The following is a 57,671-nucleotide window of genomic DNA, read 5'->3' as shown; positions in this document are numbered from 1 at the left end:
GGTTCCAGAATGGAACTACTGAATGAGTATCAACCGTAAGCCGTCGTCTGCCGACATGCTGAAGCGTGCGCTTGCCGATACCCCTCGGCGTGCGCCTGCTGATATCGGGGATGAGTTTGCTAAGGGTGTCGCCCGGCGTCTGGAACTCCGGGGCATTACCGAGGTGCCTGGTCTGCCCGAGAAACCCGAAGAGTCAACCTGGGAGGACCGGTTCCTGGAGTACGTACGACGAACTCAGGAACTGGAAGAGAAGTGGGCGGCCGACCGTCAGGCCGAACAGGAAGCGCAGTACGTCACACAGACCACGGCGGATCTCATCCGGTCCGCCATGGCCGAGACCTACCGGCCTAGCTCACGTTCGGATATGCCGTTGAACGGTCCGGCGATTCTGCGGGCCGCTGGTGGAACTCCTGACGGCGGTTCGTCCTGGGCTCGGGATTCCGTGGCGTCGCTCCTGCGTGGGGGTCTAATCCATTGAGACCCGTTGAATGGTGCCGCCGACCGGCAAACGATTTCGACACCGATTGAAGGGGCGCAAGTGAACGCACCGCGCATTCGAACCCTCTGGAACAAAGCCCGTGGTGAGATCACGCACAAGATCACACGCGAGGGCACCTCGGCGTTCCTGCTGATGAACGACCAGGAACTTGTCATACTCCGCGACCTGATTAACTCTGCCTTGGGAGGCACACAGATTGACCACAGCGAGTGACGAACCAAAAGCCAGCGGGAAGCGCTCCCCGATCGTTCACCACGGCACCCTCGGTGCCGGTGGCGACCGTGGGAACCTATACACCTCATTGCCGCACGCGCTTGCCCGAGATGCACGATTGACGGCAACAGCCCGGTCCGTGGCGTTGTATATCTGGTCTCACGTAACCGGATGGCAGACCTCCGCCGAGGCAGTAGCCGAGGACCTTGGTACGACAGCGAAAACGGTTCGTGCCGCCCTGGCGAATCTGCAAGATCACGGCTGGATAGTTCGACAGCCCTATGCCCGGCCAAGGCGTAAGCCATTCCGTGAGACGTGGCACCTCCAGTTGTCGAATACCCCGTTCACTCCCGAGGAGATCGAACGATATTCCCGAACCGTCATCGTTGATGGTGACGGTACCCCGGTAGAAACTACCGAGGGTCTAGATACCCTCGGTAGAAATGACCGAGGGAGGTCGGTAGAAACTACCGAGGGAGGGTCGGTCAAAACTACCGACCAAAGTAGTGAATCCCTAGTAGTGAATTCACCAGAAGTGAATTCAATTTCTAATGGGTTAGAAAAATCCACCCAGGAGGAACCTGGGGGTTCCATCTGGGATAAGCCGCCGACTGAGCGGCTGAGGATTCACAACCCAACTGGAACGAACCGGAGTTACGACGGCGAGAACGTAGGAGACCTAGACCGGTCTCCGGAGGTGGGAATTATTCCGACTGAGGAACGTTCCGCCCCCGGCGTAGATACATCCGAATTCCCAGAGGATGCCCGGCACCTGTACCAGGCCATCACCTCAGCATCGGGTAGCTGGATTTCCAGATCAAAAGCACCCCTGCAAGAGTTGACGGAGTTCGCAGGACTCCCTACCGCCATGCGGACTTCGGACGCTTCGAAGTGGCTGAGCGCGAATCGCTGGATTGAAGTACGTCAAGCCAATGGCGTAGTAGAGATTCGGGCTGTGAAAACGCCCCAGATTCAACGCTAAGCGACGAAATCGGCTCGGGGGCACCCGAGTGCACACCTAAGCCTGAGATGGTCGATTGAGGCGTAGCCTGTGGACGCTGGCAACCTAAGGTGTTAGTTCCACCTTAGGCAGTCAGCAAACAAAAGCCCGGTGCTACACCGGGGGTTTCTGTGTATCTACTTCGGCGGAGTCATGCCCTCTTCGTCCCCTAGCGCCAGCATTGCATCCAGCTGCTCTTTGGTGACGATCGATCGCTCGGCGGCGAGGTAGATGAAATCCAATACGGCAAGCTGCGCTCTTCTGCGTTCGCGAGCCTCGATCCCGGCTTTGAACTCTAGCTCTTGTTGATCGCGGGCCACCTGCTCGGCTTCGCTGATATCGAAGTGTCCATACGCAAGTTTGTCTCCGAGCACCTGAACCACGTCACCGTCGTCTATGAACTTGCGACCATTGCTGATCAGAACGTGAACATAAACGCTCCCGAACGATTTGACTGCCCCATGCGAGCCTTTCCCTGTGGGCCAGCCCCTGCGTGCTAGCCCGCCCAACAGTGTGACGGGATCACCCACGGAAAGCTTACGGTCGTTGCTGTCGATATCGACTGACACATTCCCTCCTTGTGTGGCGAACTGTTCCGCCTCGAAACGAGGATAGCCAGCTCTGGTATTGCAACACAAATGGAATCGAGCCCGTGAGTATTGGGTTCTGCGGGGGTACCGCTCGGTACAACGAGGGGATGCACAGATACCTGATCCTCGGTGGGTGGTGCCCTCCCGTGCCGGGTACTGGGGTGTGGGGTGCACCTCGGGGCGTGGCCCCTGCACTGGGTATTACCGGGTGTGACCTGGGGAATACGGGGGCCTCTCCGTGTGGCGTCTGGGGTTTAGGCGCTTGCGTGGCGCTGGGTACTGACCTCGGGACGCTGGGGATTCTGCTGGTCAGGCTGGGATTTGCTGTATCTCGACGTGCCGACAGCCCTCGGGTGGGTACACCCGGCATCGGCACGGGAAAGGGCTCCGACCAGGGAGTATGTCCCTGGGTGCACCCAGGGGGGTATACCCTCGCCCCCGTGCGCTGGATCGGGGGTGAATGCGTCAGCAAGGTCTTGTACGGGTTTTAACCCCGTCGATAACTGTTCAATCGCCCTAAATAGCCAAGGGGGGATTCCCCGATACGCGAGAGCGAAGGTGTGCGTCTGCGATGACGACGCCTGTGGTCGAAAGTTCGAAAGTGCTCCATGGAGTCCAGAAAGTCATCAACCTGCCCATCTTCGGAACGTTCTTCAGGATCGTATCAGTGACGGACTCAGGCGCGAAGGTTCCTACCTTCTGAAGCGCCAAACAATCGTCCGCCGTGGCTGCATCTACTCCAATCGCCTTTAATGTACCTTCCAATTGTCGCGCGGACGGAGTAGCGAACTTGACTAAATTCTCAGAGGCAGGGAGGACTAATCCCGTCAGATGCGACGGCAATTGGGACAGCATGAAACCATCAGTGAATAATCCTGGGTACAGGTCGATCAAATTTTCAGCAAAAGTCTTTCTTCCGCCGAATCCGTTCCATGCCGCACCGACGCCCTGGATGTGTCGAAAATCTGCACCAGCGCTCGGAAGATCACCAAAGGGAACGAAGTGGGAACAGAACAGGGAGAACGCTTCCTCTGGATTTTTCCAATGGAAGAGGAACACGCGTCCAAGCATTACCACTGTCAGCGCGTTCATCTGTTGTGTTGTGAGCCTCGGTGCCATCTTTAAAGCATCCTGAAGGGCAGTGGCATGAGTGCCTCTCTGCTCCTTCTGCGACAGCTCTACGACTAAATTGACCAGTAATGACCCTAAATCGGCGTCTCCAGAGGAGACGTATTCGACCTGCGCCTGTTGCAAGGCGCGCTGCATATGGGGCCGTTCCATTGACGAAACAGCATCAGGAGCAACGCTTGTCTGCCGATGCATGTAGTTTTCGAGGAACTCTTGAGCGCGCTCTTCAACAACTTTACGTGCGGTCGCGGAGTATCTTTCAAACTCCGTCCGCATAAGTTCGGTACAAATGCGAACAACCTCGTCCGGCTTTACGCCTTCAGTGATGTAAACATCGCGAGCGGCTTGTATCTGACGTGAGTAATCGCCGCCGCTCTGGCCCTGGCGAAACCAGTTCACTTCTCATTCCCCATGCCACCCTCCACGCGCACATCGCCCGTGGCCTGGATGTTCCGGGAGCGGTCACCGCTCGTCTGCGTTTGGCGGACATTTTTGCTTGGTGCTGGCTGATTCGGGTTGCTACCGCCCCACGGAAATGTGAGAGCCGTGGCTAAGAGCGCGACAACGCCTAGTGCGATCAGGACCCAACGAGGCCAACTGTTGCTGATCAGCGGAAGCATTCCAACAACAAGGGAGGCGATCCCGAAGGTCGCTCCGCCGATCCACTTCCAATACACCGCCATGATGACTCCGCCCCGAGGTCTCGCACACTGAGTTCGGCCGAAGCATACTCTCCTGCACCAGGTCCCAGCGCTCGACGCGACGATGCGGCATACGGATTCTCGTGACGTGACTCGAGTGCGAATCGCTGCTGTGATACGGTCACCGGTACAAGTCAGCCCCCGGAGGTGCTACCAACACCGCCGAGGGCCTGGGCGAGGAACTGGGTCTAGCAGTCCGACGCCGTAGGCCGTGAGCCTACCGCATTCGGCTATTCAGCCATCTTCCCCCGCTTGCTGCGCTGCAACCGTCGTACACCTACGGTTGGGCCGCTTCACCAGCGGTGCCGTCGCCCGTCAGAGGGGCCAACGCACCTGTTCCGATGAGACAGAGCCGCACGTAAAGGCGGACTCGGAGTGCAGCCGCCACGGTGGGCGGCACGGATCGTTGGACGGCAACCGGGTTTCCCGTGCTCTGCGTCCTCCGACCGGGCTCTGTCCAATAACCCAGTCCCGGCAGGCCGAGTAATCCCCGTGCCTGCGTGCAACCGAAGCGACGATACGACCGACCGACCGGCGGAGCCGTCACGCGCTAAGGGTGTTCCCGTGCTTCGCGGTACCGGGGTACCCCTTCGCTTCCTCCCCTCACTCACTCCCAGCGGGTTTGCACTCGTCGGTTTGGGTAGTAGACAGAACAGGGTGCCGTTGTCCACCCATTGCCCCGAGGTGTGATCGAGCCTGCGGGAATTGCTCGCCAGCCGGAACGTGAGCACCTGTTCGCCATTGGTCAGATCCCGCTTGATCGGATGAGTCGCGATCGTTCCGATCACGGTCGCGTTCGCCTCGTACATAGTTGTGCTCCTTCACATTCGGATCCGGGCCGTCGGCCCGGAATTTCTCCCCCTCGAGGAGACCCCTTCCATCGTGGGCGGAATCCGCACGCGCAGCAGGACTGATCCGCGAATGTGCACAACTTTTCGATATGTGAAAATCGCGTTTTTCACGCGTGGGGTCAGATGACCGATAGATCGGTGTTGGCGCCGCAGAGGATGACGATCGGGCGCTCATCCGGCGCGGGAACATACACGCCACTGTGAATGGCGGCCAGCGCCGCGGCGCCGGTCAACTCGACCAGGATGCGGAACTCGCGCCACAGGTACTCCCGCGCCGCGCCGATCGCATAATCACTGACCAGCAACGACCGCACATGGTTGCGACGGGCGACGTCGAGCGCGATGTCACCGATCCTGGTCGGACCCAGCGAATCCACGGTGGTACCGGACCCGGCGACATCCACGGGCCGGTCCGCCTCCAGGGCCGCACGCAGGATGCCGGCGCCCTCCGGCTCGATCCCGATGACCTGCTGACCACGCCCGAGCGCAGCCGCGATCCCGGCGACCAGTCCGCCACCGCCCACCCCGGCCAGCACCGGCGGTCGTCCGCGCACCTGCTCTTCGAGCTCCAGCCCGATCACACCCGCTCCGGCCACCACGGCGGGCAGGTCGTAGGCGTGCAGCAGCAACGCGCCACGAGCGGCGGCGAGTTCGGCCGCGTGCCACCGCGCCTCGCCGTAGCAGGTCCCGTGCCAGAGCACGTCGGCGCCGTGCGACCACATCGCGGCGACCTTGGCGTGCGGCGCCGTCTCCGGGACGACCACCGTGCAGGACTTGTCCAGCCGGGCGGCGGCCAGCGCGGCCGCAATGCCCGCGTTGCCGCCCGACGCGATGACGACATGATCGATGCCGTGCCCGAACTCCAGCAGCGCGTTGAGGCTGCCGCGCACCTTGAATGTCCCGGCGTGCTGAAGGTGCTCGAGCTTCAGCGTCACCGGTACCGCACCGGACGGGCTCGCGACGGACGTGTCGAAGACGGGGGTCGTGCGCACCTGCCCGGCCATCCGCCTGCGCGCGTCGCACACGTCCGCCCGTTCCACCCGCCCGACCGGTCTGCGTGCGGAGGCGGTGGCGCATTCACTCACTTACGCACTTCTCCATCTCGCCTGGCCAGTTCGGCGAACATCGCGTTGTGCGCGGCGAGAGCGGCGTCGTGGTCGCGTTCGGCGGCCCGATCGGTGCGCTGCGCGAGCCGATGGTCGCTGCGGGACCATTGGATCAGCAATGCCAGCATCACCACCACCAAGGGAACCTCGCCGGTTGCCCAGGCCAGACTACCGCCGGTGCGTTGGTCGCCGAGTAGATCCGCGTTCCAGCCGAGGCCGAGGCCGCGGTAGAACCAGTCACCCAACACGGTGGTCATGCTCATCAACGCGATACCGAAGAACGCGTGGAACGGCAGCGAGCCGAACACCATCGCGAGCTTGGTCAGCGGCTCCACCTGCCGTGGTTTGGGATCGATGCCGATCACCACCCAGTAGAACAAGTAGCCGCTGAGCAGGAAGTGCACGTTCATCAACAGGTGTGCCGCATGCGAGTCGGCGTAGGTATCGAAGATACCGCCCAGGTACAGCGCGTAGAAGCCACCGACGAAGATCGCCGAGGCGACGAGCGGGTGGGTCAGGAAACGCGACACCGGGTTGTGCACCACGGCCAACAACCACTCCCGCGGACCCGGTGCACCGCCGCGACCGGCCGGCTTCAACGCGCGCAGCGCCAGCGTCACCGCGCCACCCAGCGCGAACAGGATCGGTGCCAGCATCGACAGCGCCATGTGCGCACCCATGTGCACGCTGAACATCGCGGGCGAATACCGGCCGACCCCGGAGGAGGTCGCGATCAGCAACACCACGCAGCCACACAGCCAGGCGAGCGTGCGCCCGAACGGCCACGTGTCCCCGCGGGCACGCAGACGCCGCACACCGAGCAGATACAGCACCGCGAGCACGATCGACAGCGTTCCGAAGATCAGGTCGAACCGCCAGTCGAACAGCAGCCGCGCGATGGTCGGTGGCCCGGCCAGGTTGTAGCCGAGTTCCACTTCGGCGGGGGTCGGGACCGATTGTGGCGGTGGCGGTGGCGTACGCCCGAGTCCGACCGCGAGGCCGACGGTCGCGGCGAAGATCAACACCTCGATACCCGCGTACCGGACCAGCGCGGCACGATCACCGGCATCCGCCGCCAGAGCGGGCAGTGCCGCGCGGCGCTGGAAAAACCCCAGCACGCCCAGCAGTACCAGCGCGGCGGCTTTCGCCAGCACGAGCCGGCCGTAGGTGCTGGTGAGCAATTCGTCCAGCGGTACCCGGACCCAGGAGTTGAGCACGCCGCTGATCGCGATCACGGTGAACGCGACCGTCGCAGTCAGCGAGAAACGCCGCGCGGCCAGGTCGGTGTGCGCTGCGCCGCGCACGGCGTGTGCCAGCACGGCGAATAGTCCGCCGATCCAGACCGCGGACGCGACCAGGTGCAGGATCAGGCTGTTGGTGGCGACATCATGCGACCCGCCCGCCGACGAATGCCCGGTCAGTGCCAACGGCAGCATCGTGATAATCGAGGCGCCGAACAACACCGGCGTCCAGCCCCAGCGCAACGCCAGCCGGCACCCGATCGCGACGATCAGCGCGAAGATCGCGGTGGTGCGCCAGGCGCCGGCCAATTCGATCTGCGCGATCGCCCGCCACAGACTCTCGGGCCGGAGGACATCGGCCACCGGCCGGCCGGTGGTGTCGGAGACGGTCAACGGCACGAGCAGGGCCGCGCAGCACGCCCACACCAACGCGAAATTCGATGCCCGGCGCACGGCGCGGTATCCGCCGACATCCAGCAGGCCGCCGGACTGTGGTGGCACGAGGAACGCGGCGAACAGCAACGAACCGACGGTCAGCGCCGCCGACAGATCGGCCAGCGCACGCACCGCGGGCAGGCCGTAGGTGGTCGCCGCGCCGGGATCGGGAATGCCGAGCAAGCTGAGTGCCTGCGCCGCCGACAGCCCCACCACCAGCGCCGCCAGCACGGCCGCGAGGGCGCCGGACACCGCCGCGACCGCCGCGACCGCGACCCCGGAGCGGGAAGCCTCGGCATCACGAGCGGCGGACGGGACAGCGGCGGGCGGCATACGACTGAGCGTAGTTCGGCTGATATTCCGTAGTCCGGTCGGGTTTGGGCGGATATTCTTCAGCCGCGGATCACCACAACGCGGCAATGACGGGTCTCGGGGTGGCTACAGCGTTGCTAATACTGGGCAGCCGGCCACCTGGACGATCGCTATAATTGGCCCGCTGGACAGCACGGCCGATGTCGGCCATGGTGGAACCCGCTGCCTCCGTAGCTCAGTTGGATAGAGCAAGGGCCTTCTAATCCCTAGGTCGCAGGTTCGATTCCTGCCGGGGGCGCAAAGCACCGGGGATCCGCAAAATTTTGCGGATCCCCGGTGCTCATACCCACCAGCCGCGAAACTCAAACACCCGAGAAGCTCCGTCCGGATGGACCGACCACCGGGAGCGGCTCGGCGCATCGGCCGCGTCCGCGAGATCTTTGCTCGTCGGTTGCGGCTCGTCGGTTGCGGCTCGTCGGTTGCGGCTCGTCGGTTGCGGCTACCCAGCGCACGCGCGACGGTACGGTCGGTCACCTGCTGACCGACGGGCCACCGGAGTCCCGTCGCAGCTACCGCCTCGAGCCGCAGCCCAGCGGATCGCGAATTGGCAATTCACCGGCTGTCGAGCAACCTGTCCCCATCCGCGGGCGTGTTCTGCTTCAATCGATATATGTGCAGGTGGATGGCTTATTCAGGTGAGCCGATCCTGGCCGAGGACCTTTTGTTCCGGCCGAAGCATTCGCTGATCGACCAGAGCTTGCACTCCCGGCTCGGCGCGACGACCACGAATGGCGATGGCTTCGGGATCGGCTGGTACGGCATAGGCACGCGACCCGCGGTGTTCAAAAGCATCGAACCCGCGTGGAACGACCGGAACCTGCGCGAGGTCGCGGGACAGGTGCGAACGCCGCTGCTGTTCGCCCATGTGCGGGCGTCGACCGGAACGGAGGTGCAGCGCAGCAACTGCCACCCGTTCCGGCATGGGCGGTGGTTGTGGATGCACAACGGGGCGCTGCGCGGTTTCCACGAAACCAAGCGCGACTTGATGACCGCGGTCGATCCGGCCCTGTTCGCCGACATCGAGGGTTCCTCCGACTCGGAGTTGCTGTTCTATCTGGCGCTCACCTTCGGCCTGCACGACGATCCGATCGCCGCGGTCGCCCGTGCGGTCGGCTTCGTCGAGGATGTCGGCCGCGCACACGACCTCACCGCCGCGGTCCAGATGACGGTCGCGACCACCGACGGCGCGACGATGTGGTTCTTCCGCTACTCCAGCGAGCGGCAGACGCGATCGTTGTTCTACTCCACCGACATCGCCACCGTGCGCGCGCTGCATCCTGAGGTCGAGGACCTCTACGAGTTGGGCGAGGAAGCCCGATTCGTGGTCTCCGAGCCGCTGCGCGACCTCCCCGGGGCGTGGAACGAGGTCCCGGAATCGTCGGCCGGAATCGTCTATCCGCGCCACGACGAAATCGTCGCCTTCCAGCCCGTGACTCCCTGACACCGCGCTCGCGCAGTGCCCTCCGAATTCCGCTGTGCGCGAGTCGTTTCGCCCGAGGACTTCCCCGCACCCGCAGTGGCCGGTAAGGTGAAATCCTTGTGCGCGGCATACCGGAGGGGGACGGACAGCGTGCCGTCGGAGCACGATTTCGCAGCGCCGCCGCGCTCTACGCAGCTCTGCTGGGCGCGGGATTCCGCAGACAGTGGCAGTACAAGCTGGCCATGTTCGCCGGGCTGTTCACCAACTGCGTATTCGGATTCGTGCGCGCGGCCGTGCTGATCGCCGCGGTGGATGCCGCCGGTGACTTCGGCGGTTACGACCGGGGCAGTATCGGCGCGTACGTGTGGATCTCGCAGGGACTGCTCGGTGCGGTGCAGTTCATCCCGGCGCCGCTGGGCGAGCTGGACGATCGGGTGAAGACCGGCGACATCGCGATCGATTTCCTCCGCCCGGTCGACATCCAATGGGGTTATCTCGCCGCTGATCTCGGGCGCGCGGCCTGTACCTTCCTGCCGCGTGGAGCGCCGAGCTTTGTGGTCGGGATGCTCACCTTCGGCCTGGCGATGCCCGTCACGCCCGGCCCCTATCTGCTCGGCCTGGTGAGTGTGCCGCTGGCCGTGGCAGTTTCGTTCCTGTGCCGGTTCGTCGTGGTGCTGATCGGATTCTGGGTCGTGGACACCCGCGGTATCCGCGCGCTGCACTACGCCTGCGGGACGTTCCTCGCCGGGCTTCTGGTGCCGGTGCACATGTTCCCGTCCTGGCTGGCCGCGGTCGCGGCGGCCACGCCCTTTCCATCGATCCTGCAGGCGCCGGTCGACGTGCTCTCGGGCCGGGTGACCGGGGCGGCGGCATGCTCGGTCGTCGGCGTGCAAGCGTTCTGGGTACTGGCGATCGCGATCGTCGGCCGGGTGCTGCTGGTAGCCGGGCGGCGCAGGCTGGAGGTGCAGGGTGGTTGAGGTCGTCACGCCCCGCTCCGGCACCTGGTCGACGCCCTATGTGGCGGTTTTGCGCTCCAGGATCCGCGCCCAGCGTAGCTATCGGCTGTCGTTCGCCAGTGACGTTTTCAGTGCATTCGTATTCGGGCTGATAGAGCTCGCCGAAGTGTGGCTGCTCTTCCGTAGCGCGCGGGTACTCGGCGGCCTCGACCTGGACGCCGCGCTACTGCTGTTCGGGCTGAGCCATTCGAGTTTCAGTCTGTCCCAAGTATTGTTCGGCCACCTCGATACGCTGCCGGCCCTGATCAGGATGGGACAGCTCGACGCCTATCACCTGCGCCCGCAACCGCTACTGCTGCAATTGGTCACCAGCGACATCTCGCTGCGCAGATTCGCCCGCGCCTCGGTCTCGATCGTCGCGCTCGGAGTCGGTCTGGTGCGTAACGACATCGACTGGGGTGCGGGCCCGGCAGTGCTGCTCATCCTGACGCTGATCGGCGGTATCGCGCTGTTCGGCGGGATTTTCGTCTGCGCCGCCGGGCTGCAGTTCTATCTGATCGATGGCGCCGAACTCACGAACAGCTTCACCTACGGTGGCTCGTTCGCCGCGACGCAACCGGCATCGGTATTCCCCACGCCGATGAAGCTGCTGTTCGGATTCGCCATACCGGTCTCCTTCACGGCCTACCTACCCACCCTCGCGCTGCTGCGACTGCCCGGTCCGCCCCTGCTGCCCTCCTGGTTGGCCTGGCTGACTCCGATCGCGGCGGTATGGGTCTGGGTGTTGGCGCTGGGTTTGTGGCGCTTCGGCACACGGCACTACCAGGGAGGGGGCGGATAGGCATGGCACAGTCGGGGCGCGCAGATGCGATCATCGATATGGAGGGCCTGACCAGGCAATTCACCCTGTATCGCAAGGACGGCCGCCGCTGGCGCAGGCGGCGCGAAACACTCACCGCGGTCGACGGGATGACCGTCCGGATCGAACGGGGCGCCGCCGTCGGCTACATCGGCGCCAATGGCGCAGGCAAGTCCACGACCATCAAGATGCTCACCGGCATCCTGGTGCCGACGTCGGGCAACGTGCGCACCTGCGGGCTGGACCCGGTTCGGCAGCGACGCGAACTGGCCGGGCGAATCGGCGTGGTGTTCGGGCAACGCTCCCAGCTGTGGTGGGATCTGCCACTGCGCGAATCGTTTTCGATTCTCGCCGCGATCCACCGGCTGGAACCGGATGCGGCGCGCAAGCGCACACATGAGCTGATCGAGCAGCTGGAGATGGCCGACACACTCGACACCCCCGTGCGGCAACTGTCGCTCGGCCAGCGTATGCGCGCGGAAGTGGCTGCGGCGCTGTTGCATTCGCCCGAACTCGTGATCCTCGACGAGCCGACGATCGGTCTCGACGTGTTGTCCAAACAGCGGCTGCGCGAATTCCTCCGCGCCGAGCGCGCCGAGCGCGGCACGACTCTGCTGCTCACCACACACGACATGGGCGATATCGAAAGGCTGTGCGGCCGTGTGCTCGTTGTCGACCACGGACGTCTGGTGTACGACGGTTCACTGACCGGTTTGGCGGCCACGGTGGGCGCCCGCCGGGTCCTGGTAGTCGACTTGGCAGAACCGGCGCCGGACCTCGATGACCTGCCCGCGGCCCAGTTGCTGAGCAGTGCGGGCAACGGCATGCGGCAGCGGCTGGCCTTCGATCCCGAGCGGATCACCGCCGCACAGTTACTCGCCGCCGTGGCCGACCGGGCCGAAGTGCGGGATCTCTCGATCGAAGAGCCCGAGATCGAGGACGTGGTCCGCCGGATATACGAGTCCGCCCGCTGAGCCGGCGGGCGGACTCGTATGACTGATCGGCTCCCCGGTTCAGTCGCCCTCGCGTGCCCCCTGGTCGAGCCGGAAGGGCGGGTACTCGTCGCGCATCAGACTCGCGTAGGCCTGGACCCGAATGATCCAGCGATTGACGCCCATCACGAGGTCGTAGACGCCCTGCGGGTAACGCGCCGTGAACAGCAGCGCGATCAGCGCGACGATCAGCAGGATGCTCAGCAGCGGAAGCGAGGCGCCACCCCGGTCGTCGCCGCTCATCCCGAGCGCCACACCGCCGCTGACCATGGCACCGACGATCAGATAGTGCGGAATGGCCAGTAGCCACCATTTCACCAAGACCAGGCCACGGTGCAACGTCGGCGGATAGTCGATCTCCAGATCGGCCGGGTATTGCGCGCTCGATCGCAAGCTGAACGGTGGGTACCGGTCGGTCCCGAGCACGGACAGCGCGTAGAACGTGACCCGCCAGCCCCAGCGCATCACCCCGACATTGAAGTCGAACAGCGTCCGCGGGTACTTGCCGGTGATCAGGATCGCGAAGAAGGCGACGATCGTGACGACCAGGTAGGCGATGTGCAGGAAGAACAGCACGATGTAGTGCGGGATGGCCAACAGCCACTTGACCAGCCACATCCACCGTGACAACCCCGGGTCCAGATCGCCTCGAACGCGAATCGCGCTGGCCGGCCCGGCGGATTTCTCAGGTTCCATTGATCGACACTCCTTCCGAATGTTTGTGATACAGGCCACAAACAGTGCGGTATGTCCCGATTGTCGCGTATCCGGCCACTGCGAAACGACACCATCCGATACCGACACGCCAACGAATCGGTACACGACCACCTGGCGCGCACCGGCCCCGGCCGCACGGGTGGCGCGATCACCCGCCCGGTGTGCGCGGTCGGAGTGTGCGCGAATTGCACTACGCCACCGCGGCACGGAACCTGGCAAGCGTTTCGACCGATCACGTTGACACCGGGGGTATTTCGACTATGCGCGGATTTCGTCCGCTGTGATGATCGTCGGTGTGCAGCCGTTCCGGTAGTGCGCCGAGGCATGGGCCGCAGGAAAGGCCCCGGTGCGGCGCGCCGACTCCGGCTACTCGATCCGCTTGGACCGGCTGGACGGCACAGCGGATGGCCTCGCCGGCGCTGTGCGGGCGCCGGCCGTCCCCACCCGCTGAGCGTCAGGCAGGTCCGTTCGCCTGTGCCGAATACAGGCTGACTTCGCCGTCCTCGCTGAGAAATGCGTTGACCAGCATGGTGCGGGTGGCTCGGAGTTCATCCCGATCGGGGGCGGTGGTGGTGATGGAGATCTGCGGGATGACCGCCCAGTTGACCACGTAGCGCTCGGGCGGGCCGTCATCGTCGGATAGCCGGGCGAGGCGGAAGACCGAGACGGTTTTGCGGACGATCAGCATGCGCACGACCTCCGCGATTCGCTCGGGGTCTTCCAGGGCGAACATGAACCCGAATGTCAACTCGGGCGATGACACGTAGGCGGGCACGAGCACCGAGGCTAGCCGATCGGACCGGGGCGCGCAGCCGACGCGACCGATCAGGTTGCCGCTTGTACGCTCTGCTATTCACAGGGTGTGCAAGCACACCTGGGAGCAGGTGACACCGATCCGTAACGGAGCATAACAATTTCCCGGCAGCTTTCCGATTCGGGCATAACCCTATTGCGCCGCCTCGGCTATCGCGCTTTCCTGAAAGTGTCCCGATTTCTCGGACCGTCTTCTCTCGCATCGTCGCGGATTTCCCGGTTTTTCTGCCGTGCTGGTGGACCGTGGGGCGGCATCCGGGTGCGGGACTGCGCCGGAGCCGAGGGGCGCCCTACCCGAAATCCCCCTCGGCCCTGGCGTACCCAGCATTACGTTCGTGCCGCAGGGATATGTCATGACAACAGATTTCGCTCAGCGCAGTTTCCGAGCCGACGAACTGCCACCGGCCGCCGCGTTGCTTCGTACCCTTCGTGAGCCCAGTGCCGACCGGCACCGGCACAGTGTGCTGGACGCCGCGCGCAAGCTCGTCGAATGCCATGAGCGACGAAACCGGGCACTGCGACAGGCGCATGCTCCGGAGGCCTCCAGCACGCGCGTCGCGGCGTGTAGTCACGTGCTGGAGAACATCGACGCCCAGCGCGCCCAGTGGATCGGACAGATAGACGCCTGGGTCGCCGCGAATGTCGAGCACCGGGCGGGCTCCTCGATACATACCGAGACACTCGGCGCGGTCATTGATCGCATCGCCGAGAAATGGGTTGCCGCCCAACAATGTTTGGGCGAGGAGATCACGATGCGGCCACATCCACTGCAGGTGGACGGGGAAGCTCACGTCCAGTGGAGCAGGCTTGCCGAGCTGATCGACGGCTACCAGGATCTGATCACCGACGTCATCGAACACCGACGCCGGCTGCCGGTGTGGTGATCAGCGCTTTCGTCCGTGCCGTGCGCGAGATACCGCTCGGCCACCGCATCCGGCGTGACCCCGCGGCGGCCGCCTCGTTCCGCTCGGTCACGTCGTGGATCCACGCCCCGATCTCCCTCGTGATCTCACGTGATGGCTCCGGTGAACATAGTGGCGATATTGCCGATGCGCCGGGGTATGTCAAATACTGAATGACATCTTTGTTGCTCTCGAATTCACCGATTATTTTTACCGATCATTTACACCCCGGGCGCTTGACTTCGGCTGATGCAAGCGGCGGAGACGGATCACTCTTCGGCCGGCACGGCATGGATACCGGCGGGGGTTCGAAATCTTCTTCTATACCGAGACGATCTGTTCGAGAAGCCCGGTGTTGTAGGGCCGGCCCCATTTCTCACACAATGCGCGCACCCGTGAAGCCATCTCCGGATAGCGGCTCGGAGGCGGTCCGCCGAACAGATGATGTTCGATCAATACAACGAATTGCCGGGCATCGAGTGGCGCACCCTGGTTATTTCCGCGCAAGTCCCGCAGAGCAAGCCTGGGCGGACTGTTTCCAGATACCGATCCAGCGGCCAGGAGAGCTGGAGGTCGGCACAGATCTGATGGCCACGACGGTGACCGGCGCGATCACGCCTATGCTCGGCCCGAACTGCGCGGGCAAATGCGACCGACCGCGCTCGGTATGGGTGCGGGGGCACCCGAGTGGCAGTGATCCGCCCACGCACGGCGGATCTCGTCAAGCCGACTCGGCCTCCTCCGGGGCCGAAACGCTGCGGACTTCCGTCGGGTCCGGCGAGCGCACCGGCAGTAGCACCGCGAGTCCTGCCGCCAGCACGACGAGCAGCCCCGCGATGCCCGCGCGATCGGCGTCGAACAGCCAGACGAACAAACCGAAAAAGCTCGGGGCGAGGAAGGACACCGCGCGCCCGGTGGTCGTGTACAAGCCGAAGAACTGCCCCTCGCGGCCCGGCGGGGCCAGCCGCACCAGGAACGAGCGCGCCGACGCCTGCGCGGGACCGACGAAAACCGTCAGCAGCAACCCGAAGATCCAGAACATCAGCGGGCCGGACACCAGCAGCAGCGCGAAGCCGCACACCAGCATCGCGGCCAGCGATGCCACGATGATGATCTTCGGCCCGGCGCGGTCGTCGAAACGTCCCGCGACGATCGCACCCAGCGCGGCAACCACATTGGCGGCGACGCCGAACAGCAGCACATCCGAGTCGCCGATTTCGTAGACCCGCACGGCCAGCACCGCCCCGAAGGTGAACACCCCGGCGAGACCGTCGCGGAACACCGCGCTGGCCATCAGAAAGCCGACCGTGCGACGGTCGGTGCGCCACAGCTCGCGCAGGTCTCGCCAGAGCACCCGGTACGAGGCGAAGAACCCCGCGCTCGCCGCGCCGGGATCGGCGTCGGTCCGGGGCAATTCGGGCACCGCGAACATGACCGGAAGCGCGAAGGCGGCGAACCAGACGGCGGCCAGCACCGCGATCAGGCGGATATTGAGCCCGTTGTCGGTAGGCACGTCGAGCAGCCCGCGATTGTCGCCCGTGCCGGCGATAAACCCGGCGTAGCAGATCAGCAGCAGGAAAATCCCACCGAAATAGCCCATCGCCCAGCCGAATCCGGAAACCCGGCCGACGGTCTGCGGCGTGGACACCTGCCGCAACATCGCGTTGTACGGGACGTTCGACAGTTCGAAGCAGGCCGAGGCGAACGCCAGCAGCACAAGACCGAGCCACAGTTCGTGGTAGTCGTCGTGCACGAAGAACATCAGGGCCATCGCGGCGATCATGAGCGCGGTCAGCACGCCGAGCGAGCGCTTGCGTTTCGCGGACGCGTCGAAGCGCTGTCCGCTGATCGGCGCGGTCAATGCCACGATCAGGCCGGCTATCCCCAGCGCCCAGCCCAGCCAGGCGCTGGCGGACACCGTACCGGGCAGGTCGTCGCCGACCTTGTCGGTGAGATACACCGAGAAGACGAACGTGAGGATGACGGCGTTGAACGCCGAAGACCCCCAGTCCCACAGCCCCCACGCCAGCATTTGCCCGCGCCTGGCGGCCTGCCCGACCGTCACTCGCGCGTCCACCTCGGTCATGCCGCGCAGCCTAATGGGCGCCGGGAACGACGGGGGTGTGAATCCCGCGCCGAGCTTGCGAAGACCGGGACAGCCGTCGAATCGCAGCCCGGATCCGGCGCGCCCGGTTCACTACGAATCGGTTCGGGCCAATATGCACCTAGTTGCATAATAAGGATCGTCGCAGCTATTCTCACCGCATGGCACTGGAGCATGCGTTGCTGGTATCGCTGAGCGAGCGCGCAGGCTCGGGTTACGAGCTGGCACGCCGCTTCGACAAGTCCATCGGCTACTTCTGGAGTGCGACCCACCAGCAGATCTATCGCGTCCTCAAGCGGATGGAGGAGTTCGGCTGGGTCAGCGGCGAGTCGGTGGTTCAGGAGGGTAGACCCGACAAGAAGGTGTATTCGGTGAGCGAGCCGGGCCGCACCGAACTCGCCCGTTGGATCGCCGAACCGAGCGACTCCGGCACTCCCCGCAATGAACTCGCGGTGAAGATCCGCGCCGCAACCTATGGCGACATCACCGCGTTGTGCGCTGAGGTAGCTCGCCACCGCGACCAGCACACCCAGCGGCTCGAGCTGTATCGACACATCGAAAAGCGTGACTTCCCGGCCCCGGACCAGCTCGCCGGGACCGCCCTGCACCAGTACCTCGTTCTGCGCGCCGGCATCCGTGTGGAGTCGGGATTCGTCGAATGGTGCGACGAAGTTCTGCAAGCACTGGATCCGCGCGCCGCGGCCTCGCACCCGAAGTAACGGAGAAAGGCGACCGCACCGATGAGCTCCTTCCCCCACCTGTTCGAGCCGCTCGACCTCGGCCACACCACCTTGCGCAACCGCGTGGTGATGGGCTCGATGCACACCGGTCTGGAGGACCGCGCCTGGGACACCAACAAGCTGGCCGCCTACTTCGCCGAACGGGCACGCGGCGGTGCGGGCCTGATCATCACCGGCGGCTACGCCCCCAACCGCGCAGGCCGGCTGCTGCCGTTCGGCGCGAAGCTGACCACCAAGACCGAGGCCTACCGGCACCGGACGATCACCAAGGCTGTGCACGAGCAGGGCGGCAAGATCGCCGTCCAGATCCTGCACGCCGGTCGCTACTCCTATCTGCCGGGCAGTGTCTCGGCGTCGTCGATCAAGGCTCCGATCAACCCCTTCCGGCCACGCAAGCTCTCGGCCAAGGGCATCGAGCGGACCATCGACCACTACGCGCGCTGCGCCGAGCTGGCCCAGTTCGCCGGGTACGACGGCTGCGAGATCATGGGCGGTGAAGGCTATTTCATCAACCAGTTCCTCGCGCCGCGCACGAACAAGCGCAGCGATGAATGGGGCGGCTGCGCGCAGAACCGGCGGCGGATCGCGGTGGAGATCGTCCGCCGCACGCGCGCCACGGTCGGCCCGGACTTCATCATCGTATTCCGGCTGTCCATGGCCGACCTGGTGCAGAAGGGGCAGACTTTCGACGAGATCATCGCGCTGGCAAAGGAACTCGAAGCCGCCGGGGTGAACATCCTCAATACCGATATCGGCTGGCACGAGGCGCGGGTGCCCACCATAGTGACCTCGGTGCCCCGCGCGGCCTTCGTCGAGTTCACCGCGAAGATCACCGCCCAGGTGAGCATTCCGGTCTGCGCGTCCAACCGGATCAACATGCCCGAGGTAGCCGAGGAGATCCTGATCCGCGGTGACGCTCACCTGGTGTCGCTGGCCCGCCCGTTCCTCGCCGACCCGGAATGGGTGAACAAGGCCGCGCGGGATCGCGTCGACGAAATCAACACCTGCATCGCCTGCAATCAGGCCTGCCTGGACCACGCGTTCCAGCGCAAGGCCGTCTCCTGCCTGCTCAACCCCCGAGCCGGGCACGAGACCGACCTGAAGCTGCTGCCGACCCGCCGCACCAAGCGCATCGCGGTCGTCGGCGCGGGACCGGCCGGGCTCGCCGCGGCAGTGAATCTCGCCGAACGCGGCCATCGCGTCGAGCTGTTCGAGGCCGCTGACCAGATCGGCGGCCAGTTCGACATCGCGCGTCGCATTCCCGGCAAAGAAGAATTCAGCGAGTCGATCCGCTACTACAACCGGATGCTCGAGCGCACCGGTGTCACCGTGCACCTGAACAAGCGGGTCGGCGCCGACGAACTCATCGCCGGCCGCTTCGACGAGGTGGTCCTCGCTACCGGGGTGCGGCCACGCATCCCCGACATTCCGGGCATCGATCACCCCAAGGTGCTGTCGTACGCCGAGTTGGTCCGCGAAGCGAAACCGGTCGGCCGGCGAGTCGCCGTGATCGGCGCGGGCGGCATCGGTTACGACGTCAGCGAATTCCTCACCGTCGAAGGTCATCCCGCACTGAAGCTGGACGAGTGGAAACAAGAATGGGGCGTCACCTCCGACGACGAGCAGGTTCCCGGACAACTCACCACGGCGAATCCGGCGCCCGCGGCACGCGAAGTCGTTCTGCTGCAGCGCAAGACCACCCCGTTCGGCAAGGACCTCGGCAAGACCAGCGGTTGGGTGCACCGAGCCGCACTGAAGGCCAAGGGAGTCGAACAGATCGGTGGCGTGAACTACGAACGCATCGACGACAATGGCCTGCACATCAGCTTCGGCGAGAAACGGCAACGGCCGCAGGTGATCCCGGTCGACAACGTGGTGGTGTGCGCGGGCCAGGAATCCGTGCGCGATTTGGCGGCGCCGCTACTGGCCGCCGGTGTCCGCCCGCATGTCATCGGCGGCGCCGAGCTGGCCGCCGAACTCGACGCCAAACGCGCCATCGACCAGGGCACCCGGCTCGCCGCGCGGCTGTGAAAGCTGGATCCGGGGTGCGTTGGTGGCGGTCCTTCCAGCGCGTACACCGGGACGGCAGCGGCAGCCAACATGAGCGCGTGATGCACCGCAACGCATCCGGCCCGCAGTATGATCCAGCCGCCACCGTGGGCGCCGACGGTGCCGCCCATCGCCTAGGCTGCACCGAGTGAGCCTGCCCTCCCCCACTTCCGAGAACCGCGCGGTCGTCACCGGCGCCTCCTCCGGCATCGGCACCGCGCTGGCCGCCGAGCTTGCCGCACGCGGATACTCGCTCATCCTGGTCGCCCGCCGCGGCGAGTTGCTCACCGAGCTCGCGCAACGGCTGACCCTGGCCCACGGCATCACCGCCGAAGTGCGCCCCGTCGACCTGGCCGACCGCGCCGAGCGCGGTGTACTCGCGCAGGAGCTGGCCGCGCGCGATATCGCCATCCTGTGCAACAACGCGGGCATCGCGACCTTCGGCGCGGTCGCCGAACTCGACCCGGCCTACGAACGCGCCCAGATGGAACTCAACGCCGTCGCCGTACACGATCTGACGCTGGCCGCGCTGCCCGGCATGATCGCCCGAGGCGGCGGGGGAATACTGATCAGCGGCTCGGCCGCCGGGAATATGCCGATCCCGAACAACGCCACATACGCCGCGAGCAAGGCGTTCGCGAACACCTTCGCCGAGTCGCTGCGCGGTGAACTGAAGGGCTCCGGCGTGCATGTCACCCTGCTGGCTCCCGGCCCGGTCCGCACCGAGACCCCCGACCCGGCGGACGCCTCGATCATGGACCGGATGGTGCCCGACTTCATGTGGGTCTCCTCGGAAGCCACCGCCAAGGTCTCCATCGACGCGCTCGCCCGCAACAAGATGCGCGTCGTTCCCGGCCTGATCAGCAAGGGTATGAGCGTGGCGGGCCAGTACGGACCCCGCGCACTGACCGCCCCCATCGCGGGCGCCTTCTACAAGAAACTCGGCGGTTGAGCGATCTGCGTCACCGGCAGCGTCAGCGACCTGTCAAGAAGGACCAGCGGGTGGTCAAGAATGCGCAAATGACCAGCCCACTGCCCCGTCACCCGGCGTAGTCCTGGCGTCGGCCCCGCATTCCGAGAAAGCGGGGACGATTCAGGAGAACACCGTGACGCTGCTCGACCTACTCCCGTCCTTACGGTCGGGATCACCCTCACGCCTCGATCCCGCGATCTGGCCGCGGGACACGCACTACGACGCTGACGGCAGGATCACGGTCGGCGGCGTTGCTCTCGCCGACATCTGGGCGGTGGTCACGCGGTGGCTTACCGCGCCGGTGACGCCGAGCTCAACCTCGCCGAACTCGCCGACATCCTGGAGGACGCCCTCGACGCCGCCTGCGCCCGGCACCGCTTCCCGCGTCCGGTCATCGCCATGGAACCCGGCCGGGCCATCGTCGCCAGAGCCGGTGTGACGCTGTACCGGGTGCTCTCGGTCGAACACATCGACGGCGGACACACCTACGTCACCGTGGACGACGGCATGGGTGACAACCCGCGTGCCGCGCTCTATGGCGCGGTGGTCGCCAGCCGCCATCCGTGTGGTCCGCAGATGACCGCCACCGTCGCGGGCCGTTTCTGCGAGGCGGGTGACCTCCTCGCCACGGACGTGCGGCTGCCGGCCGATCTGCGTCCGGGCGAAGTGCTCGCGATGCCGTGCACAGGCGCCTACCACCACAGCCTCGCATCGGCCTACAACGGTGTCGGCCGCCCACCGATCATCGCCGTCCGCGACTGCCGCGCCCGGGAACTGGTGCGTCGGGAGACGTCCGCCGATCCTCTGGCCCGCGACGTCGGCCGCTGATACCCGGCGACGCGGGCTCGATGATCTGGTTGCGGCACGCCACGTTCGGGCAGCGGTAGACGTACTGCGCGCGGTACCGACCCCAGCGGGCTTCGGACCCCTACGTAACCGCCGGTCGTCGCGAAATCGCGCTCAGCGGCGGCGCGGTGCCGAAGAGGCCGCGGTCCCGGCTAATGTTGCACGAGTGTCCGACAAATATATGGTGTGGATGGATTGCGAGATGACCGGCCTTCGCCTGGACAGCGACAAGCTGATCGAGGTGGCCGCACTCGTGACCGACAGCGATCTCAACATCCTCGGCGAGGGCGTCGACATCGTCATCCACGCCGATGACGACGCGCTGGCCGCGATGCCCGCAGTGGTCGCCGAGATGCACGCCCGATCCGGCCTGACCGACGAGGTCCGCCGCTCCACGGTCACTCTCGACGAGGCCGAGCAGCGACTGCTCGACTACATCCGCGAGTACATCCCGACCCCCCGTACCGTGCCGCTGGCCGGTAACTCGATCGCCACCGACCGCGGCTTCATCGCCAGAGACATGCCGCTGCTGGACGCCCACCTGCATTACCGGATGGTCGACGTGAGCTCGATCAAGGAGCTGTGCCGGCGCTGGTACCCGCGCATCTACTTCGGCCAGCCGGAGAAGGGCCTGAGCCACCGTGCGCTGGCCGACATCAAGGAGTCCATCCGCGAGCTGGAGTACTACCGGCGCACCGCGTTCGTCGCCCCGCCCGGACCATCCACCACTGAGATCGCCGCGGTCGCCGCCGAGGTGGCCGACGCGGTCGTCGAAGAAGTCGCCGAAGACCGGATTGGATCAGCCCAGGTCAACGGCTCGCCAGAAGCCGATTAGGGAGTAGGCGGGGTAACACGCTAATATCTAGCCCGCCGGTTGTTCACCGGCGATGGTGAGCGTAGTTCAGTTGGTAGAGCACCAGGTTGTGATCCTGGCTGTCGCGGGTTCGAGTCCCGTCGCTCACCCCAAACGTCATAGTGCGCGAACCGGCCCCCCGGGGCGGTTCGCGCACTATGACCAGCAGATTCTTCAGCGTCGACGATATCGACCACCGGAATCGTTCTACCCGGTAGACGACGAGTAGATCGATTACGCCCGCTTTCGCGGCGGCAATCGCCTCCTGGACTTCAGTCGTTTCCGGAAAGTGGTGCGCCGCATCCGGTTCGACGAGCGCATCTGGTTCGCCCAGCCGCGGGCCAACGGACTGGTTGCCGCAAAACCCGGACAGCTTCCCCGGTCGGGGTCACTCGAGCCACCCGCATACTGGAACCTGTCGTGAGCCTCGGCGTCCCTTCGACCGCGTGACCTCGACCAGGCCATCCCGCGGTCCGGGGGACGGACCGGTCCAGCTTGTCGAGCTTCAGCGGTTCACCGGGTGTCACGAGGGCAGGCCGCGCATGGGACGAGGCACCGCCTGACGAGCGGCCTACCGCCCCGACCCGCGGGCCAGCCGATCAGCGCATTGGTCACGCAACGCGGCGACGGTCATGTTGCTGAGAGCTCGTGCGGCGGGCGAGCCCAGAAGTCGGATCAGCCGAGTGTGGAACTCCGTGGAGGTGAGTCCGAATCGCAGGTAGGCCTCGGCGTCGTTGCCGCCGTAAGGAGCCCACACGGTGGCGAACTCCAAGATGTCGTTGTCGAAACAGTCCATGTGCGCTGATCCTCAGTGCTGCAACGGCGACGGGATCACGATACGCAAGCCTCGTCGGCGTCCAGGCGTGGCGGTGGCGTCCGATAGCGAGCGGGCGTGGCGCTGAGCCGGATGGGGTTCGCGATCTGGCGGACGACTGTCCCCCGCTCCGAGTCGGCGATCTCGACCACCGGCCCGAGGCCGAGCCGGTCAGCGAGCGCGACCGCCTCGGCGATGTCGTTGACCGGACCGCACGGCACCCGAGCCTCGTTCAGCGCGTCGAACCAGGCGTCGGCGGTGTCGGCGGCCAACCGCTCGTGCAAGATCTCGGCGAGTTCGTGCTGATGCGCGACGCGGCCGGCATTGGTGGCGAAACGCCGGTCGGCCGCCAGCTCGGGCGTGCCGAGCACCCGAACCAACTCGGTGAACTGCCGGTCGTTTCCGACAGCCAGCACGAGCGGCCGGTCGGCGGTCCGGAACACCGCGTAGGGCGCGATGCTCGGGTGACTGTTGCCCATCGCCCGCGGTACAACGTCCGCGGCGACGTAGCTCGACGCCTGGTTTGTCAGCGCCGACAACAGCGACGACAGCAGATTCACTTCGACGCGCTGACCCGCTCCGGTCCGGTCACGGTGCCGCAGGGCGGCGAGGATCCCCAGTGCGGCGTGCAGCCCGGTGATCACGTCCACCACCGCCACGCCCGCTTTCGTCGGCGTGGCAGGATCGGGGCCGGTGATGCTCATCAGTCCCCCGGCGGCTTGGATGAGCAGGTCGTATCCGGGCAAGACATGTTCGCCACCGAACCCCGTGATGGAGCAGTACACCAGACCGGGATTGATTTCCCGCAGTGTTTCGTAGCCGAGGCCGAGCCGATCCATGGTGCCCGGTAGGAAGTTCTCCACCACGACATCGGCTCGCTCGGCGAGCGATCGTGCGGCGGCGCGGCCCGGCGCAGAGGTCAGGTCGATGGCGGCCGACCGCTTGTTGCGATTGACCGCGAGGAAGTACGTCGATTCGCCCGCGGCCCATGGTGGCCCCCAGCTCCGCGTGTCGTCGCCGCTTCCCGGGCGTTCCACCTTCACCACCTCGGCCCCGAGGTCGGCGAGCAACATCGTCGCGTACGGCCCGGCGAGCACCCTGCCGAAGTCCGCGATCACCAAACCGTCGAGCGCGCCACTCACCGGAAGGCCGCCTCGCCGGTCAGCGCCTTGCCGATCGTCAGCTGATGCATCTCCGATGTGCCTTCGTAGGTGAGCACGGATTCGAGGTTGTTGGCGTGCCGGATCACGGGGTATTCCAGCGTGATGCCGTTCGCCCCGAGAATCGTGCGGCATTGCCGGGCGATCGCGATCGCCACCCGAACATTGTTGAGCTTTCCGGTGCTGATCTGTTCGGGGGTGAGCGCACCGCGGTCCTTGATCCGGCCCAACTGGTAGGCCAGTAGGTGTCCGGTGCCGAGCGCCACGGCCATATCGGCGATCTTGGCCTGGGTCAGCTGGAACGCCGCCAGTGGCTTGTCGAACACCTCGCGGGTCCGGGCGTAGTCGATCGCGATCTCCAGGCAGTCCCGTGCCGCGCCGAGCGCTCCGAAGGCGATGCCGAACCGGGCCTCGTTCAGCGCGGTCAGCGGACCGCGCAACCCCTCGGCGTTCGGCAACTGCGCCGAGGCGGGCAGCCGTACATCGTCGAGCACCAATTCGGAGGTGACCGAGGCGCGCAACGACATCTTCCGATGGATCTCCGGCGCCGAGAATCCCCGAGTGCCGGCCGGGACGACAAACCCGCGGACACCGGACTCGGTCTGTGCCCAGACGACCGCCACGTCGGCGATCGAGCCATTGGTGATCCACATCTTGGTGCCGTTGAGGATCCAGTCGCTGCCATCGCGCACGGCATAGGTGCGCATGCCCGCGGGATTGGATCCGAAATCCGGCTCGGTCAGCCCGAAGCAGCCGATGGCCTTACCCGCCGCCATCGCGGGCAACCATTGCTGCTTCTGCTCCTCGCTGCCCCAATGATGGATCGAAAACATGGCGAGGGAGCCCTGCACGGAAACCAAGCTGCGGATGCCCGAGTCGACCGCTTCGAGCTCGAGGCAGGCCAATCCATAGGCGGTGGCGCTGGTGCCCGCGCAGCCGTACCCCTCGAGGTGCATACCCAGCACGCCAAGCGCACCGAGTTCCTCGGCGAGTTCGCGGGCCGGAAGGACGGAGTCGTCGAACCACCCGGCGATATGCGGCCGGATCCGCTGGGCGGCGAACGCGCGCACCGTGTCACGCATCGCGATCTCCTCGGGTTCGAGCAGGGAATCGAGCGCGAACAACTGGGTCAGCGACTGTGGCTGAGACATCTTTCCTCCGGCGACTGGAAACTAGTTGGAGAACGTTTGCGAGAACGATTGCGCAAACGATTGCATCCATTAACGTAGAGGGGCGAACAGCAATGGTCAACCGCCGAGGGAAAGCAGGACCACCGCATGGACGGACCTGGCCGAGCACCGACGTTGAGGGAGATCGCCGAACGAGCGGGCGTCCACGTGTCGACCGCGTCGCGCGTGCTGCGTCAGCCCGAACCGGTGGACGGCTGGTCGGAGTCGGCCCTGCGGGTTCGAGCGGCCGCCGACGAACTCGGGTACCAGCGCAATCTCTGGGCGGCGAGCCTGCGGACCCGCAGGACCACCACCCTCGGTGTGGTCATGCCCCGGCTCACCGACGGCGTGGTCGCCACGACTTATCAGGGCATCGAAGAGGCCGCTACGCGTGCCGGGTACTCCGTCCTGCTGTCGAGTCCTCCCGACAACCTCGCCGCGCAGCGCCGGGCCATCGAGCTTCTGGTCGGCAGGCAGGTCGACGGGCTGCTGCTCAGCGGTTTGCATACGCCCGGCCGCGCCTTCGTCGACTCGCTGCCGGTCGGCCGTGTTCCGATGGTCGCCGTCACACGGCACGGCGAGGCGGGGTTACCGTTCGTCGGAGCCGACGACGTTCGGGGCGGGCGCCTGGCCGCCCGGCACCTGCTCGACCGGGGATACGCCGACATCGCGATCATCGCCGGTCCCGCACACGCCAGCACTGCGAACGACCGATTGGCCGGCTGCACAGCCGAACTCGCCGACGCGGGCATACCGCTGTCGCCCCGGCGCGTGCGCCGATCGAGTTTCGACGTCGACGGTGGCATCGAAGCGGGGCACGCACTGCTGGACGCAGCCGATCGGCCTCGAGCAGTTTTCGCTGTGTCCGACACCGTGGCGCTCGGCGTCCTGGGCGTCGCCCGCGATCTGCGCTTGCGGGTTCCCGAGGATCTCGCACTCATCGGATACAACGACATCCCGACCGTCGCCCAGCTTCCGGTTCCGCTCACCACGATCCGCTCCCCCGCCCGCGACATCGGGGCGGCCGCCATCCGGGCGCTGCTGGACATGGTGGACGGGCGGGAGCCGGACCCACGACTGCTGCCCGTCGAGCTGGTCGTGCGCGCCACCACCTGACGAGCAGAGCGGGCGACCGATACGATTTACGCAGGCACGTCTGGTGCACAGGAGGCGCAGGGTGCTTGGCCAAGTCGATTTTCGACGGCTGTTCGAAGCCGCGCCGGATCTGTATCTGGTGCTCGACCCCGACCTTCGGGTCGTGGCGGTGACCGACGCGTATGCGCAGGCGACGATGATCGACCGCGATCAGGTCGTCGGTCACGGCATTTTCGAGATTTTTCCCGACAATCCCGATGACACGGCAGCGGAGGGGGCTCGCAACCTGCGAGTTTCGCTGGAGCGCGTCTTGCGCGGCGGGGTCACCGATGCGATGGCGGTGCAGCGTTACGACATCCGCCAGCCGGACGGCAGTTTCGAGCAACGGTTCTGGAGCCCGTCCAACTCACCGATCCGTGACTCGCGCGGCCGGTTGCGCTACATCGTTCACCGAGTCGAAGACGTCACCGAGTTCATGCGGCTACAGGCTGCCGAAGCCGCCCAGCAACAGGAAACCGCGCACCTGCACGCCGCCACCGAACGCATGGAGCAGGAAGTCTTCACCCGTGCCCACGAGGTGGCCGAGACCAGCCGTCGGCTCAAAGAGACCAACGCCGAACTCACCGAGTTGTATGCGCGTACCAAGGAGCTCGACGAGCTGAAAAGCCAATTCTTCGCCAACGTCAGCCACGAACTGCGCACCCCGCTGACGCTGATCCTGACGCCGGCGCAGCAACTGCTCGATGCCGTGCCCGACCAGGATCCGGCCCGCGGCGGCCTAGAGATGATCATCCGCAACGCGCAGATCCTGCTGCGGCAGGTGAACAACCTGCTCGATGCCTCCCGGCTGGAGGCGGGCGCGGTGCGACCGGACTACACCCGGGTCGACATCGCCGAACAGGCCCGCCTCAGCACCGCGTTCTTCGAATCGGTGGCACTCGACCGCAGCACCGAATTCGTCGTCGACACCCGGTCGGCGATCGCCGAGCTGGACCCGGAACATCTGCAGCGGATACTGGTCAACCTGCTGTCGAACGCCTTCAAATACACCGGCACCAACGGGATCGTGCGCTGCGCGGTTCGGCCGGAGCGCGGTCACGTCGTGATCGAGGTAGCCGATAGCGGTCCCGGTATCCCCGCAGCACACCGAGACGCCGTCTTCGACCGCTTCCGGCAACTCGACGGCGGTGTGGCCCGCTCGACGCCCGGAACCGGGCTGGGCTTGAGCATCGTCCGTGACCTGGTCAGGCTGCACCGCGGCGATATCCGCATCACAGACGCACCCGAAGGCGGCGCATTGGTGACCATCGACCTGCCCATATCCGCGCCGGCCGGCACTCCGGTCCGCGCGGGTGCCGACGCCGAATCCGCACCACAGCCGACCACCGCCGGCGAGGCGCTCGCCGAATTCACCCCCACCGCACCGGCACCGGCACCGGCGCCGGACCTCGAATACACCGGCGAGACGGCGAAGCCGGTCGTCGTCGTCATCGAGGACAACCCGGATCTGAACGCCCTGTTGCGGCGCACGCTGTCGGCTCGATACTGCGTACTGGCCGCCCACGACGGCCGAGATGGGCTGGACCTCGCCCGCCGCCACCGGCCCGACCTGCTCGTCTGCGACCTCATGATGCCGAACATGGCCGGCGACGAACTTCTCACCCGGGTCCGCGCCGACCCCACACTCACCAACACCCCGGTGTTGATCCTCAGCGCCCGAGCCGACGACCGATCACGGCTGGCCCTACTGCGCGTCGGCGCCAACGACTACCTGCCCAAACCCTTCGATGTCACCGAACTGCAAGCCCGCGTCGACAACCTGGTCAACCTCCGCCTCGCCGAATCTCGACTCCGTACACTGCGGATCGCCGGCGAACGCGAACGCATCGCTCTGGAACTGCACCGCACCGTCGTGCATCGCTTGTTCGCCCTCAGCCTGCAACTCAGCGGAACCCGGCCCCTGATCCGGGTCGGCGCCGTGGCCGATCGCCTCGATGCCGCCGTCACCGAACTCGATGCCGTCATCGACCAGATCCGGCTCACCATCAACGAACTGGACACCCCCACCACCAGCGCCGATCTCTGCGTCCGGCTGTCGGGCCTGATCGGCGATACCGCGGAAACTCTCGGCGTCCACTCGGCCACGACGTTCCGGGGGAGGTTCGACACCCTCGACGACACTCTCGGCGACGCTCTGCACGACGCCGCCCACCACCTCGTCGCGACCATCGCCCGCCGCCACCCGGACAAGATCGCGCTCACCGCCGATCTCGATGACCGTGAGCTGACTCTCACCATCACCGAAACGACTACCGCCGGCACGGTTATCCCGCCCCCATCGGCCGGCGACACCGACCTGCTTCCCCCGGTGCTCACCGCCCGGCACGCCACACTCGAGGTCACCGTGGCGCCGCCCGGCGACACCACGTGGACCTGGAGAGTCCCGATCCAACAGCCGGCACCGACCTGACACGGCGGAAACGTCTGTGCGGCACTGATAGCCGACGACATGTCCACCTCGTCCGGGCCGCATCCTCCGAAACAACGCGGTCGTCGCAACCTCTCGATCGAGAGCGTTGCGACGACCGCGTGGTCCCTGGCTTCCCGGGTGGCGCGTTCGGCGTTATCCTGCTGTGGCTCAGCGGTTGTCGTCCGCGTTGCCGGCCTTCCAGACCGACCACGGAATGTTCCAGTCGCCCAAGCCGTCCACGCCGGAGAGGGTGCCGCCCACGGTGTTCTTCACGATCGTGATGTCACCGCGCTTGGCGTTCTGGAAGACCCATTGCGCGTTCGCCGGACTGAGATTCAGACAGCCGTGGCTGGTATTGCTGTAGCCCTGCGCACCGACCGACCACGGTGCCGAGTGGAAGAAGATGCCGCTGTAGGACAGTCGCGTCGCGAAGTCCACCGGTGTCTTGTACCCGTCCGGGGAATTGACCGCCACGCCGTAGGTCGACGAATCCATGATGATCTTCTCGTGGCGGTCGGCCACGATGTAGACGCCGTTGTCGGTGGGCGTGCTGTCTTTGCCCATCGAGGTCGGCATGGTCCGGATCACCTGACCGTTCTGCTCGACGGTCACCTGCTTGGTGTTGTCGTCGGCGGTGAAGACCACCGCGTCGCCGATGGTGAAGAACGAGTGGATGTTGTCCTGGCCGTAGAGCCCGTCACCGAGGTTGCGTCCGTAGACGTTCACGTCGATGTTCACCTTCGTCCCCGGCGCCCAGAAATGCTCCGGCCGCCACCGCACCTCGCGGTTGTTCACCCAGTAGAACGCGCCCTCCACCGACGGCTCGGTCGTGATCTTGATCGCGGCCTGCGCGGCCTTGCGGTCGGGAATGTTCTCGTCGAACTGGATGGCTACCGGCTGGCCGATGCCGACCACTTCCGCTTCGCCCGGGACCAGATAGGGCTTGGTCTGGTTGCCCGGCGAGCTGGTCGTGAAGCTCAGCGTCGCGGAGTTCGCGCCACCGAGCCCGATCGCGTCGGCCTTCAGCCGGTAGGTCTTGCCATAGCCGAGTACCTCGGCGGTCTCCCAGGACCGTCCATCGGCGGCCAGCTTGCCGCTCACCGGCTTGCCTTGCGGGCTGACCAAGGTCACATTGGTGAATTTGCCGTCCTCGACCTTGAATGTCATCGGCATCCCAGGCGAGACCCCGACCTCACCGTCCTTGATCGGAGAGAGCAGTTTGGGCTTGATCAACTCCGTAATGGGGTTGCGATCGATGACCACCTGCGCGGCGTGCGAAGCATCGGATGACGAACACCCGGTCGACGCCAGTGCGGCAACTACAACAACAATGACAGGTGCGGCGATCGCGCGTACCGACCACCGTCCGGACGGTCTACGACGACCCTGACCAACGCTCATTTCAACCCCGTTTCAAGTCTCGGTGCTCCCGGAACACACCGATGGCTTCGGATACCAACCGCCACGCCGCTCACCCGCCCTGTTACGGGCGGTCGGGACCACAATCGGACATTCTGCCAGGACGCCATGCCTGGGCCAATGTGAACACGTGGTCCGTCACTGCAGCGTTACAACCGATAGATCAACTCGGCGCGGCCCGGCGTTACCACGCGGCAAGACACCGCATCGACGCCGTTCAGGGCGCGATTTCACTTCTAGTACCCCAGCCTGTTAAGGTTTGTCCCGCAGCGGAAACACACGCTGCGCGCGCCATTAGCTCAATTGGCAGAGCAGCTGACTCTTAATCAGCGGGTTCGGGGTTCGAGTCCCTGATGGCGCACCCAAATTAGCAGGTCAGGCCCGATATCATCGGGCAGGCTTGGTCCGTTCTAGCGGACCGTCACCAAAAGCCCCCCAATAGTTCCTCAGTCGGCCGTTCCCAGCTTCAGCTCCAGCATGGCCGCTGAGCCTGCGATCCCCAGCCAGACCGCGCAGATCACTGCGGCCACCGCGGGCCCGGCGATCATCGCCACGGACCCGTCGGCATAGCAGGTCCCGATACCGCGGAGATTCAGCCGCGCTCGGTCATCTGTTGATCCATGCCCGGTACGACCGATCGAGATCCGCGGTTCAGATCACGACTTGCGCCGCATCACCGCCGTGCCGACACCGGCGAGCAGACCGAGCGCGCCGAGCACGATACCGATGATGCCGAGCCGGCGCGCGGTGTCATCGCTGAAGGACCCGCTGCTGGTCGACATCGCCGGAATGTCGCCATGGTTCTCGGCCCCACCGGATTGTTTGGCCGCCAAAGCCAAGGTCGGGGCGGGGTATTCGGGTTCACCCTGATCGGTGGCGGACTGATCCCACTTGACGACCTGGCCGTCGGCATAGGTCTGTATCGCGGGCGTAGTGATTTCGTCCGTATCGGGCAGTCCATTGGCCAGCACCGAGAACTGACCGAACTGTCCCGGCCCGATCCCACCGCCCGCATCGGCGGTCCAGGTGATGGCGGTGACGTTGCCGTCCTTGCGAGCTACCGCTTTCCAGCCAGGCACTGCCTCGGTATCGACATCGGTTACCCCCGGAAACTGGACCGTCAACTCGACGGTCGGGCTATTGGTCGCCGATTCGTTGGGCACCCGGAACACCAGCACCGCCGAACCGCCGCGCGCCGCGTCCGGCGCCGACACCGTGACATGAGCCGATGCGGGAGCTGCGGCGATCAGCACGGCTGCGGCGGCGGCACCGGCCGAACCCACACGTCCAAGCCGAGATTTATTCATCGTCGAGATCACTCCTTCTGGAAAAGGAATCGAACGCAACTGATGCTCCGTAGTGACGATAGCCCCGCAATGCCCCTTTACCAGGGATATCGGCACGTCCGGCGACACAGCGCTACCGCGACCCCGACTCGTACACGAGGTTCTTGCTCGCGTTCCTGGTGCGTTTCGGATGAGTTGATCTCGATCGATCGACCACTCCAGCACCGGCCGGTATCGTTGAAAACGTATGGCCCCCATGGGCTGCGGCCGTGGCCGAGATCGCCTGCTATTGGATCGGGAGGTCCTTTGAGTGCCGACCGCAGCGCCTTGTACGACCGTCGGACCGCATCTCGAATCCTTACCGCGCTCGCGGGGTCGGGCGAGTTCCTGACCGGCGTCGTCCCTTCTGCAACGGCTATCGACTATTACTCAGTGCCAATGGTTTTCGAGCCCGACTCGCATCTGACATTGTCGCAGCGGTTGTATCTGGAGCGGTTCATGCAGCCGTGCCGGGCCGAACAGGTCTCTTCGGCGACGCATCGAGTCGGTTGGCTCGACGAGGACGGTGTCGCGAATACGGGCCACTTCCATGCGGATGGACTGGGACCGATCGTGCCGATCGCCGCGCGTAGCGCGTTTCTCGCGCTCTGGCACGCACTGCGCGCCGACCAGGGCTTCCTCGGTCGAGTGAACAGTCTGGACGAGCAGGCTCGGATGGTGTTGGCCGCGACCACCACCGATCACGAACCCTTGGATATCTTCCGGGTCGGGTTGGAGGCCACCGCACGGGCGTTGGTCCAGCACGCACTGCTCTCGCACCACACCCCGTACACCTCGGCGGCGGAGTTCGCATTCGCACTGCGGGATTCCGGACTGTTCCTGGCAGTGGCGACCCGATGGTTCTGGGAGTTGCAGGCGTCGACTTATCGGCGCGGGATGATTCCGGTGACGCTGCACACTGATTCCGATGGACGGCTGCGCTACAGCTCGGACACCGTGACGACGTTGCAGGCGATGAAGGACGCGACCATCGACCGAGCGCATGCGGTCATGGACGAGGCGCGCACCGTGGAGGGATTGGATACCGAGCAAGCGATCGCGAAGTATCACGACGAGCTCGATCTCATCTCCCGTCAGTACGCGCTGCTGCCGACGGGGCAGCGACCGGCCTGTTTGGCAAGCATGCCGCATCGGGCGGGTGCCGAGGTCCTGACGCTGTTGCCGCTGGTGGTCGACAGATTCGTCGCCGCGTTCGCGCTTGCTGTCGAGCGATGTGAGATTCGTGCGGGATTGCGCGAGGACGACCTCTCCGAGAACGGCTCCGAAGCCACGTTCGCGGTGCCGGACATGAACTGCAAACACTGTGTCCTGACAATCGGCTCGGTGCTGGCCTCGATGGACATCGTCGTCCACGACATCGACCTCGATCGTAAGACCGTGCGCGCCGAATTCCGCAGTCCCCGCAATCGCGAACGTGCCTTCGCGGCGTTGCGTGACAGCGGCTACAACCCGACCACGCTCGCGGCGGCGGTCGCGGTCTCGACCACGAATTCGGATGGATGATCCCGCCGCCGATTCCGGCCGTGGTCGACCCTGTGGTCGCGGAGTTCATCGACACCGCGGTCGTCACGTTTGCCGCTGAGCACGACACACCTCTGCATATGGTGTTTCCGGAGGTCTTCCAACGCAATCTCGACGCGATCCGCACGGTGCTCGACAGACGCGAGCTCTCGCATCGGATCTGCTACGCGCACAAGGTGAATCGTTCCCGTGCCTTTGTCGTGACCGCGGAGCGAGCAGGTATCGATATCGATATCGCCTCCAGCGGTGAGCTGGACAACGCGCTGGCGGCGGGCTTCACGGCTGACCGCATCGAGGCGACCGGCCCCAAGGGGGACCGATTTCTGCGGCGTCTGGTGACCGCGGGTGTCACGATCAACGTCGACAATCTGTGGGAGTTGGAGCGGATCGGTCAGCTCGCCGACGATCCGGTGCCGGTTCTGCTACGGGTCGGCGAGATAGCGGGGACCGCGACCAGCCGCTTCGGTATCGTGCCGTCCGCGATACCGCAGGCATTGTCCGCTCTGCATTCGTTCGGTGACCGAGTTATGTTGCGGGGGTTCTCTTTTCACCTCGATACCGCCGAGTCTCGCGACCGGCTCCGCGCCGTCGCGGCGTGCCTGCCCCTGCTCGAGGATGCCTGGGCGCGTGGTCTCGAGCCATCGGTGCTCGATATCGGTGGCGGTCTGCGGCAGGTGTTCACCGCCGATGCCGCCTGCTTCGACAGCTACACGCTGGCACTGCGTGATTCGCTGCGTGGCCGAGGTGAGCGCTTGGCATGGGCGAATGCCACCTTCGGCTACCACGTCGACGGCGACATAGTGCGCGGCACGCCGGTGTTCCACAAGTACGCGAACACCGTCGCGCCTGCCACTGCCCTGACCGAACTACTCGATGCCGCCGTGCCCGGCCACCGCAGGTCGCTGGCGGCGCTACTGTGCGACAACATGCTCGAGCTGTGGCTGGAACCGGGCAAGGCGTTGGTCGACCATGCCGGTATCACAGTGGCCTCGGTGGAGTTCACCAAGGAACTGTCCGACGGCACGATACTGGTGAATCTCGACATCAGCCGTGACACGGTCACCCCCGCCGATCAGGAAATTCTCCTCGACCCGCAGCTGATTCCGGTGGGCACGCCACCCGCCCCCGAACCGGTGCGTGTGTTCCTCGCGGGACGGTTGTGTCTGGAGCGCGACATGGTCAGTAACCGGGCGGTGCGGCTTCCGTTCCGGCCCCGCCCCGGTGACCTGCTCGTCTTCACCAACACCGCCGGTTATCACTCGGATCTGTCCGCGGCCACGGCCGCTGCGCATCCGCCTGCGCCCAAGTTCGCGGTCACCCGCGGATCGTCCGGATTCGTCGTCGTGCCCGACGCCGACTATCGAGTTGTCCAGGAGGAACTGTGCGACCGCACGACAGCATCACCGAATTGATCGGCGACACACCGCTGTTGCGCCTCGACCCCGCGGTCCACGGACTCCCACGGGTACAGCTGTTCGCGAAACTGGAATCGCACAATCCCTTCGGTTCGGTCAAGGACCGAACCGCCTGGGGCATGATCCGCGATGAACTTCCCACGATCCGCGCCGAGGGCCGCGCCTTCCTGGAAGCCTCCAGCGGCAACACCGCCAAAGCTCTGCGCGTGCTCGGCGCCATGCACGGAATCGAACTGCGCGCGGTGACCAACCGCATCAAAGTCACCGAGGTCCGTGACATGCTGCGGCTACTCGGCACCGATATCGTGGAACTCCCAGGTCTGTCGGAGTGCCCCGACCCCACCGCCCCCGACGATGTCTCCTCGGTGATCGCCGGGACCACCGCCCGCGAACCCGACCGCTGGTATCACGCCTCCCAATACACCAACGAACGCAACGTCGAAGCACACCACCACGGAACCGGCCGCGAGATCCGCGAATCCTTGGCCGAGGCGGGCATCGACCGGGTGGACTACGTCATCGGCGGGCTCGGCACCACCGGCTCCACCCGCGGCACCGCGTCCTACCTGGCAAAACATAACCCCGACCTGCGCACGATCGGTGTCGTGTCGGCGCGCGACGACTTCATCCCCGGCATCCGCTCGGAAACCGAGATGTGGGATGTCGGACTGTTCCAACCCGACTTCTACCACCGCATCATCGCCGTCGATGCCGACACCGCGGTGCGAGCCACGCTGGCTCTCGCCCACCGATACGGCGTGCTCGCCGGCCCCACCTCCGGAGCCGCCTACGCGGCAGCTCTCGACATATCGCGATCCGCGGCGGCGGCACTGGGCCCCGATGACCCGGATCTGGTCGCCGTAGTGATCGTCTGTGATCGGCTCGAGCCATACCTGTCGTATCTGCGGGCGCGGAGACCGGAGCTGTTCGATGACGAACGCCGCCCCGCGCCGCCCCAGCCGAGCGAACTGGCCGCGGTTGCGCGCCTCACACCCGAGGGCCTGGCGGAAGCCGACCGCACGCAGCGGCTGACCGTCGTCGATACCCGCGGCGCGATGGCCTATCGCGTGGCGCACATTCCGGGCGCGGTGAATCTGCGCGACGACTTCCTCGAGGAATGGGCCGACCGGCAGATGCCGTTCTGCCGATCCCGTCCGCTGGTGTTCGTCTGTCCGGTCGGGCGGGTCTCCCAACACTTCGCGGCGCTGGCACGACGCGCGGGCTATGACGCCTACAGCCTTGCTGGAGGCATCGCCGCCTGGCGCGAAGCCGGGCTTCCGCTGGAACGCGGCCGCTGAGCAAGAGACTGTCGCGGACGCGCTTCGGGTCGCGGTGACGATGGGACAGGAAGCTGGTATCGCCGCAGCCATCGCCGACGATCCCACACAGGCAGGCCAACACGATGGGCGCCCGCACGCTCGTCCTGTGTCTCGTGTTCGGTGTTCTCGGTTCGGTCAACCCAGGTAGTAGCAGCAGCGTCGACGCCCCGGACCGGACCGGTGCCACGGGCTCCAGCGAGGCGCCCGGTTCTGCGCAGTGGTCGGCTGGTAGGCCCGCGTGCGAGGTTCATTCGGCGTTCGCGGGGCGCGCGATTGCCGAGTTCACTGATTGTTTGCTTGCTCCCGGATTCAACGACTGTCAATATCGACAGATGTCTAAGTCCGAGTTGTCGATCACGGCTGCGTCATCGTGTGAGGTCAGGCCCATGATTCGCGAGCCGTTGACCGCCGAGTCCGCGACCGAGTTGGCCACGGTGTTCAAGGCGTTGTCGGATCCGGTGCGACTGCGATTGCTGAGCCTGATCGCCAGCCATGCCGGGCAGGAGGCCTGCGTCTGTGATGTCTCGGCTGGATTCGACGTCAGTCAACCAACGATTTCCCACCATCTGAAGGTGTTGCGTGAGGCGGGACTGCTCGGCAGTGAACGCCGCGGCTCGTGGGTGTACTACCGGGTAGAACCTGCCGCGCTGCAACAGCTTTCACATCTTCTCGACGGCGGCGTTCCAGCGGTGAGCAGCCGATGAGCGGGCTGCGTCGTCGGCTGGTCGCCGAATTCCTCGGCACGGCATTGCTGGTCGCGCTGGTCGTGGGCTCCGGGATCGCCGCCGAGCAACTCTCCCCCGGCAATATCGGGTTGCAGCTGCTGGAGAACTCGACCGCGACCGTGTTCGGGCTCGGTGTGCTGATCCTGGTGTTCGGCCCGGTATCGGGCGCGCATTTCAATCCGGTTGTCTCCATCGCAGATTGGTTGCTGGGCCGTCGCCGCGGCACCGGCATCGCCGCAACCGATCTCGGCGGCTACATCGTCGCCCAGATCCTCGGCGCTTCGGCGGGTGCGGTGCTGGCGAATGCCATGTTCGACCTGGATGCCTTCCAGGTGTCCACCCACGACCGCATAACCAGCGGTCACATTGTGGGTGAGGTGGTGGCCACGGCCGGGTTGATCATGGTGATCATCGCCTTGGCCCGCACCGGACGCGGCGCCCTGTCCGCGGCCGCGGTCGGTGCCTATATCGGTGCGGCGTACTGGTTCACCAGCTCCACCGCGTTCGCGAATCCCGCCGTCACGGTCGGCCGTATGTTCTCCGACACCTTCGCCGGTATCGCACCCAATTCCGCACCCGGCTACATCGCCGCGCAGATCCTCGGCGCCGGAATCGGTTCGGCCGCGATCATCTGGCTCTACCCCGACAGCGCCTCGACCGCGGACAACGTCACCGTCCCGCACACCGCGCCGGAACTGGATCTGTCGACCAAATCGTGAAAGGACTCTCCACCCATGGCATCCACCCCGAGTGTGCTGTTCGTCTGCGTCCACAACGCCGGACGTTCCCAGATGGCCGCCGGTTTCCTATCCCATCTCGCCGGTGCGGCGATCGAGGTCCGCTCCGCCGGCAGCGCGCCCGCCGAATCACTGAACCCGGCCGCGGTGGAGGCGATGAACGAGGTCGGTATCGACATCACCCGCCAATACCCGAAGATCCTCAGCTACGACGCGGTGGAAACCTCCGACGTGGTCATCACCATGGGCTGCGGCGACACCTGCCCGGTACTGCCCGGCGTCAGCTACCGCGACTGGAACCTCGAAGACCCCGCCGGTAAAGGCATCGAGTCGGTGCGCCGGATCCGCGACGAGATCCGCGCCCGCGTCGAGGATCTGATCGCCGAGCTGCTGCCCGCCCGCACCTGACTCCACAAGGACCCCCATGATCCGGCGACCGACCGGTACGGTTGCGCGGCCGGGCCGGTTTTTCGCGCCCCCTCCGGCGCTGCGGGTTCCAAGATCGTGCCGACCGCTCATCCGGCGAATCCGGCTCCGTAACGGCGACGCCCACCGAGCCGAAATACCCGTGACCTTTGCGTGACCTGGGGTTTGTCTCACCTGCACCATGAGTCTCAATTCGGACGAAGCCACCGCGCGCAACCGCCGAAATCCGCCTGCCGGGCCGAAAAATTCTGTGACCTGTCGCACATTGGGTTTACCAGCAAACTCCCAGCTCAGATGACGGTCCGTCACCGCCTCCTAGACTTTCCAAGATCATAAACCCCGTTCATTCATAACTGGTTCATTCTGCGTTCACTTGGCGTGACCATTCTGCAATCAGGTCACAAAGCGACCTGAAGTTTGGTAAGCCGAGGAGTTATAGACACCGATTCGGTAACGATCGCTCGGGTGGCAGCTGTCAGCCAGGCGATCGGTGGAGCGGGAATCCGGTAACGGACCCGCAATCCCCATTCTTCCGCCCGTTTCTTCGCATCCAGGATGCGGAGTCCGCGCGACACCGCGCTCCAGGCCCCTCGAGGGCGAACCGGCGCCGCACGCACGAAGCGCGCCGTGTTCCAGGGACATGAATGTCCCTCACAACAAAAGTACACAACAGCACATGGCCGTTTCGGCGAACGTCCACGAGCGTCCGCCGCAGGATCCGTGCTGGCCGAACGCGGCCGGATCGAGAAAGTCCCCGAACAAGGAACCGATTCGCAATGCCTGACAGACGCCTTTCCACCCTTCGCCGCCCCTCGCTTCGCGAAACCATCACCGTCGCCGTCGCCGCCGTGGGCGTGGTGGCCGTGGCAGCCTCCTCCGCAGCGTCCATGGCCGACGACAGCGTCCCGTCTCGCATCACCATGGTGGCCGAGCAGCAGCAGGACGCGCCCGCTCCCGCCGTCGCGCCGCCCGCAGCCGCCGCACCTGTCATCGCCGAGCCGGTCGCGGAGGCGGTCCCCGCACCCATGCCTGCTCCAGCTCCAGCCCCCGAGCCGGTCCCGGCGCCGATGCCCCCGCCCGCCCCGCCGGCCCCGCCCGCCCCGCCGGTGTACGCGGACAACCTGGACGGCTGGATCCAGCAGGCGCTCGACATCATGGCGGCGAACAACATCCCGGGCAGCTACCACGGGATCCACCGCAACATCATGCGCGAGTCCTCCGGTAACCCGCAGGCCATCAACCTCTGGGATTCCAACGCCGCCGCGGGCATCCCCTCCAAGGGTCTGCTGCAGGTGATCGATCCGACCTTCCGCGCCTACCACGTCGAGGGCACGTCCTGGGATATCTGGGATCCGGTCGCCAACATCGTCGCCGCTTGCAACTACGCGGCGCACCGCTACGGCACGATGGACAACGTCGACAGCGCGTACTGAGCCAGACACACAGAACCACAGCCACACAGCCTCCCCGTCCGCCGATGGGGAGGCTGCTGTGTGTTCCGGGCGAGCTCACTCGGTCGGCTATGGTCGATGGATCTCCGACCCCCATGGACACCCCATGACCGATTACGCACACAGCGAAGCGGCGGCCAAGAGCCGCACCGAGAAAGCGCTCCGGCTGGCGGGTTACCTCTGGCAGCGCGGCATCACCGGCGCCGAGGTGCTCGCGATGTCGGCGGCCGTGCGACGCAAGCTGGCCAGGGCCGCCGCGACCAATCCGCCCAGCACCGACGAGACCTGGCTGACGGTCGCGAAGCTGCTGAAGCAGAAGGACGACTGGGCCACCCGTCATCCGGAACATCCCGCGGCGCGGCGCGAACACGTCGACGAGAAACTGCTCTGGGTCAAGCCGCCGATCACGCCTTGGTCCTGAATCGATACCGAAAGCTGTTGTACCACAATAGCTTCCACTTCGACTATCGGCTTCCGTAGACTGGCGTCATGCAACCGCTGACATCGCCGTCGCGATGACCGAGCGCAAGCCGTCGAAACTGACCTTCGAATCGTGGATCGAAAAGCAGATCCACGAGGCGGCCGAACGGGGCGAATTCGACAATCTGCCCGGCACCGGCAAGCCGATTCCCGGAGCCGATGCGGCCCACGACGAGGACTGGTGGTTACGCGGCTATCTGCGTCGCCAAGGAGTAAACGGCGACGCCCTGCTGCCGCCCTCACTGCTGCTGCGCCGCGACATCGAGCGCCTGCCCGAGACCGTACGCGAGTTCACCGTGGAGCGGCAGGTGCGGGCGGCGGTGAGCGAGCTGAACAAGCGCGTCGTGGAGTGGCTGCGCCTACCGCAGGGTCCTTTCGTGCCGATCGCACCGGTAAACGCGGATGAGGTTGTCGCGCAATGGCGGACCGAGCGCGATGCGGCGCGGGCACGGCGCGCCCCGTCATCGACAGAGACGGCGCAGCGGCGCCCCGCGGAGGTCATCGCGCGCCCACCTCGACGACGCTGGTGGCGCCGATGGCTGATCCGCAGGCCCCGTGCCGGGTGACAGGTCTGATCCAGCCCCCGTCAAGCACCCAGTTCGGTCGCTTGCTCCACCTCGGCGACCACTTTGTCCGCGAGTGCGCGCAGCGCCCGCGCCTCCTCCGCCGTCATCCGCTCGACGAATACTCGACGAACCAGATCCACGTGGTTCGGCGCAGCCCGCTCCAGCGCGGCGCGCCCTTCCGGCGTGAGTTGCACGATGATGCCGCGGGCGTCCTCCTCGGCGGGTCGCCGCTGCACCAGTCCGCGGGCGTCCATCCTGGCCAAATGTTTGGACAACCGGCTCTTCTCCCAGCACACTTGGGCGCCCAGCTCTTTGGCGCGCAGACAGCCGCCGGGCGCCGCGGACAGCGCCACCATTAACTCGTAGTCCGCCAGCGACAGGCCATCGCCGGCCAGACCAGCCGAAATCGCCCCATCCAAGCGCTGACGCAGCCGCACATAGGCCTGCCAGGTCGTCTGCTCGTCTGTGCTGAACCACCGGACCATGGGAATGAAGTGTAGTACCCATTGGTTGACATGGACACCAACTTTCGGGGAGGCCCCCTGACCGTCGTCACATTTCCGACATCATGGCCCTGCCGCGTCTTCCCGCCCGACGCCGCCCTGCGTGAGTGACCGGTCCGAAGTGTTGTCACCGCCCACAAGCAGCGCGAGGGTGCCGGATTCGAAGTGCGCGGACCCTTCCCGAGTATGGATCACTTCGAGCATGGAGCACTTCGAGAGCTGCGCGCCAACAGCTTTGACGGCCGCCTGCGCCCGCAATCCCCTAATGCCCTAGTTCCGTCCCCTTACAGTTGACAATGAGGCGAGCCGTCACAACAGTGGATGCGGCGTCCGGTCGGGCGCTCCATCCACCGCAGCAGACATAGAGGAATACATGAACGTTCGCCGGCTCACCGTCAGCGCGGCCGTCGCGGGAATGATCTTTCTCGCGGCACCCGCCGCCCTAGCCGCCCCTCCGACCGGTTCCTCCGGGACCGGTTCGTCGGCCGTCGACACCGGCTCCGCCGCGACCGGCTCGGCCGGTCTGTCGCAGACCGGTTCGGCCGGTGGCGCCTTCGCCAACTGCGACGATGCCCGCGCCGCCGGACGCGCCCCGCTGTTCCGCGGGGAACCGGGCTACGGCCCGCACCTGGATCCCGACGGCGACGGCTTCGCCTGCCCGACGGTCTGAACCGACCGCCACAACGACGACACCCGGTGGGCCTCGCCACACCGGGTGTCGTCGTTTTCCAGCTCGGGAAGATCTCGAACAGCCACTAGCGGAAGATCTTCAGCAGCACCAACCCGGCGAGCACGGCGGCGGCGCCGATCAGACTGTATTTCACCTTCGGCTCGTTCAGCTTGGCGACCACGATCTGCTTGGTATCGTCCGCGATACGGTGCGGATCCGCGCGTACCGCGAGTTCGTCGAGCGTGCTCGCCAGCCGCGTGCGGGCGGCCTCGATCTCCTGCTCGATCCGCTCGGTATCCTTTGCCACGTTCCACCCTCCTGTTGTCGATTACCGCGCCTGGGGCGGCACGACCACGCCGCGTGCTCGGCCGTTCGCGGACCGCCCAGGGCACGCGGACGAGTCTATCCGTCCCACACCGCGCGTTCGGGGCTGCGCGAAGATCTCCTGGCCAAGGTTTCGGTAGGTTTCGGTGGGTTTGGGTTACCGTGCTGGAGGTGACCACCAACCGACGACTCTCCCCTGGAGACACCGCCCCCGACTTCACATTGCCGGACGCCGACGGCAACGACGTCTCGCTCGCCGACTATCGCGGCCGCAAGGTGATCGTGTACTTCTACCCCGCCGCGAGCACGCCGGGCTGCACCAAACAAGCCTGTGATTTCCGCGACAACCTGGCCGAGCTGAACGTCGCGGGCATCGACGTCCTGGGCGTCTCGCCGGACAAACCCACCAAGCTGGCAAAGTTCCGCGACGCCGAAGAGTTGACCTTCCCGCTGCTGTCGGATCCCGACCGCGCCGTGCTCACCGCATGGGGCGCGTACGGCGAGAAGACCATGTACGGCAAGACGGTCGTCGGCGTCATTCGCTCCACCTTCCTGGTGGACGAGGCCGGCAAGATCGCGGTGGCGCAGTACAACGTCCGCGCCACCGGCCACGTCGCCAAACTACGCCGCGACCTCTCGCTCTAGCGGCCCACGCTGCGAAAAGCCCGGCGCCGCAAGGGCTCCGGGCTGCACAACTGAGCGCCAAGGGCAGCTGGCCTCAGCTTCCGCGGCGAGCACGCCGCACCGCCGAGCGGGACCGGTCATCCCCGGTTCGCGGCCCGGCTCACCAGCGGCCGCGAACCCGCAGCACCGCAGGCGCTGCCGAACAAATCAAGACGGCATCACCTGCTGTGCCGCCCATTGCGCCATCAAGCGGAGATGCTCGTCCCACCAGTCCGCCGCTTCCGGGGTGAACGCGGCGGGCGGCGGAGACTCACCGGGGAACAGCAGCGCCTCGTTGGGCGCGCCCACCTTGCTGTGCGCCGGGACCCCGGTGCCCAGCGCCGGTGGCAGCTGGGCGTCCGGCTCTTCCTGGCCCGCGGCTTCGGTGGTCGACAGCGGCAAGGGATCATCTCCCAGAGTGCCGCCCCAGTGCCGGCCGGAGAGCTGCGATCCGGTCCCGGCACCGGTTGCCGAGGCGACCGGCCCGGTGGAAGGTGCGTCGGCCTCGGAGCCCGGCGTGCGGTCCAACCCCCCCACGGAGCCCTCCACACCCACTCCGTCGCGCTCAGCGTCTGCTACCACGGTCGGCATCGGGCGCGAGAACCCATTCAGCACGTAACCGCCGCCGACGACCATTCCGCTCGCCAGCACCCCGGCCGCGGCGAACAACGCCACCCCGCCACGCGCCCGATGCGGCTCATCTGCCGGCTCGGCAGAACTCTCGGATTCCATTCGCACGCTCAACGCGGCTCCGGCCGCGCACGCAAAGGTGGCCATCGTGGACGGGATCACCGGCGCCCCGAAGTCTTCTACAGCGGCCATAACCGCCGACTCGGCGGCCGCGGAGCCGATCAACGCCACCGCGTCCGGCCGGGTCGCCGCCGCCTCCAACTGCTCCCAGGCCGCCGTCACGGCCGCCTCCAGCGACTGCGCAGTCGTCCGGCCGGTCCGCCCGACCGCGGCGAGCACCCTGCGGCGCCCGCGATCGACCAGGGTGAACGCCTGGTAACCGGGGACGACCTCGCAGATCAGCAGATTGTCGAAGGCATCCAGCCAGGTCATCATGCCCGCAACGCTCAGGTGGGCCGATTTCGCCGAGACCATGGAAGCGCTGTGCCAGGGGCCGCTGGCCAACCTGGTCACGATGGCGCGCCGCTGCGCGGCGTCCCGATAGGCGACCGCCACGCCGCCGATCTCCAGGTCCGGGTCGAGCCCCGCGGCCAACGCGTTCAACACCGTCTCGACGGCTGCTGCCACGTTCTCCGCGCCGTCACCGTCCGTCCGACCCACCCGGCGCAGCAGCATGCGGTCCACGAGCTTCTTGCCGTCGGCAAGCGCTACCGCATGCACTGCACCTCGTTCGGTGGAAACGCCGAGAGTCACCACAGATTCAGCCACCACTGATCACGCCTCCCTCTGGCATGGACCGAGCTCACGAGCTTGCCGAAAGCCATGAGCCGCATGGATTCCCCTGCTCGCCGCACGCATCGTGAGACACGCGCGCTCGGTGTGTGTTCGGCGCCACAGTGGAGCCGGATGGGTCGGGGTATCAACAGGGCCGGACTTCAACAGCAGACACATGTGTCACCGACGTGCCCGTACCATTAGCCTGGATGCGTGGAAGTACGCGCGGAGGCCAGGTCGAAGCACCGTGTGGACCCTGCGTTGGAGCTGCAGGACGACCCACAGGAGCTCATGCCGCGACGTCGGCCGACGCAGGAACGCAGCAAACGCAAATTCGACGCCTTGCTCCAGGCGTCCAGAGAATTGCTCGTCGAAGTCGGTTTCGAGTCGTTCACCTGTGAAGAGGTCGCGGCCAGGGCCGAGGTGCCGATCGGCACGCTGTATCAGTTCTTCGCCAACAAGTACGTCATCGTCTGCGAACTGAATCGCCAAGACCTGGTTGCCGTTTCCCAAGAGCTGGCCGACTTCCACGGCGAGATCCCGTCATTGGACTGGCTGCGGCACATGAACCAGTTCGTCGACCACCTGGCCAACCTGTGGATGACCGACCCGTCTCGGCGGGAGGTATGGCTCGCCATGCAGTCCACGCCATCCACCCGGGCCACCGGCGCGATTCACGAGAAGCAGTTCGCCGAAGTCGTGTCGCAAATGCTGCGTCCACTCACCCCGCGCACGCCACGGCCCCGGCGCACCATGATGGCCGAGGTGCTGGTGCACGTGGTCTATTCGATGCTGAACTTCTCGGTCCAGGATGAACAGAGCAACGCGGACGCGGTCGCCGAACTCAAGCGGCTGATGGTCGCCTACCTGCTCGTCGCCGAGAAGGAATCGCGCACAGCCAGCCAGCGATAACGGGTGGTCCCGGCGCGAACCGGGACCACCCTGCGACTCAGCCGGCGCTGTCGCGGCCTTCGATGAGATCGGCCAGCTCGCCGGGATCTTCGAGCACGACCATCGCGGCCGCGGTGTCGCCGTCGTGGGTCAACGACAGGTGAACCCTGACCCGGGGCAGGAATTCGGCGGCGAGGCCGTGCAGCTTGATGCTCGGCCTGCCCCACGCGTCGTTGACCACCTCGATCAGCGGATACGGGTTGTCCCCGATCTGCGGGCGGCGGGCGAACCGCGACGAAGCCCAAGCTTTGAGCACCGCCTCCTTCGCCGCCCACCGCGCCGCGTAACTGCGCGCCGGGTCGGTCCCTTTACTCTGGCAGTAGCGCCGCTCGCCCGCGGTGAAACTTTCCCGGAGCATGGTGGTTCCGGCGCGTTCGAGCTGTTCGGCGAACTCGGAGATGGTCACCAAGTCCAATCCGATACCGAGGATCGTCATAGCCGCGCAGCCTACGACGTGATCGCCGACGGCGTGCGGGGACCCCGCGCGGCGGGTTTCCCCGCCGCGCGTCCGGTTACGCGCATCCGAGCCCCTTCGCCCGGTACGCCCCGTCCTCGGCCAACCGCGCCTCGGGCGAGAGCAGCACATCCGCCTCGAGTTGCCGAATCCGCTTGGCGGGCGTGCCCTCTCCGCCGAGACGACGGTCCGCGGGCCGCTCGTACAGCGGGGCGCCGCCGCACATCGCCTCGACGAACCGCTGCCGGCCGGACAGCTGCCGCTGCTGCGCTTTGCGCTGGTACTCCGCGCGCTTGCCCGGCTCGATGGCCTGGATGAACGCCTGCGGATGCACCACCGCGAGCAGACCGGACACATGCCCGAAGCCGAGCGAGGTCACCAGACCCGCCTTGAGCGGCAACCGGTCGCCGAACCGCAACGGCTCCCGGACCCACACCAGGTGCGGGTACTCGCGCATCTTGTCGTCGACGCAGTCCAGGCTCCGATTCGGCGGCACCACACCGGTTTCCAGCACCTGGCACAGACCGATCAGCTGGAACGCGGCCGCACCACCCTTGGCATGGCCGGTCAGGCTCTTCTGCGACACGACGAACAGCGGAGCGCCGTCCGACCGCCCGATCGCGCCGGCGAGGCGTTCGTGCAGCTCGGACTCGTTGGGGTCGTTGGCCGCGGTCGAGGTGTCGTGCTTGGAGATCACCGCGATGTCGTCGGGCTGCACACCGAGCTTGCGCAGCTCGGCGGCGAACCGCGACTCGCGACCTCCGCGGCCCGCGCCGAGAGCGCCCAGGCCGGGCGCCGGAATCGAGGTGTGCACGCCATCGGCGAACGACTGGGCGAAGGCCACCACGCCGAGGACCGGCAAACCGAGCTCCAGGGCGATATCTCCCCGGGCGAGCAGCACGGTACCGCCGCCCTGCGATTCCACGAACCCGCCGCGGCGGCGATCGTTGGCGCGGGAGAAGTACCGGTCGCTGATGCCCTTGGCGCTCATGACGGCCGAGTCCGCGGTCGCCGACATATCGCCGAAGCCGACGATGCCCTCGATGCCGAGGTCGTCGTAGCCGCCCGCGACCACCAGTTCCGCCTTGCCGAGCCGGATCTTGTCCACGCCCTCCTCGACCGACACCGCGGCGGTGGCGCAGGCCGCCACCGGGTGCACCATCGCGCCGTAGCTGCCGACGTAGGACTGCACCACGTGTGCCAGCGCGACGTTCGGCAGCGCCTCCTGCAGGATGTCGTTCGGCCGCGGCTCACCCAGCAGGTTGTCGATGTAGAGCGAGCGCATCGAGGACATCCCGCCCATGCCGGTGCCCTGGGTGTTGGCCACCAGCGACGGATGCACCCAGCTCATCAGCTCCGCGGGGCTGAAACCGGAGCCGATGAACGCGTCCACCGTGCACACGATGTTCCACAGCGCCACCCGATCCACCGAGGCGGCCATATCGGGCGAGATACCCCAGATGGTCGGATCCCAGCCGGTCGGGATCTGGCCGCCGACCGTGCGCGACAGCTTGGCCCGGCGCGGCACCCGGATCTCGGTGCCCGCTTTGCGTGTGACCGTCCAGTCACCGGAATCGGCGACCGGCGTGATCACCGTGTGCTCGGGGTCGGCGGCATGGAAGGCGCGGGCCTCGGCCTCGCCACCCACTGTGAACGACAGGTCCTGGTCGAGGAAGACCGAGGTCATCAGCGGGGCGGAGCCGTCGGTCATGGCGCCGTCGTCCGCGTAGCGGCGCACACCGCAGCGTTCGACGACCGCGTCGTGGTAGCGCTCGGCCAGCTCGTGCTCTGGCACATAGTCGCCGGAGGCGACGTCGTACCAACCCGGCTTGGGATCGTTCTCCCACGTGATCAACCCGGTGGTCCAGGCCAGCTCCAGCACGCCCGCCGCGGACAGCTCGTCGGAGACCTCCATCTCGAAGCGGGTGCGCGCCGAGCCGTACGGGCCGAGCTCCCCGGCGCCGATGATGACCACCATGTCGGCCGGGTCGGCGGTCACCTCACCCCACTCGGGCACCGGAAGCGCCGAGGACATGGTCGGCGGCGCCGGCAGTGCCGCGATGGTCTTGGCCCCGGTCGTCTCGGCCGCATCGAGGGTCTCGGACTCTGCCTGCTCCGCGGCCTCCTTGGCCAGCGCGGGCAAGTCGAGCTTGGCCTTGGCCAGTCCGCCGGTCAGGTCGATCTGCTGCGGACCGGCCTCGGTCACCTGCCGGGCCCGCGAGGTGCACCACTTGAGCAGCTCGTCGGCCATCTCGGTGGTGGACCAGGTTTGCACGCCCGCCTTCTCGACCGCGGCGACCATGGGGTCGTTGTGGCCCATCAGGCCGGTGCCGCGCACCCAGCCGATCAGCGCGTGCACCAGGGTGACCCGGGCCGACCACGATTTCTCGGCCCGCCACTTGCCGACCACCGCGTCCAGTGCCGCCTTCGACTCGCCGTAGGCGCCGTCACCGCCGAACAGACCGCGGTTGGGCGAACCCGGGAGTACCACATGCAGTTTCGCGTCCACATCGTGGTCGGCGCCCAGCTTGGACAACCCGCCGATCAGCCGCTCGACCGACCACAGCAGCACCCGCATCTCGAGTTCCGCGCGGGCGCCCGCGTCGGCGAGGTCACCGGCCACCCGCGGCGCCGCGAACGGCAGCAGCAGGGTCGGTGTCATCGCGTCCTTGACCTTGATCTTCGCGCCACCGGCGTTGTCCACCTGCTCGGTGCCGACCCAGTCGATCAGCGCGTCGATGTCCTGGTAGGAGGCCATGTTCGCGGGCACGATCCACAGGGCCGCGCCGTGCCGGGCGTTGTCCCGGTACAGCTTCCGGTAGAACCCGAGACGCTCGTCGTTCAGCGTGGACGTGGTCACCACCACCGTGGCGCCACCGCCGAGCAACCTACCGGTCACCGCCGCGGCGATGGATCCCTTGCTCGCGCCGGTGATCACCGCGATGTCCGAGGACCAGAGCCCGGGCTCTTCGACGCTGCGCGCCGCTTCGGCGATCCGCTCGTACAGCCCGGCCAGCACCGAACGGGCCTCGTGCTTCGCCCGCTGCCGCCACCAGTCCGCCTGCGCGGCAACGGCTTCGCCCGCCCCGAGGAATCCGGTGACCGGACCGTTCGCGCTGCCGGCGTCGTCGGCGAGCCAGAGCCGGGCCAGATCCTCGCGCGCCGTGGCCCACCGGTCGTCCAGCAGCACCGCCTTGCGCGCGTCGAACGCGGGCGCGACCGAACGGGGCCAGTCCGAACCCAGTTCGGCCGAGACCAGGTCGACCAGCGATTCGTCCGTCGCCTCCGGCGCGGAGATCCGCTCGGAGAGTCCGAGTTGCTCGAGCACCACGCGGGCGGCAGTGGCCAGCACGCCGTCGCGGCCGGTGATCTGCTCGGTGAATTCGCCGAGCGCGGCCGCGTCGACGGTCCCGCCGGCCCCGCCGCCCGCCGACGGCAGCGACACCGCGACACCGCGGCGGGCCGCGACGGCCTGGACGGCGGCGTCGATGGCCGCGTCGACCGAGGCGGCGTCGCTCAGCGAGCCGGAGACCAGCCCGCCGAGGTCACCGCCACGCACGCTGGTGCCCTCCCGGGTGCCGAGCGACACTTCGGTGGTCACGTGGCTGGCCCACCCGTCGCCGAGTTCCCAGACCTTCTTCACCCGCTCGGCGATGGCGGCCGGGCGCTTACCGGACGGGCCGAACACCTTGCGCAGGTGGTCGCCGACGGCGTCGGTCAGGACCGAGCCGAAGGGACGGTAGGTGCGGGCCAGCCGCTCCACGGTCGCGGCGAGCGCGCCCATGTCGGCGTCGGCCGCGCCGTCGATCGCGCCGAGCGAGAGCTCGGAGCCGAGGTCGACGAGCAGCTGATTACGCCGGGAGGACACGCCGTCGCACAAGCCCTCGATGGTGTCCACCGGACCGATCTGGTCCAGCCGCAGCTTCGTCCACAGTGCGATCAGCGCGCGGGTGGCGTCGGCGGCGGTGAACGCGATGTCATCCGGGCGCGGGCCCGCCGAAGTCGCGACGGCCGCGGCGACCGGAGCGGCCGCGGCGACCGGCGCCGGGGTCGCGGCGGCGGTGGGCTCCTCGACCGGTTCGTCGACATGCGCCGGGTCGGTGTCGGTCGCGTACACGATCGCGGCTTCGCGCTCGACGTTGAGCACCTCGACCTTGGCACCGCCGAACGCCGGCAGTTTCAACGTCTGGGCGGCCAGGTTGGCCACCGTCGGTGTCGCGCCGAGGCCGATCTCGATGAACCGCTCGACGCCGAGGCCACCGTGCGCGGCATCGGTGAACAGCAGGTCCTGGGTCTCGATCCAGCGCACCGGGCTGGCGAACTGCCAGGCCAGCAGCTCGATGAGCACGACACGGCACAGATCGGCCGGGCGGGCCGCCCAGTTGTCGAAGTCGGCCAGCACCGCGGACAGCGGCTCCGACGGCACCAGATCCGCGATCTCCTGGATGAACGCACGCTCCAGCGAGAACGGCCTGGGCACCAGGTTCGGAATGTAGCGGCCGAGCAGGATCTCCGGGTGCAGGTCCACGGGCAGCAACTGCTCGAGCTTCTGGCGGAACTCCGGAACGCCCTTGCGCAGCACGGTGGAGTGGAACGGCACATCGATACCGGGGACCAGGATGAATGCGCGCCTGCCACCGAATTCCGCACGGCGCCGGTCGATCTCCGTCTCCAGCGCCTCGAGCCCGGCCACCGTGCCCGCGATGGCGTACTGCGAGCCGCGCAGGTTCAGGTTGACCACCTCGAGGTATTCGCCGGCCTGTTCGCCGACACCGTTGACGAAGTCGACCACGTCCTCGTCGGGCAGCCCGATCTGCGAGGGCCGGATCGCGGCCATCCGATAGTCGCTGCGGCCCTGCGCGTCCCGGGGCACCAGCTCGTGCATCGCCGAGCCGCGCTGGAAGACGACCTCGAGCACTGCCTCCAGCGGCAGCACGCCCGCGACCGCCGCCAGCGCGTTGTACTCGCCGACCGAGTGGCCCGCGAAGATGGCGCCGTCGATGAACGCACCGGCCTCACGCAGTTCCGCCACCTGGGCGACACCGAGGGTCGCCATGGCGACCTGGGTGAACTGGGTCAGGTGCAGCACGCCATCCGGGTGCCGGTGTTCGACGCCGCGCGCTTTCAGGTAGGTCGGGTTGTCCCGCACCACGGCCAGGATCGAGAAGCCGAGTGCCGCACGGGTGTGCTTGTCGGCGCGCTCCCAGATCGCCTTCGCGGCCTTCGACCGGGCGCGGGCGGTCAAACCCATGCCCTTGCTCTGAATGCCCTGGCCGGGGAAGGCGTAGACGGTCTTCGGCGCGGCGGTGCGACCGGTCGCGGTCATCACCAGCTCGCCGCCGGTCCGGCAGGAGACCTCGATGATCTCGCTGCCCGCGTCGACCGCGACGCGCTCCACACGCACGTCGATCTCCGCGCCGGGGCGGACCATGCCGAGGAATCGAGTGGTCCACGCGGTCAGCGTCCGAGCGGGCACCGAAATGGCCGGATCGATCGCCGACACCGCGTGCTGCGCGGCGGCCGACAACCACATGCCGTGCACGATCGGGCTGCCCAGCCCGGCCAGTTTCGCGGCGGCATCGCTGGTGTGAATCGGGTTGTGGTCACCGGAAACGGCGGCGAAGGCGTGCATGGTGCGCGGCGCGACGAGGGTGACGTCGCGCCGCCGCCGACGCGGGGTGTCGGTGGCCACGTCGGACAGCGTGCCCGCGGCTCGCGGCGGATCGGCGAGTTCACCTGCGCCGTTGCGTCCGCGGATCGCGAACCGCTCGGTGAGCGTGGCCAGCTCCGGCATGGACATGCCGGTTTCCGGCTTGTCCAGCATCGCGGTGATCCGCACGGTGACCTCGACGACCCGGCCGAGGTCGGTGTCGAGGGTCTCCCCGGCCTCCGCGCGGACCGCCAGCACGCTGGTGTCCGCGGGCAACTCACCGGCGAGGTGGATCTGGTGGTCCAGGTGGACCAGGTCGAGCATGCCCTCGATGACGCTCTCACCCTTGGCGGTGCGCGCGGCGCCGAGCACCGCGAACACCGCCGGCCAGCAGGCGCCGACCAGCACGTCGGGCACGGTGCGACCGAGCGTGCTCAAGGTGGCGGGCAGGCCGGAGCCGGTCACGCCGGCGTGATCGGCGACGAGATCCGGCGTCCAGGCCAGGTTCACGTGCGCGACCTTGCCCTTGACCTCCGGCAGCGCCTGCCCGGCCGCGACAGCCAGCAGCGCCGACATGGACTCGTCCGCATCGGCCTCGGTGACGACCGGGGCGCCGCCGTTGGCGACGGTGGTCGGCACGGTGATCCGGATGCGCACCGCGTTGTCCGCCAGCAACGGAACGGTCAGCTCCAGGTAGGAGTGCTCGGTTTCCGGGCCGGTGGTCTCGACGAGCGTCGCGCCGCTGGGCGGATGCACCGCGCCCTTTTCGTCGACGACCCATTCGGAGAGATCGCCGAGCCGATGCACCGGGTTGATGGTGGTGCGCCCGGCCCACTGGACGTCCGGTGCGGCCAGGACGGCGTCGATCGGGCCCGCGGTGATGCCCGCGGTGCGACGTGCGTCCACCGGGTCGGGCACCAGGCCCGCACGCACCAGCGAATACGCGGCGTCCTGCTCGAAGCGGTCGAGCAGCTCGCCGACCGGCTCGTCGACCCGGGTGATACCGGCGACCGCGACGGTGCCGGGGATGACGCACACCTGATCGGCCGAGTAGCGGGGATCATGCGCCTGCCACAGCGAATCCGAGCGCCACCAGCGGCGCACATCGCCGTCGACGACCGGAACGAAATTCACCGGTTTGCCGGGCGTCTTGCACAGGGATACGAAGAACGGGACGTCGGCCGGGTGCAGCAGGGTCTGCGCGGCGACGGGGTACTGCTCTTTCAGAGCGCACAGCGCCGCGACCGGGTCCTCGAAGTCCTCGTCGCTCGGGAACAACGTGGTGATCTCGCCGCGGTCGGCCGGATGCAGCCGGGACTCGGTGCGGCGCATCATCTCCGCGAACCGGTCGCGCCAGGTGATGTCCAGCCAGACCGAGCGGGTGGCCTCCGCGATCGCATCGCCGAGGTCGCTACCGCAGTCGAAGTCCTTGCGGCGGTCGAGGCCGACCGCGAGTTCGACGTAGCGCTCCAGCCACTCCTGGTAGGTCATGGTCACCAGGTCGCCGAAATAGGGCTTGGCGGTCACGTTCAGGGCCGCGATGATCTCGTCCCGGCGCGCGGCGACCGCGTCGGCGTCACCGGCGACCTCGTCGAGCAGGCGGCCGGTACGCGACGCGGCGTTGTCGATCTCATGGATGTCGGCACCCAATTGGCTTCGGCCCGAAGCCATTCCGCCGGACGCGGTGCCCGCACCGACCCAATCCGGCGTGCCGGGGGTATCGACCAGCAGCTGCTTGACTTCGGGAGCGGTGGTTGCCTCCAGCGTCGCCATCGCGGCGGTGCCGACCAGCACACCATCCAACGGCATGACGGGGTAGCCGTGCTGCACCGCCCATTCACCGGTGAGGTACTCGGTCGCGCGTTCGGGGGTTCCGATCCCGCCGCCGACGCACACCACCACGTTGGCGCGGTTGCGCAATTCGGCATAGGTGGCCAGCAGCAGGTCGTCCAGGTCCTCCCAGGAGTGGTGGCCGCCGGCCTTGCCGCCCTCGATGTGCATGATCACCGGATAATCCGGCACCGCGTCGGCGATCCGCAGCACCGCGCGGATCTGCGCGACGGTGCCCGGCTTGAAGGCGACGTGCGCGATACCGACCTCGGTGAGCTCCTGGATGAGCGCGACGGCTTCCTCCAGCTCCGGAATGCCCGCGGTCACGATCACGCCGTCGAGCGGGGCACCGGCCGCGCGGGCGCGCTGCACCAGTCGCTTGCCACCCAGCTGCAGCTTCCACAGGTAGGGGTCGAGGAACAGCGAGTTGAACTGCACCGCGCGACCCGGCTGCAGCAGGTTCTTCAGCTCCGCGACCCGGTCGGTGAAGATCTGCTCGGTCACCTGGCCGCCGCCGGCCAGCTCCGCCCAGTGGCCCGCGTTGGCCGCGGCGGCGACGATCTTCGCGTCGACGGTCGTGGGTGTCATGCCCGCGAGCAGGATCGGCGAGCGGCCGGTCAGCTTGGTGAACGCGGTCTCGACGACGATGCGCCCGTTGGGCAGCCGCACCGGTCGCGGCGCGAAGGCCGACCACGGCGTCGCCGGTTCCGGCGCCGCGCCCGGGGTCAGCAGGCCGCGTTGTCCGGCGCGAGTGGCGGCGGCGACCATGCCGACGCCGGTGCCCTTCAGCGTGCCCGCCGTGACGCGGGACAGCAGATCGCCCGGACCCAGGTCCAGAATCCATTGCGTGCCGGCCGAAACGACGCCATCGACGACCTCGACCCAGTCGATCGGGTCCACCAGGATCTGCCGCGCCAGCTCACCCGCCAGCTCAGCGTCCAGTCCGCACTGGCTCGCCCAGCCGCGCACCAGGTCGACGGTGTCGGCCAGCGCGGGATGGTGGAACGCCACGTCGACGGCCACGTCCTCGAAAACCGGCGCGAACACCGCGCCACCGCGCATCTTGGCATCGCGCTCGCGCGCCTGCTCGTCGTGGATCTGCGCGCACCGCTGGCGCACCCGCTCCAGCTGCGCGGGCGGGCCCGACAGCACCGCGCGACGACGTCCGTTGCGGATCGAGATCACCACGGCAGCGGCCGGATCGACGCCTTCGCATACCTGTGCCACGATGGCCCGCAGCTGCTCCGGGTCGACGTTGGACACCGCGACCATCGGCGACCGATCACCCACCGGCATCAGCCCGCGCCGCCGCGCGACCAAGCCCGCCGCGGCGCCGATCATCTGCGCGATCGCCAGCAGCTCCGCATCACGCGTGCCGCCCGCGTCGACCGCGGCAGCCGCGAGCAGTCCCTGCGAGTGCCCGACGACCGCGACCGGCGCGTGCTCCGCCGCGTCGAGGCCCTGCAACCGCAGCGCTCGCACAGCCGCCACCTGGGTCAGCAGCACACCCGGCATGGACACCGCGGCCGAGCGCAGCACCTGATCGGAGGGGGCCGCCGAGACTTCGCCCTCGTCGGCGTCGGCAAGTTCGTTCTCGAGCATCCACCCGATCGGGTCGAAGCCGACCGGACGCACTACCAGCAACTGTGTCGCAACCGGTTCCAGCAGCGTGGCCGCCTCATTGACCAGGGCGGTCAACTCCGGTTCCAGCGCGCTGTCGCGCCCGATCTCCTCCAACTCGTTCAGCCACTTGGCACCCTGTCCGCCGAAGGCGAGCGCGTATGGCACGCCACCGAGCAGACGATCCAACAGCGGTGACCGCGCCCCGTCCGACGCGGCCTTCCCGGCGGCGGCGACCGCCTTCGCGCTCCGTCCGTTCCCGGCCTTGGTGCTCTCGTTGATCGTCACGACGCTTCGACTTCCTTTTCCATGCGACATGCCTCAGCGACACGCCGGTCCCTCTAGGTCTGCGGATGATCGCGGGCGATCGGCTTGATAGGGGCGAGAATGACACAGAATCATGAGGAAATCCTCACGTTTATCCGTCTGCCGAAGGGTTACTTAGGAGTATTCCCGTACGCGTGTACCAGAATGGTCGGAAACATGACTCAGCCTCATATTTGAACTCCCTGGTCTCCGGGTTACCAACGCGTAGGAAACATGAGCGCCCCTCATGTTGATCGTTGTCGAATCGTTATAATCCCAGGTGGGGTTACCGGCGGGTACGCCACGCCGACCCAATGTTTCGTTATGGCCGAAATGCCCGGTACAGTTTGGACGGTCGTACCACCAAGCGCGAGTGGCGAAATTGGCAGACGCGCCAGATTTAGGTTCTGGTGTCCTCGGACGTAGGGGTTCAAGTCCCCTCTCGCGCACAGATTCGCAACAGATCTGTTGGATATCCGGTACTGAGGGGGAGTCCGATGGTTCCGTCGCCGCAGCAGCGGGCTCTGCGCCATGTCGCGGCACTGTCTTCGGGTGGTCCGTTGGATCCTCGGCTGCGGCTGACGGCGAACTTTCATCCTGACCGGATGATCGAGGGACGGCCGATCCTGCGCAGGATGGCCGAGGTCGGGGTCTACCAGTCACAGTTCGTGACGGGAACAAGCAATGGCGGATTGACTGCACATCCAGGTGGTGACCGGTGGCGCTGGGAGAGCCGTATCTTCGCAGGCGCCTACGACCACGTCACCGCTGCTGAGCGTCCCGTTTACGGTGCACTGAACTTCCGGAACGATCCTGCGGGCGGAGCACCACGATTCGGCTCTTCCTATTTCCGGCTCACCGCTGACACCCTTTCGCGAGCCACGTTCTGCTACCCGGACAGTTCGACCGAGCCCACCAACTTCGGTGTTGCGGAGTACTTTTCACTGATCGAGTTGGCCGAGTTCGATGATCTGGACGCCCTGGACCGAGACATCGAGGCGCTCGTTCTGGATCCCAGCTATCGCGGCACGGATGTGCATGGCTCGGCCCTCCAACTCCCGTGTCCGATCGACTGGCACCGCGGCTTTCGGCTCAGCGTCGTCGGGCCGTCGCTCTTCCGATGCTTCCTCGCCCGTCAGGTCACTGCGATCCGCGGCACACCAGCGCAGCCGGCGCCCACGAAACTCAGCCGAGCGCCGGAGCAACCAGGCCACGACTCGCCGGAGGCAACAGGCCGAACACCGGCCATGGTTCGTGCTCGGGGGAGATCGGGCGACGCGCCTTATCACCGACCCGACCTCGACACCCTCGGCCGTTCCGGCCGAAACCCTCGCCGCGGCAACGCTGCCGCCGGGACCGCCTCGGGGAGTAGCTGGGGGCCGGAGTTCCCCTCCGAGCCCGGCCCCCAGCTATCCCCCGAGGCGATCGGTCCGCGATGATCCGTGGTGGGTTCGATTTCTTCATGACCATCAGCTGGCCACAATTTCTCGCGTCCACGGCTGGTCGGGCAGGCCGTGGCTGTTGAACACGAACAGGCACGCCGCCTGTGAACGTCTTTCGCCAGTTCCACCAGCGCTGGCGGACCAGTCGGCTGTTCAATCGCGCGGCAACGAGTGCCGACCGGTACTGCGACTGTCTCTGCGAGGCAGGAACGCGCGACTGATGCCCCAACCACATCCCCAAGCCGACGACCGCCCACACCGGTTACCCCGCCCGGCAATCGGATGGCTGGAGTGCTTGAGTGGGACACATGAAATCGTCCGATGCCGCGTTACCTTTGGAGGCGTTGCCGCATCCGCCGCGTCGGATTCCGATCATCGGCGATGTGGCCAGTGTCGACCGCCGCCGCCCAACACAGCATGAGCTGAAACTGGCACAAGGCGGGCTGGGCCCGATCTTCCAGCGGAAACTGCTCGGCACGCAGCTGATCATCGTCGCCGGGGGCCGTTTGTCGACTCAGTGCAGCGACGAAACAGCCTGGGGACGTGTGCTTCTGGGGCCGCTGGCCAAGCTGCGGCCGATCGCCCCACACGGGATGTTCACGGCCAGTTCCAAGGACCCGCTGTGGGGACAGGCCCGGCGCGTCCTCACGCCGGGGTTCGCTCAGGCCGCGATGCGCACCTATCACGATGCGATGGCCTCGGTTGCCGACGACCTGGTGACCGAATGGGCTTCGGCGGGCAGTGCAGGCGTAGCCGTTCATTCGGCGATGACGCGCGCCACCCTCGAAGTGATCGCGCGAGCCGGGTTCGGTCGGGACCTGCGGTTGTTCGATCCCGCGGGGACGGCTGACGATTCGGACCGGTTCGTTCGGGAGCTGGGCCGCACGCTGCAGTGGGCGTCGGAATCCACGAATGACGTGCCTCTCATCGGCCATGTACGGGCGGCGCTGCGCGGTCCGGCCGCGCGCCGCGACATCGCCTCCCTGCAACAATATGTGGACGAGCTGATAGCGGACCGTCACCGCGAAAACAGCAGCGAAGCAACCGATTTGCTCGGCTTGATGCTGACAGCCACAGACCCGGAAACCGGGGCCCGGCTGCCGGCGGCCAACGTCCGGGATCAGACACTCACGTTCTTGATCGCCGGGCACGAAACCACGGCCGCCCTGCTGGAAGTCGCGTTGTTCCACCTGGCAGAAAACCCGGACTACCAAGACCGTATACGCGGCGAGATACCTTCGCAGACAGCCGGTCTCAGCTATGACGAGGTAACCAAGATGAGGTTCACACGCCAGTTCCTCAACGAATGCCTACGACTGTGGCCGCCCGCGCCCGGCTTTTTCCGGATCGCACGCACCGACCAGAACCTTGGTGGCTACCT

At 66.7% G+C, this 57,671-nt stretch carries 45 protein-coding genes, 4 tRNA genes and 2 pseudogenes (1 of these 51 running past the window's edge); 34 read left to right on the top strand and 17 right to left on the bottom strand.

Annotated features, from left to right (window positions below; genetic code table 11):
* Positions 1–22: 22 nt before the first annotated feature.
* From ACT86A_RS00795 to ACT86A_RS00785, 3 genes are read left to right on the top strand one after another with little or no spacing between them, the layout of a single operon-like run.
* On the top strand, positions 23–478 hold the full coding sequence (locus tag ACT86A_RS00795; RefSeq protein WP_445090005.1) for a hypothetical protein: 456 nt from the start codon (positions 23–25) through the stop codon (positions 476–478).
* A gap of 60 nt (positions 479–538) precedes the next feature.
* Positions 539–712 carry a hypothetical protein gene (locus ACT86A_RS00790; protein WP_445090004.1) on the top strand — a complete coding sequence of 58 codons (174 nt, stop codon included), beginning with the start codon at positions 539–541 and terminating at the stop codon, positions 710–712.
* The gene (locus ACT86A_RS00785; RefSeq protein ID WP_445090003.1) at positions 696–1,694 is read left to right on the top strand and encodes a helix-turn-helix domain-containing protein; all 999 of its coding nucleotides are present in this window, start codon (positions 696–698) and stop codon (positions 1,692–1,694) included. Before ACT86A_RS00790 ends, ACT86A_RS00785 begins: the two co-directional genes overlap by 17 nt.
* Before the next feature lie 155 nt (positions 1,695–1,849).
* Here the strand turns inward: ACT86A_RS00785 and ACT86A_RS00780 are convergent, their stop codons facing one another.
* From ACT86A_RS00780 to ACT86A_RS00765, 4 genes are all read right to left on the bottom strand, one after another.
* Positions 1,850–2,281 carry a hypothetical protein gene (locus ACT86A_RS00780; RefSeq protein WP_445090002.1) on the bottom strand — a complete coding sequence of 144 codons (432 nt, stop codon included), beginning with the start codon at positions 2,279–2,281 and terminating at the stop codon, positions 1,850–1,852.
* Between the two features lie 537 nt (positions 2,282–2,818).
* Positions 2,819–3,829 carry an LPO_1073/Vpar_1526 family protein gene (locus ACT86A_RS00775; RefSeq protein ID WP_445090001.1) on the bottom strand — a complete coding sequence of 337 codons (1,011 nt, stop codon included), beginning with the start codon at positions 3,827–3,829 and terminating at the stop codon, positions 2,819–2,821.
* 1,272 nt (positions 3,830–5,101) lie between these two features.
* Positions 5,102–6,067, bottom strand: coding sequence for a serine/threonine dehydratase (locus ACT86A_RS00770; RefSeq protein WP_445090000.1), 966 nt, complete (start codon positions 6,065–6,067; stop codon positions 5,102–5,104).
* The gene (locus tag ACT86A_RS00765) at positions 6,064–8,097 is read right to left on the bottom strand and encodes a bifunctional copper resistance protein CopD/cytochrome c oxidase assembly protein (protein ID WP_445089999.1); all 2,034 of its coding nucleotides are present in this window, start codon (positions 8,095–8,097) and stop codon (positions 6,064–6,066) included. Before ACT86A_RS00765 ends, ACT86A_RS00770 begins: the two co-directional genes overlap by 4 nt.
* Positions 8,098–8,300: 203 nt before the next feature.
* Here ACT86A_RS00765 and ACT86A_RS00760 point away from each other — a divergent pair.
* From ACT86A_RS00760 to ACT86A_RS00740, 5 genes are all read left to right on the top strand, one after another.
* Positions 8,301–8,374: transfer RNA gene (locus tag ACT86A_RS00760), tRNA-Arg, on the top strand.
* Between the two features lie 384 nt (positions 8,375–8,758).
* Entirely contained in the window at positions 8,759–9,577 is an 819-nt protein-coding gene (locus tag ACT86A_RS00755; protein WP_445089998.1) for a class II glutamine amidotransferase, read from the top strand.
* A 98-nt stretch (positions 9,578–9,675) separates the two neighbouring features.
* Positions 9,676–10,533: an ABC transporter permease gene (locus ACT86A_RS00750; protein ID WP_445089997.1), complete on the top strand. Its 858-nt coding sequence runs from the start codon at positions 9,676–9,678 to the stop codon at positions 10,531–10,533.
* The gene (locus ACT86A_RS00745; protein WP_445089996.1) at positions 10,526–11,353 is read left to right on the top strand and encodes an ABC transporter permease; all 828 of its coding nucleotides are present in this window, start codon (positions 10,526–10,528) and stop codon (positions 11,351–11,353) included. Before ACT86A_RS00750 ends, ACT86A_RS00745 begins: the two co-directional genes overlap by 8 nt.
* A 2-nt stretch (positions 11,354–11,355) precedes the next feature.
* Complete coding sequence (locus ACT86A_RS00740) at positions 11,356–12,345, top strand: ABC transporter ATP-binding protein (RefSeq protein WP_445089995.1); 990 nt, start codon at positions 11,356–11,358, stop codon at positions 12,343–12,345.
* 39 nt (positions 12,346–12,384) lie between these two features.
* On the opposite strand, the gene ACT86A_RS00735 is transcribed toward ACT86A_RS00740, so the two are convergent.
* The gene (locus ACT86A_RS00735; protein WP_445089994.1) at positions 12,385–13,059 is read right to left on the bottom strand and encodes a DUF4389 domain-containing protein; all 675 of its coding nucleotides are present in this window, start codon (positions 13,057–13,059) and stop codon (positions 12,385–12,387) included.
* Positions 13,060–13,405: 346 nt separating this feature from the next.
* Here ACT86A_RS00735 and ACT86A_RS00730 point away from each other — a divergent pair.
* Positions 13,406–13,531, top strand: a pseudogene (locus tag ACT86A_RS00730) (nitroreductase family protein); the annotation flags it as partial.
* A 3-nt stretch (positions 13,532–13,534) separates the two neighbouring features.
* On the opposite strand, the gene ACT86A_RS00725 reads toward ACT86A_RS00730, so the two are convergent.
* Complete coding sequence (locus tag ACT86A_RS00725; protein WP_445089993.1) at positions 13,535–13,855, bottom strand: hypothetical protein; 321 nt, start codon at positions 13,853–13,855, stop codon at positions 13,535–13,537.
* Positions 13,856–14,246: 391 nt separating this feature from the next.
* On the opposite strand from ACT86A_RS00725, the gene ACT86A_RS00720 reads away from it, so the two are divergent.
* Entirely contained in the window at positions 14,247–14,777 is a 531-nt protein-coding gene (locus ACT86A_RS00720; RefSeq protein ID WP_445089992.1) for a DUF4254 domain-containing protein, read from the top strand.
* A 739-nt stretch (positions 14,778–15,516) separates the two neighbouring features.
* Here the strand turns inward: ACT86A_RS00720 and ACT86A_RS00715 are convergent.
* Positions 15,517–16,881: an MFS transporter gene (locus ACT86A_RS00715; protein ID WP_445089991.1), complete on the bottom strand. Its 1,365-nt coding sequence runs from the start codon at positions 16,879–16,881 to the stop codon at positions 15,517–15,519.
* 179 nt (positions 16,882–17,060) lie between these two features.
* On the opposite strand from ACT86A_RS00715, the gene ACT86A_RS00710 reads away from it, so the two are divergent.
* From ACT86A_RS00710 to ACT86A_RS00685, 6 genes and pseudogenes are all read left to right on the top strand, one after another.
* Complete coding sequence (locus ACT86A_RS00710; protein WP_445089990.1) at positions 17,061–17,618, top strand: PadR family transcriptional regulator; 558 nt, start codon at positions 17,061–17,063, stop codon at positions 17,616–17,618.
* A gap of 21 nt (positions 17,619–17,639) precedes the next feature.
* Complete coding sequence (locus tag ACT86A_RS00705) at positions 17,640–19,670, top strand: FAD-dependent oxidoreductase (RefSeq protein WP_445089989.1); 2,031 nt, start codon at positions 17,640–17,642, stop codon at positions 19,668–19,670.
* A gap of 166 nt (positions 19,671–19,836) precedes the next feature.
* On the top strand, positions 19,837–20,640 hold the full coding sequence (gene cmrA / locus ACT86A_RS00700) for a mycolate reductase (RefSeq protein ID WP_445089988.1): 804 nt from the start codon (positions 19,837–19,839) through the stop codon (positions 20,638–20,640).
* Between the two features lie 285 nt (positions 20,641–20,925).
* Positions 20,926–21,489: pseudogene (locus ACT86A_RS00695) on the top strand (diaminopimelate decarboxylase family protein); the annotation flags it as partial.
* A 199-nt stretch (positions 21,490–21,688) separates the two neighbouring features.
* Positions 21,689–22,342 carry an oligoribonuclease gene (gene orn / locus ACT86A_RS00690; RefSeq protein WP_445090303.1) on the top strand — a complete coding sequence of 218 codons (654 nt, stop codon included), beginning with the start codon at positions 21,689–21,691 and terminating at the stop codon, positions 22,340–22,342.
* Between the two features lie 55 nt (positions 22,343–22,397).
* Positions 22,398–22,473 (top strand) — tRNA-His (locus ACT86A_RS00685).
* 458 nt (positions 22,474–22,931) lie between these two features.
* Here ACT86A_RS00685 and ACT86A_RS00680 read toward each other — a convergent pair.
* The 3 genes from ACT86A_RS00680 to ACT86A_RS00670 are packed head-to-tail and all read right to left on the bottom strand — an operon-like array spanning position 22,932 to position 25,485.
* Positions 22,932–23,156, bottom strand: coding sequence for a DUF3263 domain-containing protein (locus ACT86A_RS00680; RefSeq protein ID WP_445089987.1), 225 nt, complete (start codon positions 23,154–23,156; stop codon positions 22,932–22,934).
* 35 nt (positions 23,157–23,191) lie between these two features.
* A complete protein-coding gene (locus tag ACT86A_RS00675; protein ID WP_445089986.1) occupies positions 23,192–24,316 on the bottom strand; it encodes a CaiB/BaiF CoA transferase family protein in 1,125 nt (374 codons plus the stop codon).
* Positions 24,313–25,485, bottom strand: a complete 1,173-nt coding sequence (locus ACT86A_RS00670; RefSeq protein WP_445089985.1) for an acyl-CoA dehydrogenase family protein — start codon at positions 25,483–25,485, stop codon at positions 24,313–24,315. Before ACT86A_RS00670 ends, ACT86A_RS00675 begins: the two co-directional genes overlap by 4 nt.
* Before the next feature lie 126 nt (positions 25,486–25,611).
* Between ACT86A_RS00670 and ACT86A_RS00665 the strand changes: the two genes are divergently transcribed.
* Positions 25,612–26,619, top strand: coding sequence for a LacI family DNA-binding transcriptional regulator (locus ACT86A_RS00665; protein ID WP_445089984.1), 1,008 nt, complete (start codon positions 25,612–25,614; stop codon positions 26,617–26,619).
* A gap of 61 nt (positions 26,620–26,680) precedes the next feature.
* The gene (locus tag ACT86A_RS00660) at positions 26,681–29,068 is read left to right on the top strand and encodes an ATP-binding protein (protein WP_445089983.1); all 2,388 of its coding nucleotides are present in this window, start codon (positions 26,681–26,683) and stop codon (positions 29,066–29,068) included.
* A 168-nt stretch (positions 29,069–29,236) separates the two neighbouring features.
* Here the strand turns inward: ACT86A_RS00660 and ACT86A_RS00655 are convergent, their stop codons facing one another.
* Positions 29,237–30,469: a L,D-transpeptidase gene (locus tag ACT86A_RS00655; protein ID WP_445089982.1), complete on the bottom strand. Its 1,233-nt coding sequence runs from the start codon at positions 30,467–30,469 to the stop codon at positions 29,237–29,239.
* A 306-nt stretch (positions 30,470–30,775) separates the two neighbouring features.
* Between ACT86A_RS00655 and ACT86A_RS00650 the strand changes: the two genes are divergently transcribed.
* A tRNA-Lys gene (locus ACT86A_RS00650) sits at positions 30,776–30,848 on the top strand.
* Between the two features lie 295 nt (positions 30,849–31,143).
* Here the strand turns inward: ACT86A_RS00650 and ACT86A_RS00645 are convergent.
* Complete coding sequence (locus ACT86A_RS00645; RefSeq protein ID WP_445089981.1) at positions 31,144–31,770, bottom strand: YcnI family copper-binding membrane protein; 627 nt, start codon at positions 31,768–31,770, stop codon at positions 31,144–31,146.
* Positions 31,771–32,211: 441 nt separating this feature from the next.
* On the opposite strand from ACT86A_RS00645, the gene ACT86A_RS00640 reads away from it, so the two are divergent.
* The 9 genes from ACT86A_RS00640 to ACT86A_RS00600 all read left to right on the top strand — a co-directional run bounded on the left by ACT86A_RS00640 (position 32,212) and on the right by ACT86A_RS00600 (position 40,473).
* Positions 32,212–33,336 carry a heavy-metal-associated domain-containing protein gene (locus ACT86A_RS00640; RefSeq protein WP_445090302.1) on the top strand — a complete coding sequence of 375 codons (1,125 nt, stop codon included), beginning with the start codon at positions 32,212–32,214 and terminating at the stop codon, positions 33,334–33,336.
* The gene (locus ACT86A_RS00635; RefSeq protein ID WP_445089980.1) at positions 33,333–34,766 is read left to right on the top strand and encodes a type III PLP-dependent enzyme domain-containing protein; all 1,434 of its coding nucleotides are present in this window, start codon (positions 33,333–33,335) and stop codon (positions 34,764–34,766) included. Before ACT86A_RS00640 ends, ACT86A_RS00635 begins: the two co-directional genes overlap by 4 nt.
* Entirely contained in the window at positions 34,736–36,067 is a 1,332-nt protein-coding gene (locus tag ACT86A_RS00630; protein WP_445089979.1) for a pyridoxal-phosphate dependent enzyme, read from the top strand. Before ACT86A_RS00635 ends, ACT86A_RS00630 begins: the two co-directional genes overlap by 31 nt.
* A 353-nt stretch (positions 36,068–36,420) precedes the next feature.
* A complete protein-coding gene (locus ACT86A_RS00625) occupies positions 36,421–36,792 on the top strand; it encodes an ArsR/SmtB family transcription factor (RefSeq protein WP_445089978.1) in 372 nt (123 codons plus the stop codon).
* Positions 36,789–37,532, top strand: a complete 744-nt coding sequence (locus tag ACT86A_RS00620; RefSeq protein ID WP_445089977.1) for an MIP/aquaporin family protein — start codon at positions 36,789–36,791, stop codon at positions 37,530–37,532. The genes ACT86A_RS00625 and ACT86A_RS00620 overlap by 4 nt, the downstream gene beginning before the upstream one ends.
* A gap of 15 nt (positions 37,533–37,547) precedes the next feature.
* The gene (locus ACT86A_RS00615; protein ID WP_445089976.1) at positions 37,548–37,958 is read left to right on the top strand and encodes an arsenate reductase ArsC; all 411 of its coding nucleotides are present in this window, start codon (positions 37,548–37,550) and stop codon (positions 37,956–37,958) included.
* Between the two features lie 794 nt (positions 37,959–38,752).
* A complete protein-coding gene (locus tag ACT86A_RS00610) occupies positions 38,753–39,409 on the top strand; it encodes a transglycosylase SLT domain-containing protein (protein ID WP_445089975.1) in 657 nt (218 codons plus the stop codon).
* A 124-nt stretch (positions 39,410–39,533) separates the two neighbouring features.
* Complete coding sequence (locus ACT86A_RS00605; RefSeq protein WP_445089974.1) at positions 39,534–39,848, top strand: hypothetical protein; 315 nt, start codon at positions 39,534–39,536, stop codon at positions 39,846–39,848.
* Between the two features lie 94 nt (positions 39,849–39,942).
* On the top strand, positions 39,943–40,473 hold the full coding sequence (locus ACT86A_RS00600; RefSeq protein ID WP_445089973.1) for a DnaJ family domain-containing protein: 531 nt from the start codon (positions 39,943–39,945) through the stop codon (positions 40,471–40,473).
* Positions 40,474–40,493: 20 nt separating this feature from the next.
* Here ACT86A_RS00600 and ACT86A_RS00595 read toward each other — a convergent pair whose 3' ends face one another.
* Positions 40,494–40,958 (bottom strand): MarR family winged helix-turn-helix transcriptional regulator, encoded by a 465-nt coding sequence (locus ACT86A_RS00595; RefSeq protein ID WP_445089972.1) that lies wholly within the window; start codon positions 40,956–40,958, stop codon positions 40,494–40,496.
* A 391-nt stretch (positions 40,959–41,349) separates the two neighbouring features.
* Between ACT86A_RS00595 and ACT86A_RS00590 the strand changes: the two genes are divergently transcribed.
* Positions 41,350–41,646, top strand: a complete 297-nt coding sequence (locus ACT86A_RS00590; protein WP_445089971.1) for an excalibur calcium-binding domain-containing protein — start codon at positions 41,350–41,352, stop codon at positions 41,644–41,646.
* An 85-nt stretch (positions 41,647–41,731) separates the two neighbouring features.
* Here ACT86A_RS00590 and ACT86A_RS00585 read toward each other — a convergent pair whose 3' ends face one another.
* Complete coding sequence (locus ACT86A_RS00585) at positions 41,732–41,953, bottom strand: DUF3618 domain-containing protein (protein ID WP_445089970.1); 222 nt, start codon at positions 41,951–41,953, stop codon at positions 41,732–41,734.
* Positions 41,954–42,141: 188 nt separating this feature from the next.
* Here ACT86A_RS00585 and bcp point away from each other — a divergent pair, with 188 nt between their 5' ends.
* Positions 42,142–42,615: a thioredoxin-dependent thiol peroxidase gene (gene bcp, locus ACT86A_RS00580; protein WP_445089969.1), complete on the top strand. Its 474-nt coding sequence runs from the start codon at positions 42,142–42,144 to the stop codon at positions 42,613–42,615.
* 186 nt (positions 42,616–42,801) lie between these two features.
* On the opposite strand, the gene ACT86A_RS00575 is transcribed toward bcp, so the two are convergent.
* Positions 42,802–44,034: a DUF7159 family protein gene (locus ACT86A_RS00575; protein ID WP_445089968.1), complete on the bottom strand. Its 1,233-nt coding sequence runs from the start codon at positions 44,032–44,034 to the stop codon at positions 42,802–42,804.
* Positions 44,035–44,328: 294 nt separating this feature from the next.
* Here ACT86A_RS00575 and ACT86A_RS00570 point away from each other — a divergent pair, with 294 nt between their 5' ends.
* Positions 44,329–44,949: a TetR/AcrR family transcriptional regulator gene (locus tag ACT86A_RS00570; protein ID WP_445090301.1), complete on the top strand. Its 621-nt coding sequence runs from the start codon at positions 44,329–44,331 to the stop codon at positions 44,947–44,949.
* 37 nt (positions 44,950–44,986) lie between these two features.
* Here ACT86A_RS00570 and acpS read toward each other — a convergent pair whose 3' ends face one another.
* Together acpS and ACT86A_RS00560 are read right to left on the bottom strand one after the other, a co-directional pair.
* Positions 44,987–45,424 (bottom strand): holo-ACP synthase AcpS, encoded by a 438-nt coding sequence (acpS, locus tag ACT86A_RS00565; protein ID WP_043721202.1) that lies wholly within the window; start codon positions 45,422–45,424, stop codon positions 44,987–44,989.
* A gap of 76 nt (positions 45,425–45,500) precedes the next feature.
* A complete protein-coding gene (locus ACT86A_RS00560; protein ID WP_445089967.1) occupies positions 45,501–54,830 on the bottom strand; it encodes a fatty acid synthase subunit beta domain-containing protein in 9,330 nt (3,109 codons plus the stop codon).
* Positions 54,831–55,215: 385 nt separating this feature from the next.
* Between ACT86A_RS00560 and ACT86A_RS00555 the strand changes: the two genes are divergently transcribed.
* The 3 genes from ACT86A_RS00555 to ACT86A_RS00545 form a co-directional block, all read left to right on the top strand.
* Positions 55,216–55,297, top strand: a tRNA-Leu gene (locus tag ACT86A_RS00555).
* A gap of 48 nt (positions 55,298–55,345) precedes the next feature.
* Positions 55,346–56,287 (top strand): DUF3626 domain-containing protein, encoded by a 942-nt coding sequence (locus ACT86A_RS00550; protein WP_445089966.1) that lies wholly within the window; start codon positions 55,346–55,348, stop codon positions 56,285–56,287.
* A gap of 311 nt (positions 56,288–56,598) precedes the next feature.
* Positions 56,599–57,671 carry the 5' portion of a cytochrome P450 gene (locus ACT86A_RS00545; RefSeq protein ID WP_445089965.1) on the top strand. It continues 349 nt past the right edge of the window, so 1,073 of the gene's 1,422 nt are visible here — the first part of the coding sequence; it begins with the start codon at positions 56,599–56,601; its stop codon lies beyond the right edge, outside the window.

It is taken from the genome of Nocardia glycosmidis (genome assembly GCF_052545115.1).
This window is presented reverse-complemented; position numbering and strand designations above follow the sequence as displayed.

Bases quoted from the DNA above. Each gene is read 5' to 3' on its own strand.
- ACT86A_RS00665 (WP_445089984.1), top strand. From the start codon at position 25,612: ATGGACGGACCTGGCCGAGCACCGACGTTGAGGGAGATCGCCGAACGA.
- ACT86A_RS00720 (WP_445089992.1), top strand. From the start codon at position 14,247: ATGACAACAGATTTCGCTCAGCGCAGTTTCCGAGCCGACGAACTGCCA.
- ACT86A_RS00605 (WP_445089974.1), top strand. From the start codon at position 39,534: ATGACCGATTACGCACACAGCGAAGCGGCGGCCAAGAGCCGCACCGAG.
- ACT86A_RS00640 (WP_445090302.1), top strand. From the start codon at position 32,212: ATGGTTTTCGAGCCCGACTCGCATCTGACATTGTCGCAGCGGTTGTAT.
- ACT86A_RS00570 (WP_445090301.1), top strand. From the start codon at position 44,329: ATGCCGCGACGTCGGCCGACGCAGGAACGCAGCAAACGCAAATTCGAC.
- ACT86A_RS00680 (WP_445089987.1), bottom strand. From the start codon at position 23,156: ATGGACTGTTTCGACAACGACATCTTGGAGTTCGCCACCGTGTGGGCT.
- ACT86A_RS00635 (WP_445089980.1), top strand. From the start codon at position 33,333: ATGATCCCGCCGCCGATTCCGGCCGTGGTCGACCCTGTGGTCGCGGAG.
- ACT86A_RS00625 (WP_445089978.1), top strand. From the start codon at position 36,421: ATGTCTAAGTCCGAGTTGTCGATCACGGCTGCGTCATCGTGTGAGGTC.
- ACT86A_RS00795 (WP_445090005.1), top strand. From the start codon at position 23: ATGAGTATCAACCGTAAGCCGTCGTCTGCCGACATGCTGAAGCGTGCG.
- ACT86A_RS00600 (WP_445089973.1), top strand. From the start codon at position 39,943: ATGACCGAGCGCAAGCCGTCGAAACTGACCTTCGAATCGTGGATCGAA.
- ACT86A_RS00755 (WP_445089998.1), top strand. From the start codon at position 8,759: ATGGCTTATTCAGGTGAGCCGATCCTGGCCGAGGACCTTTTGTTCCGG.
- orn (WP_445090303.1), top strand. From the start codon at position 21,689: ATGGTGTGGATGGATTGCGAGATGACCGGCCTTCGCCTGGACAGCGAC.
- ACT86A_RS00620 (WP_445089977.1), top strand. From the start codon at position 36,789: ATGAGCGGGCTGCGTCGTCGGCTGGTCGCCGAATTCCTCGGCACGGCA.
- ACT86A_RS00740 (WP_445089995.1), top strand. From the start codon at position 11,356: ATGGCACAGTCGGGGCGCGCAGATGCGATCATCGATATGGAGGGCCTG.
- ACT86A_RS00595 (WP_445089972.1), bottom strand. From the start codon at position 40,958: ATGGTCCGGTGGTTCAGCACAGACGAGCAGACGACCTGGCAGGCCTAT.
- ACT86A_RS00550 (WP_445089966.1), top strand. From the start codon at position 55,346: ATGGTTCCGTCGCCGCAGCAGCGGGCTCTGCGCCATGTCGCGGCACTG.
- ACT86A_RS00715 (WP_445089991.1), bottom strand. From the start codon at position 16,881: ATGACCGAGGTGGACGCGCGAGTGACGGTCGGGCAGGCCGCCAGGCGC.
- ACT86A_RS00615 (WP_445089976.1), top strand. From the start codon at position 37,548: ATGGCATCCACCCCGAGTGTGCTGTTCGTCTGCGTCCACAACGCCGGA.
- ACT86A_RS00610 (WP_445089975.1), top strand. From the start codon at position 38,753: ATGCCTGACAGACGCCTTTCCACCCTTCGCCGCCCCTCGCTTCGCGAA.
- ACT86A_RS00655 (WP_445089982.1), bottom strand. From the start codon at position 30,469: ATGAGCGTTGGTCAGGGTCGTCGTAGACCGTCCGGACGGTGGTCGGTA.
- acpS (WP_043721202.1), bottom strand. From the start codon at position 45,424: ATGACGATCCTCGGTATCGGATTGGACTTGGTGACCATCTCCGAGTTC.
- ACT86A_RS00670 (WP_445089985.1), bottom strand. From the start codon at position 25,485: ATGTCTCAGCCACAGTCGCTGACCCAGTTGTTCGCGCTCGATTCCCTG.
- ACT86A_RS00705 (WP_445089989.1), top strand. From the start codon at position 17,640: ATGAGCTCCTTCCCCCACCTGTTCGAGCCGCTCGACCTCGGCCACACC.
- ACT86A_RS00710 (WP_445089990.1), top strand. From the start codon at position 17,061: ATGGCACTGGAGCATGCGTTGCTGGTATCGCTGAGCGAGCGCGCAGGC.
- ACT86A_RS00765 (WP_445089999.1), bottom strand. From the start codon at position 8,097: ATGCCGCCCGCCGCTGTCCCGTCCGCCGCTCGTGATGCCGAGGCTTCC.
- ACT86A_RS00735 (WP_445089994.1), bottom strand. From the start codon at position 13,059: ATGGAACCTGAGAAATCCGCCGGGCCGGCCAGCGCGATTCGCGTTCGA.
- ACT86A_RS00590 (WP_445089971.1), top strand. From the start codon at position 41,350: ATGAACGTTCGCCGGCTCACCGTCAGCGCGGCCGTCGCGGGAATGATC.